Consider the following 57671-nt stretch of genomic DNA (forward strand, 5'->3'; position numbering starts at 1 on the left):
AGCTAACCGATACTAATGAACCGTGAGGCTTAACCTTACAACGCCGAAGGTGTTTTGGCGAAGAGACAGACAATCAAATTTCAGCCTGATACAGATTAACAGAATTTGCCTGGCGGCTTTAGCGCGGTGGTCCCACCTGACCCCATGCCGAACTCAGAAGTGAAACGCCGTAGCGCCGATGGTAGTGTGGGGTCTCCCCATGTGAGAGTAGGGAACTGCCAGGCATCAATTAAGAAGAACCCCGTACCGTAAGGTGCGGGGTTTTTTGCTTTGTACGTTCTGAAAAGTCGGGTGGTGGCCCAGCTTTACCCGCCCTACATGCTTTTCCTCCTTGAAACTTTCTCACCTTTCGCTTGCAGACTCGACATTAACCCCGTTTCTGGGTATCGTTAGCTGTCTGGATGTCTAAACGTTTATACGTATGCTGTGAGGATTTAAGGTTATGCCGATTCGGGTGCAGGACGAGCTACCAGCCGTCAATTTCTTGCGTGAAGAGAATGTCTTCGTAATGACAACTTCGCGTGCTTCTGGTCAGGAAATTCGCCCGCTGAAGGTGCTGATCCTTAATCTGATGCCAAAGAAGATCGAAACGGAGAACCAGTTCCTGCGTTTGCTCTCCAACTCTCCGCTTCAGGTTGATATCCAGCTGCTGCGCATTGACGCGCGTGAGTCACGCAACACGCCTGCTGAGCATCTGAATAACTTCTACTGTAATTTTGAAGATATTCGCGATGAGAATTTCGATGGACTGATCGTCACCGGCGCCCCGCTGGGTCTGGTGGAATTTAATGACGTTGCCTACTGGCCACAGATCAGGCAGGTGCTGGAGTGGGCAAAAGATCACGTCACGTCCACCTTGTTTGTCTGTTGGGCGGTACAGGCCGCGCTGAATATCCTCTATGGCATTCCCAAGCAAACCCGCAGCGACAAACTTTCTGGCGTATACGAACACCACATTCTTCACCCGCATGCGCTGCTGACGCGTGGTTTCGATGACACTTTCCTGGCCCCGCATTCTCGCTACGCCGATTTTCCGGCACAGCTGATCCGCGATTACACCGACCTGGAAATCCTGGCCGAAACGGAAGACGGCGATGCCTACCTGTTCGCCAGTAAAGACAAACGCATCGCGTTCGTTACCGGCCATCCTGAGTACGATCCGCATACCCTCGCGTCAGAGTATTTTCGTGACGTTGAAGCGGGTCTGAATCCGGATGTCCCGTACAACTATTTCCCGAAAAATGATCCGCAAAACACGCCTCGGGCAACCTGGCGTAGCCACGGAAATTTGCTGTTTACCAACTGGCTCAACTATTACGTCTACCAGATTACGCCGTACGATCTGCGCCACATGAATCCGACGCTGGAGTAATCGTCTGCATTAAACGATCCTAAAGCGTTTCAGCTATTCAGATCAGGCACCTTCGGGTGCCTTTTTTATTTCCGAAATCCAACTCAGAATCGTGAATAACTTTAATTTCATATTAATCAAATCATTGCACGCATAACTCAATTAAAATGGAAATTGTTTTTGATTTTGGAAAAATTATAGATAGTCTTAATTCTGCTGAGCGAAAACTACACAACGATCTTTCGCTCGCGTCGGGGGCGTGATTTTGGATCTTTGATGAGGAGTAGAACGATGACTCAACAGGCAACAACGGTCGATGAACTGACCTTTACCCAGCCGAATGGTGAACAAGAACAGCAAGTTTTGACGGCAGAAGCGGTAGAGTTTCTGACTGAACTGGTGTCTCGCTTTACGCCACAGCGTAATAAACTGCTGGCGGCGCGCATTCATCAACAGCAGGAGATCGATAACGGCAAGTTGCCAGGGTTTATTTCGGAAACCGCTTCCATTCGTCATGGTGAATGGAAAATCCGCGGACTCCCTGAAGATTTACAGGATCGTCGCGTAGAGATCACCGGTCCGGTAGAGCGCAAAATGGTGATCAACGCCATGAATGCCAACGTCAAAGTGTTTATGGCGGACTTCGAAGATTCCCTCGCGCCGGACTGGCAGAAAGTTATCGACGGGCAGATCAACCTGCGGGACGCCGTCAACGGCACCATCAGCTATACCAACGAAGCCGGTAAAATTTACCAGCTCAAACCGAATCCGGCGGTGCTGATCTGCCGCGTACGCGGTCTGCATTTGCCAGAAAAACACGTCACCTGGCGCGGAGAAGCGATTCCGGGCAGCCTGTTCGACTTTGCGCTGTACTTCTTTCACAACTATAAAAACCTGCTGGCGAAAGGCAGCGGCCCCTATTTCTATCTGCCGAAAACCCAGTCCTGGCAGGAAGCGGCGTGGTGGAGTGAAGTCTTCAGCTACGCAGAAGACCGCTTTGGCCTGCCGCGCGGCACCATTAAGGCCACGCTGCTGATTGAAACCCTGCCTGCCGTATTCCAGATGCATGAGATCCTCCATGCGCTGCGTGACCATATTGTGGGCCTGAACTGCGGCCGTTGGGATTACATCTTCAGCTACATCAAAACCCTGAAAAACCATGCCGACCGGGTATTGCCGGATCGTCAGGTTGTCACCATGGATAAACCGTTCCTCAGCGCCTACTCGCGCCTGCTGATTAAGACCTGCCACAAACGCGGCGCCTTTGCGATGGGCGGTATGGCGGCGTTTATCCCGAGCAAAGATGCAGAGCGTAACAATCAGGTGCTCAACAAGGTGAAAGCCGATAAAGAGCTGGAAGCCCGTAATGGCCACGACGGGACGTGGATTGCCCATCCTGGTCTGGCCGATACGGCGATGGAAGTCTTTAACCGCGTACTCGGCGACAACAAAAACCAGCTGTTTGTCACCCGTGAAGACGATGCGCCAATTGCAGAAGAACAGTTGCTGGCGCCGTGTGCGGGCGAACGCACGGAAGAGGGGATGCGCGCCAACATTCGCGTCGCCGTGCAGTACATTGAGGCATGGATCTCAGGCAACGGCTGCGTGCCGATCTACGGCCTGATGGAAGATGCCGCCACGGCGGAAATTTCACGTACCTCCATCTGGCAGTGGATCCACCATCAAAAAACGCTCAGCAACGGCAAACCGGTAACCAAAGCCCTGTTCCGTCAGATGCTGGCCGAAGAGATGCGGGTCATCCAGGACGAACTGGGCGAGCACCGCTTCAGCAGTGGGCGTTTTGACGATGCCGCACGTCTGATGGAGCAAATCACCACCTCTGATGACTTAATCGACTTCCTGACCCTGCCGGGCTACCGCTTCCTGGCGTAATTCACCACATAACAATATGGAGCATCTGCACATGAAAACCCGTACCCAACAGATCGAAGAGTTACAAAAAGAGTGGACCCAACCGCGCTGGGAAGGCATTCGCCGTCCGTACAGCGCAGAGGAAGTGGTGAAGTTACGCGGCTCGGTTAACCCGGAATGTACGCTGGCGCAGAACGGCGCGGCGAAAATGTGGGATCTGCTGCATGGGGGGTCTAAAAAAGGCTATATCAACAGCCTCGGCGCGCTGACCGGCGGTCAGGCATTGCAGCAGGCGAAGGCCGGCATTGAGGCTATCTATCTTTCCGGCTGGCAGGTCGCGGCGGATGCTAACCTTGCCTCCAGCATGTATCCGGATCAATCTCTTTATCCGGCGAACTCGGTGCCGTCAGTGGTGGATCGGATCAACAATACCTTCCGCCGTGCGGATCAGATCCAGTGGGCCGCGGGTATCGAACCCCACGATCCGCGTTTTATCGACTATTTCCTGCCGATCGTCGCCGATGCGGAAGCCGGTTTCGGCGGCGTGCTGAACGCCTTTGAGCTGATGAAATCCATGATTGAGGCCGGTGCAGCGGCCGTTCACTTTGAAGATCAGCTGGCGTCGGTGAAGAAGTGCGGGCATATGGGCGGGAAAGTGCTGGTGCCAACCCAGGAAGCGATCCAGAAGCTGGTTGCCGCGCGTCTGGCTGCTGACGTGCTCGGCGTGCCGACGCTGGTGATTGCCCGTACCGATGCTGACGCGGCGGACCTGATCACCTCTGACTGCGACCCGTATGACAGCGAATTCATTACCGGCGAACGTACCAGCGAAGGGTTCTATCGCACACATGCCGGTATTGAACAGGCGATCAGCCGCGGCCTGGCGTATGCCCCTTACGCCGACCTGGTCTGGTGTGAAACCTCCACGCCGGATCTGGCGCTGGCGAAGCGCTTTGCCGATGCGATTCATGCGAAGTATCCGGGCAAGCTGCTGGCCTATAACTGTTCGCCGTCCTTCAACTGGCAAAAGAATCTGGACGATACGACCATCGCCAGCTTCCAGCAGCAATTGTCAGATATGGGCTACAAGTACCAGTTCATCACCCTGGCGGGTATCCACAGCATGTGGTTCAACATGTTCGACCTGGCGCACGCCTACGCGCAGGGCGAAGGCATGAAACACTATGTTGAGAAGGTGCAGCAGCCAGAATTTGCGGCGGGCAAAGAAGGATATACCTTTGTTTCGCACCAGCAGGAAGTGGGAACCGGCTACTTCGATAATGTGACCACGATTATTCAGGGCGGGGCCTCCTCCGTCACGGCATTAACGGGCTCGACGGAAGAAGCACAGTTCTAATCTTTTCCCCCTCTCCCCCCTCGGGGAGAGGGTTGGGGTGAGGGGGAATATATGTCGCGTGGTCTGGAATTACTGATTGCCCAAACTATTTTGCAGGGTTTCGATGCCCAGTATGGCCGCTTTCTGGAAGTCACCTCCGGCGCGCAACAGCGTTTTGAGCACGCCGACTGGCATGCGGTTCAGCAGGCCATGAAGCAGCGTATCCATCTTTATGATCACCACGTAGGTCTGGTGGTGGAGCAACTGCGCTGTATCACCGACGGTAAAAGCCCGGATGCGGAATTTTTACTGCGCGTGAAAGAGCATTACACCCATCTGTTACCCGACTACCCGCGCTTCGAGATTGCGGAGAGCTTTTTCAACTCCGTCTATTGCCGGTTATTTGACCACCGCTCATTATCTCCTGAGCGGTTATTTATCTTCAGCTCCCAGCCGGAGCGCCGCTTCCGTACCATTCCGCGTCCGCTGGCGAAAGATTTCTTTCCCGATCGCGGCTGGGAAAAGCTCCTGCACCGCGTCTTAACGGATTTGCCGCTGCGCCTGCCGTGGGAGAATAAACCCCGGGATATCGGCTATATCCACGCATATCTCAGTGAAACCTTCGGCGAGGCGGTGCTCAGCCGCAGCCATTTGCAGGTTGCCAACGAGCTTTTCTACCGGAATAAGGCCGCCTGGCTGGTGGGCAAACTGGTTACGCCGACAGCTATCGTGCCGTTTCTGCTGCCGATTCACCGTACCGACGACGGGGAACTGTTTGTCGATACCTGCCTGACCACCAGCGCTGAGGCCAGTATCGTATTTGGCTTCGCCCGCTCCTATTTCATGGTCTATGCCCCACTGCCTGCCGCCCTGGTGGAGTGGCTGCGCGAGATCCTGCCGGGCAAAACCACCGCCGAGTTGTATATGGCGATTGGCTGTCAGAAGCATGCCAAAACGGAAAGTTATCGGGAATACCTGCGTTATGTCACCACGGCTGATGAGCAGTTTATCGAAGCGCCGGGGATCCGCGGCATGGTGATGCTGGTTTTCACACTGCCGGGCTTCGACCGCGTGTTTAAGGTGATTAAGGATAAATTTGCCCCGCAGAAAGAGATGACCGCCGCTCACGTCCGCGCCTGCTATCAGCTGGTTAAAGAGCACGATCGCGTCGGGCGAATGGCGGATACCCAGGAGTTTGAAAACTTTGTGCTGGACAAGCAGCAGATCGATCCGTCGCTGATGTCGCTGCTAATGCAGGAAGCGCCGACGAAAATTACCGATCTTGGCGATAAGATTGCGATTAGCCATCTCTATATCGAACGCCGGATGGTGCCGCTAAATATCTGGCTGGAGCAATCCGAAGGCCAGGCTTTACGAGACGCCATTGAAGAGTACGGCAATGCGATTCGCCAGCTCGCCGCCGCCAATATTTTCCCCGGCGACATGCTGTTTAAAAACTTCGGCGTCACCCGTCACGGGCGGGTGGTGTTCTACGATTACGATGAAATTTGCTACATGACCGAGGTGAACTTCCGCGATATCCCGCCGCCGCGCTACCCGGAAGATGAACTGTCCAGCGAGCCGTGGTACAGCGTATCGCCGGGCGATGTGTTTCCGGAGGAGTTTCGCCACTGGCTTTGTGCCGACCCGCGCATCGGGCCGCTATTCGAAGAGATGCATGCCGATCTGTTCCGCGCCAGCTACTGGCGCGGGCTGCAAACGCGGATCAAAAATGGGCACGTGGAAGATGTCTACGCTTACCGCCGCAAGCAGCGGTTTTGCATCCGCTTTTCTCCCTCTCCCTGTGGGAGAGGGCCGGGGTGAGGGCATCAGGCGGCAATGCACGTTTAACGAATCCCACCATACGCCAGCGTCACCTCTTTCGCGGCCTTAATCACCATCGCGCCCAGCTCGGTGACGCGGTCGTCGGTCATACGTGAAATCGGCCCGGAGATGGAGATGGCGGCAAACGGCTCGCGGTGCTCGTCAAAAATACAGGATGCCAGGCAGCGCAGGCCCAGCGCATGCTCCTCATCATCAAACGAATAGCCGCGCTTGCGGGTTAAAGCCAGATCTTCTTTCAGATGCACCGGCGACACCAGCGTGGCGTGAGTATAGGCGTGCAGCCCTTTACGGTGCAGCAGCCCCGTTACCTGCTCTTCGCTCAGCTGCGAGAGAAACGCTTTCCCTGCGCCAGAGGCGTGCATCGGCAGCTTGCCGCCAATCGGTGCGGACATGCGCATCAGCTGCGTACACTGCACCTGGTCGATGATAATCGCCTGGTGATCGCTCTGATCCAGCACGGCCAGGTTTACCGTCTCGCCGGACTCCTCCATCAGCTTGCGCAGAATCGGGTGGACAATCGCCAGCAGGTTGCGGCTTTGCAGGAAGCTGCTGCCGACAATAAACGCATGCGCCCCCACCGCCCAGTGTCCCAGCTCGCCCACCTGACGCACGAAGCCCAGCTGCTGCATGGTGGTCAGCAGACGGTGCGTGGTGGAGTTCGGCAGGCCAGCCTGCTGCGCCAGCTCCGTCAGGGCCACGCTACCATGCGATTCGGATATCCATTCCAGCAGCTTCAGGCCGCGCGTCAGGGATTGAACCTGTCCGCCTGGTTGTGCAGCGGTGGTTGCAGCAGGTTTTCTGCCGCGTTTAGCGGGAACGGTCGTAACCATGACGAACTCCTTTTTCTGTATCGTGGAAATCATTTTCGTTTTATTTGGTGGTTTTGCAACCGCTTTCCTGACTGATCGGAGGAGTGATAGTGAACATGTCTCATGTTACCGCTGTGTGACTTTTCGACCCTGCGAGATTATGCCAGTATGGAACGCAGCCTTTTGGCCTTGTTGAGCGTTGTCGGGAGCAAGTGTGAGCAGCAAAGTAGAGCAACTGCGTGCGCAGTTAAATGAACGAATTCTGGTGCTGGACGGCGGCATGGGCACCATGATCCAGGGCTATCGTCTGAGTGAAGACGATTTCCGCGGCGAGCGCTTTGCCGACTGGCCTTGTGACCTGAAAGGGAACAATGACCTGCTGGTGTTAAGCAAACCGTCTGTTATCAGGGATATCCACAACGCTTACTTCGAAGCGGGTGCGGATATTGTAGAAACCAACACCTTCAACTCGACAACCATCGCCATGGCGGATTACCAGATGGAATCCCTGTCGGCGGAGATCAACTTTGAAGCGGCGAAGCTGGCGCGCGCCTGCGCCGACGAATGGACGGTCCGTACGCCGGACAAGCCGCGCTACGTGGCCGGGGTGCTTGGCCCGACCAACCGCACCGCGTCGATTTCTCCGGACGTCAACGACCCGGCGTTTCGGAACATCACGTTTGACCAGCTGGTGGCCGCGTATCGTGAGTCCACTAAAGCGCTGGTGGAAGGCGGCTCCGACCTGATCCTGATTGAAACCGTATTCGACACCCTCAACGCCAAAGCGGCAATTTACGCGGTGAAAGAGGAGTTCGAGGCGCTGGGCGTCGACCTGCCGATCATGATTTCCGGCACCATCACCGATGCCTCGGGGCGCACGCTTTCCGGCCAGACAACCGAAGCGTTTTATAACTCCCTGCGCCACGCCGACGCGCTCTCCTTCGGCCTGAACTGCGCGCTGGGGCCGGACGAGCTGCGCCAGTACGTGCAGGAGCTTTCGCGCATCGCAGAGTGCTACGTCACCGCCCACCCGAACGCCGGTCTGCCGAACGCGTTTGGTGAGTACGATCTGGATGCCGACACCATGGCGGCGCAAATCCGCGAATGGGCCGAATCTGGTTTCCTCAACATCGTCGGCGGCTGCTGCGGCACCACGCCGGAGCATATCGCCGCCATGAGCCGCGCCGTCGCCGGGCTTCCACCGCGCAAGCTACCCGAGCTTCCGGTAGCCTGTCGTCTGTCCGGCCTGGAGCCGTTGACCATCGGCGACGACAGCCTGTTTGTGAACGTGGGTGAACGTACTAACGTTACCGGTTCTGCGAAGTTCAAGCGCCTGATCAAAGAAGAGAAGTACAGCGAAGCGCTGGACGTTGCTCGCCAGCAGGTAGAAAGCGGGGCGCAGATCATCGATATCAACATGGATGAGGGGATGCTCGATGCCGAAGCGGCAATGGTGCGTTTCCTCAACCTGATTGCCGGTGAGCCGGATATCGCCCGCGTGCCGATCATGATTGACTCCTCCAAGTGGGAGGTCATCGAAAAAGGGCTGAAGTGCATTCAGGGCAAAGGCATCGTTAACTCCATCTCGATGAAAGAGGGCGTCGATACCTTTATCCACCACGCGAAGCTGGTCCGTCGCTACGGAGCCGCCGTGGTGGTGATGGCCTTCGATGAAGTGGGCCAGGCCGATACCCGCGAACGCAAAATTGAGATTTGCCGCCGCGCGTACAAAATTTTGACCGAAGAGGTGGGTTTCCCGCCGGAAGACATCATCTTCGACCCGAACATCTTCGCCGTCGCGACCGGCATCGAAGAGCACAACAACTACGCTCAGGACTTCATCGGCGCGTGTGAAGACATTAAACGCGAGCTACCGCATGCGCTGATCTCCGGCGGCGTGTCGAACGTGTCGTTCTCGTTCCGCGGCAACGACCCGGTGCGTGAGGCGATCCACGCCGTGTTCCTTTACTACGCCATCCGCAACGGGATGGACATGGGGATCGTCAACGCTGGCCAGCTGGCAATTTACGACGATCTGCCAGCCGAGCTGCGCGACGCCGTAGAAGACGTGATCCTCAATCGTCGTGACGACGCCACCGAACGCATGCTGGATCTGGCGGAAAAATACCGCGGCAGTAAATCTGACGAATCAGCCAACGTTCAACAGGCCGAATGGCGCTCCTGGGATGTGAATAAGCGTCTGGAATACTCGCTGGTAAAAGGCATTACCGAGTTTATCGAGCAGGATACCGAGGAAGCGCGTCAGCAGGCCGCCCGTCCGATTGAAGTGATCGAAGGGCCGCTGATGGACGGCATGAACGTGGTCGGCGATCTGTTCGGCGAGGGCAAAATGTTCCTGCCGCAGGTGGTGAAATCCGCCCGCGTCATGAAGCAGGCGGTGGCGTATCTGGAACCCTTTATCGAAGCCAGCAAAGAGAAGGGCTCCAGTAACGGTAAAATGGTCATCGCCACCGTGAAGGGCGACGTACACGACATCGGCAAAAACATCGTTGGCGTGGTGTTGCAGTGTAATAACTACGAAATTATCGATCTTGGCGTGATGGTCCCGGCGGATAAAATCCTCAGGACCGCGCGCGAAGTGAATGCAGATCTGATTGGTCTTTCCGGGCTGATTACGCCTTCGCTTGACGAAATGGTCAACGTGGCAAAAGAGATGGAGCGCCAGGGCTTTACCATTCCACTGCTGATTGGCGGGGCAACCACCTCGAAAGCCCACACGGCGGTGAAAATCGAGCAGAACTACAGTGGGCCGACGGTGTATGTTCAAAACGCCTCGCGCACTGTGGGCGTGGTCTCCGCGCTGCTGTCCGACACCCAGCGCGATGACTTTGTCGCCCGCACCCGCAAAGAGTATGAAACCGTCCGCATTCAGCATGGACGTAAGAAACCGCGCACGCCGCCGGTTTCGCTTCAGGCGGCGCGCGATAACGATCTGGCGTTCGACTGGTCCAGCTATACGCCGCCGGTCGCACACCGTCTGGGCGTGCAGGACGTGACGGCCAGCATCGAAACGCTGCGTAACTACATCGACTGGACGCCGTTCTTCATGACCTGGTCGCTGGCGGGCAAATATCCGCGCATTCTTGAAGATGAGGTGGTGGGCGAAGAGGCGAAGCGCCTGTTTAAAGATGCTAACGACATGCTCGACAGGCTGAGCGCAGAGAAAGCCCTCAACCCGCGCGGCGTGGTGGGGCTGTTCCCGGCGAACCGCGTGGGCGACGACGTGGAAATCTACCGCGATGAAACCCGCACCCACGTGCTGGCCGTGAGCCACCACCTGCGCCAGCAAACCGAGAAAGTGGGCTTTGCCAACTACTGCCTGGCGGATTTCGTCGCACCGAAACTCTCCGGTAAAGCCGACTATATCGGCGCCTTTGCCGTAACCGGTGGTCTGGAAGAAGACGCGCTGGCGGATGCGTACGACGCGCAGCACGATGATTACAACAAAATCATGGTGAAAGCGATCGCCGACCGTCTGGCGGAAGCCTTCGCTGAATATCTGCATGAACGCGTACGTAAGGTGCACTGGGGCTACGCGGCGAATGAGAATCTCAGCAACGAGGAGCTGATCCGCGAAAATTACCAGGGCATTCGTCCGGCGCCGGGGTATCCGGCCTGCCCGGAACACACAGAAAAGGGCACTATCTGGAAGTTGCTGGACGTCGAAGCGCATACTGGCATGAAGCTCACCGAGTCGTTCGCCATGTGGCCGGGCGCGTCCGTTTCCGGCTGGTATTTCAGCCACCCGGACAGCAAGTACTTCGCCGTGGCACAGCTTCAGCGCGATCAGATTGAGGATTACGCCCTGCGTAAAGGCATGAGCGTGTCAGAGGTGGAACGCTGGCTGGCGCCGAATTTGGGCTACGACGCAGACTAACGTCACTTTTCCTTACAACAAACAGGGCACCGCTATGGTGCCTTGTCTCTTTCTTACGTTTAAACCCTTATACTGAACCTCAGGAAAACGAATAACGATAAGGAGGAATGCCTACCGTGTTGACGTTGTTACACCTGCTCTCCGCAGTCGCACTGCTGGTATGGGGCACCCATATCGTTCGTACCGGCGTGATGCGTGTGTTTGGCGCACGTTTACGTACCGTTCTCAGCGGCAGCGTTGAGAAGAAGCCGCTCGCCTTCTGCGCGGGTATTGGCGTCACGGCGCTGGTGCAAAGCAGCAACGCCACCACCATGCTCGTCACCTCGTTCGTGGCGCAGGATCTGGTGGCGCTCGCCCCGGCGCTGGTGATTGTCCTTGGCGCCGACGTCGGTACCGCGCTGATGGCGCGTATCCTGACATTCGATCTCTCCTGGCTGTCGCCACTACTGATTTTTATCGGCGTCATTTTTTTCCTCGGCCGTAAGCAAAGCCGTGCCGGGCAGCTTGGCCGCGTCGGTATTGGCCTCGGGCTGATCCTGCTGGCACTGGAGCTGATTGTGCAGGCTGTCACGCCGATCACCCAGGCCAACGGTGTGCAGGTCATCTTCGCCTCGTTAACCGGCGATATTATGCTGGATGCGCTGATCGGCGCGGTATTCGCCATCGTCAGCTACTCCAGCTTGGCAGCGGTCCTGCTGACGGCGACCTTAACCGCCGCAGGGGTAATTTCCTTCCCGGTGGCGCTGTGCCTGGTGATCGGTGCCAACCTCGGCTCTGGCCTGCTGGCGATGCTCAACAACAGCGCCGCCAACGCTGCCGCCCGCCGGGTGGCGCTGGGGAGTTTACTGTTTAAGCTGGTGGGTAGCCTGATCATTCTGCCGTTTGTGCACCCGCTGGCGAACCTGATGGATAATCTCTCTCTGCCGAAAGCGGAGCTGGTGATCTACTTCCACGTCTTCTACAACCTGGTGCGCTGTCTGGCGATGGTGCCGTTTGCCGCGCCGATGGCCCGCTTCTGCGAGCGGCTTATTCGTGATGAACCGGAGCTGGACGCGCGCCTTAAACCGAAGCATCTGGACACCTCGGTGCTGGATACTCCTGCGCTGGCAATCGCCAATGCCGCCCGCGAAACGCTGCGCATGGGCGACGCGATGGAAACCATGCTGGAAGGGCTGCAAAAGGTGATGCACGGCGAGCCGCGCGAAGAAAAAGAGCTGCGCAGGCTGGCGGACGATATCAACGTGCTGTATACCGCCATCAAGCTCTATCTGGCGCGGATCCCCCAGGACGAGCTGGCGGAAGAGGAGTCGCGCCGCTGGGCGGAAATCATCGAGATGTCGCTTAACCTGGAGCAGGCTTCGGATATTGTCGAGCGTATGGGCAGTGAAATCGCAGACAAATCCCTGGCCGCACGCCGGGCGTTTTCTGTTGAAGGGCTGAAAGAGCTGGAAGCGCTGCACGAACAGCTGGTCAGCAACCTGAAGCTGGCGATGTCGGTCTTCTTCTCCAGCGACGTGCCGAGCGCGCGCCGCCTGCGCCGCAATAAGCATCGTTTCCGCATCCTTAATCGCCGCTACTCACACGCCCACGTTGAGCGTCTGCACCAGCAGAACGTGCAGAGTATCGAGACCAGCTCACTCCACCTGGGACTGCTGGGCGATATGAAGCGTCTCAACTCGTTGTTCTGTGCGGTGGCGTACAGCGTGATGGAGCAGCCGGATGAAGACGACGAGCGGGATGAGTATTAATCCCCAGAGGGTTTGATTGTTAACCCAAGGCCCAATGCTTTCATGACCGCCAGCGTGGTTTTGAGCGTTGGGTTCCCCTTATCACTGAATGATCGATACAGTTGTTCTCGTGACAGGCCCGTTTGCTGGGAAATGGTCGACATCCCTTTCGCTCGGGCGATGACGCCCAGCGCTTTAGCAATGTACGCTGAGTCACCCGTCTCTAATGCATCAGCCATAAACACAGCGATTTCCTCGTCATCCAGCAGTGCGTTGGCTGGATCGTAGGGTGTTAATTTATGCATGCTCATTCACTCCTGCCATTGGGATACATTGCTCAGCATTTTTGCCATAAGTATGTCTCTGGCCTGGCTGCTTTTGTCACCACCACATAACAGCACGATGATGCAATTGCCCTGGTCCTTAAAATAGATCCTGTAGCCCGGGCCAAAGTGGATCCTCAGTTCACTGATACCTTCTCCCACAGGTCTAATGTCGCCCGCTAAGCCATTTGCCAGCCTAAAGAGGCGGGAGGCGATAATCGTCTTTGCCCGCCTGTCCTTTAAATTTTGCTCCCAGCGTCGGAAGGATTCTGTCTGAACGATCTCCTTGATATTACTCCCTGTGATTTATAAACTACAAGCAATTGTCTCTGGAGAGTAAAGCCAAAAGGAGTTAGCCCAAGGATAAATAGCCTGACGCTAAATCCTGAAAGCGTCTCGCAAACTAAAAAACCCGTCTCAGTAACCGTCGGCTAATCTTTTTTTCCAGCCCAAACCTAAGGTATATTTCGCCCTTCACAGGAGAAACTATGCTGCCAACTCAATCAACCCGATTAAACAAATACATTAGCGAGAGCGGGATCTGCTCACGTCGCGAGGCTGACCGTTACATTGAACAGGGTAACGTGTTTCTTAACGGCAAACGCGCCACCATTGGCGATCAGGTGGTACCTGGCGATGTGGTGAAAGTGAATGGTCAGGTCATCGAACCGCGTGATGCCGAAGACCTGGTGTTTATCGCGTTGAACAAACCGGTTGGGATTGTCAGCACCACGGAAGATGGCGAGCGGGACAACATTGTTGATTTCGTGAACCACAGCAGCCGTATCTTCCCGATTGGTCGCCTGGATAAGGACTCTCAGGGGTTAATCTTCCTGACTAATCACGGCGATCTGGTGAACAAAATTCTGCGTGCCGGTAACGACCATGAGAAAGAGTACATTGTTACGGTGAACAAGCCGGTCACGGACGAGTTCATCCGGGGAATGGGCGCAGGCGTGCCGATTCTGGGCACCGTGACGAAGAAGTGTAAAGTCAGAAAAGAGGCGCCGTTTGCGTTTCGTATCACGCTGGTGCAGGGCCTGAACCGCCAGATCCGCCGCATGTGCGAGTACTTCGGTTATGAAGTGACGAAGCTGGAACGCACGCGCATCATGAACGTCAGCCTGTCCGGGATCCCGCTGGGCGAGTGGCGTGACTTAACGGATGACGAGCTGATCGAGCTGTTCAAACTTATCGAGAACTCCTCGTCCGAAGCGAAGCCGAAAGCTAAAGCCAAACCGAAAACGCAGGCGATTAAGCGTCCGGTGGTGAAGGCACCGCAGGCGGAAGAGAAAGGGCGGGGCAAGCCGGGCAACGGAAAACGCTTTACCCAGCCGGGGCGCAAAAAGAAAGGGCGCTGATTAGCGCCTTCCACGGGTTGATGTGCTGGCGGACCAGGAAAAAGTCGCCTCTGCATCGGGTTTATAAGCCTGCTCTTTTTTCAGCTTGCGGGCTTTTTTCGCCGCGGCATCACGTTGCGCCATCAGTTTATCGATGTACTCTTTTTTAACCTGATTGGTTTCGGCGTTCGTCAGCGTGCGGCCATGCGCGATACGGGCGCGGTCGAGTAGCGTTTTCAGTTCGCGCTGCTCGGCTTCGGTCATGTCTTTCTGGGTCAAACGTGGTGTAGCCATTGCTGAAGCCTCCTGATGGGGAGGCTTCAGTGTAAAGCAAGCCGGGTCAATTAACCCTGTTTCACCGCATCTTTTTTCGGTTGGTCATCAATCGGCTTACCGGACCAGTATCCAGCTAACAGCGAACCGGACAGGTTGTGCCAGACAGAGAACAGCGCCCCCGGTAGCGCTGCCAGCGGTGAGAAGTAAATTTTACCCAGCGCCGCTGCCAGGCCGGAGTTCTGCATCCCCACTTCGATCGCCAGCGTGCGGCAGGTGGATTCGTCAAAGCCAAACAGCTTTCCGCCCCAGTAACCGCCCAGCAGACCAATAGTGTTATGCAGCACAACCGCGACGATCACCACAAAGCCCACCGAAGCAATGTGCGATGCGGAACCGGCTACCACGGCGCTGATAATGGCCAGAATGCAGACCATCGAAAACGCGGGCAGATACGGCTCAACCGCTTTCACCACCCGCGGGAAGAGATGGTGGATCACCAGCCCCAGCGCAATCGGGATCACCACGATTTGCAGGATGCTGAGCAGCATGCCCATCACGTCCACCTGGATATGCGCGTCGACGTACAGGCGGGTTAACAGAGGCGTGGCAATCACGCCCACCAGCGTGGAAACGGACGAGATGGTGACGGAAAGCGCCACGTCGCCTTTCGCCAGATAGATCATGACGTTAGATGCCGTACCGCTGGCGACGCTCCCCACCAGCACCATCCCGGCGGAAAGGTCGGGCGGCATCTTAAAGGCCATCGCCAGCAGCCATGCCGCGAGCGGCATCACCAGGTAGTGCAGGAAAATCCCTGCGGCAACCGGCGCCGGGCGAGACAGCACGCGTTTGAAATCGTCAATTTTCAGATGCACGCCCATGCCGAACATAATCAGCATCAGCAGCGTGGTGACCCACGGACCAATGCCCGTGAACGTGGCAGGAGTGTAATACGCGAGTACAGAGAGCAGCAGCGCCCATAACGGGAACAGCCGGGTGATAGCGGAGAGCATAGTGAATTCCTTGCAGTATTGTCGTGTTGTTTTGTTATAAAAAAGCCGGGTCTGTGCCCGGCTTATTGATATTGTTTATCGTGCTAACGAATTTTATTCAAACAAATTCTGATGAAGTTTCTGCACGACCTGCTCGGCCTGATCGGCAGGGACCAGGAAGCAGAGGTTGTAGCTGGACGCGCCGTAGCAAATCATGCGGATATTGAACGGGTCGAGCACGCCGAACACCTCTTTGCCCACGCCACAGGCGCGCGACAGCTTATTACCGATGATGGCAACCAGCGCCAGATCTTCTTCCACCTCCACGCGGCACAACTCGGAAAGCTCAATCAGCAGCGACTGCGTCAGCAGGGTGTCGCCGGTAGAGGTGGAGCCGGTGGTGTCGAGCGTCAGCGCGATGCTGACTTCTGACGTGGTGATCAGGTCCACGGAGATATTGTGGCGCGCCAGGATGCCAAACACTTCCGCCAGAAATCCACGGGAGTGCAGCATATTATGGCTGTGCAGGGTAACCAGCGTCTGCTTACGACGCAGGGCCAGCGCGCGGAACAGCGGTGGGTTCTCGGTTTTCTTGCAGACCAGCGTCCCGCCCGCCTTTGGATCTTTACTGGAGCCAACGAAGACCGGAATGTCGCTGCGCACGGCGGGCAGCAGCGTGGCCGGGTGCAGCACTTTCGCGCCGAAAGTCGCCATTTCAGCCGCTTCTTCAAAGGCGATCACGTCAATACGTTTTGCCGCAGAGACCACGCGCGGGTCGGTGGTGTAGATACCCGGCACGTCCGTCCAGATATCCACGCGGGTGGCGTGCATGGCTTCACCCAGCAGGGCGGCGGTGTAGTCGCTACCGCCACGGCCCAGCGTGGTTGTGCGCCCTTTGGCTTCGCTGCCGATAAAGCCCTGGGTGATCACTATGCCTTCATCCAGGCGCGGGGCAAGCTGCTGGTTAGTCAGCTCAGCCAAGGCTTCCACGTCCGGCTCGGCGCGGCCAAAGCGGTCGCTGGTGCGCATCACTTTACGCACGTCGAACCACTGCGCCTGAATATTGCGCTCGCGCATGATCTCAACGAACAGCAGGGTGGACATCAGTTCGCCGTGGCTGACCAGTTCATCGGTCAGTGCGCTGGAGGTGGCCAGCGACGCGGCTTCAGCCAGGGTGGTGATATTTTCCAGCAGGCGTTCCACTTCCTCACGAATGACGTTCGGGTTTTGCAGACGCTCGAGAATGTCGAACTGAATTTTGCGCAGTGCATCCAGCTTCACGAAACGCTCGGTCGCTTCCAGTCCTTCAGACAGGGAAACCAGCAGGTTCGTCACGCCGGCTGAGGCGGAAAGTACCACCAGGCGGGTATTCGGATCGGCCAGCACCACATCGGCGCTGCGGTTCATGGCATCGAAGTCTGCCACACTGGTGCCGCCAAACTTGGCGACCACAAAACTCGTCATAACAACCTCGTGTCAGGGAATGAATAGAGCGACCTTGGCACAAGAATGAAGCGAGAACAGGTGCAGGCGCAAAATACGGCCCTATAAATAAAATGCGGGGGAGGTCCTGTCAATGCTGGGATTATGCGGATTTTTCATGGGGGGGTACCCCTCAGAAACAGGACTTATAACAGGCCCATATTTTATGCTCCTTTTTCCCCCTTTTTGACCAACATTTCGCCACGCCGGAAGGGCGCGACAGCAGCTATACTTTTCGGGTCTTTTCACCTGCGTTTGATGCAGACCAGGGCAATGGCATAAAAACCATCACAATTTTTATTTGCAGGCGCTACAATCGACCGCAGTCACAATTCTCAAATCAGAAGAGTATTGCTATGAAAAACATCAACCCAACGCAGACCGCTGCATGGCAGGCACTACAGAAACATTTTGATGAAATGAAAGACGTCACTATCGCGGATCTGTTCGCGAAAGATGCCGATCGTTTCAGCAAGTTTTCCGCCACCTTCGATGACCTGATGCTGGTGGATTTCTCCAAGAACCGTATCACCGAAGAGACGCTGGCGAAGCTGCAAGATCTGGCGAAAGAGACTGAGCTGGCAGATGCCATCAAATCCATGTTCTCTGGTGAGAAAATCAACCGCACCGAAGACCGTGCCGTCCTGCACGTGGCCCTGCGTAACCGTAGCAATACGCCAATTATCGTTGACGGCAAAGATGTGATGCCGGAAGTGAACGCGGTGCTGGAAAAGATGAAAACCTTCTCTGAAGCGATCATCTCAGGTAGCTGGAAAGGCTACACCGGCAAAGCGATCACCGACGTCGTAAACATCGGTATCGGCGGCTCTGACCTCGGCCCGTTCATGGTGACCGAGGCGCTGCGCCCGTACAAAAACCACCTCAACATGCACTTCGTGTCCAACGTCGATGGGACTCACATCGCTGAAGTGCTGAAAAAGGTGAACCCGGAAACCACGCTGTTCCTGGTGGCGTCTAAAACCTTCACCACTCAGGAAACCATGACCAACGCCCACAGCGCGCGCGACTGGTTCCTGAAAACCGCGGGCGACGAAAAGCACGTGGCGAAACACTTTGCGGCGCTGTCCACCAACGGTAAAGCGGTGGGTGAGTTCGGTATTGATACCGCGAACATGTTTGAGTTCTGGGACTGGGTGGGCGGCCGCTACTCACTGTGGTCTGCGATCGGTCTGTCCATCATCCTGTCCGTGGGCTTTGACAACTTCGTTGAACTGCTCTCCGGCGCGCACGCGATGGACAAACACTTCTCCACCACCGCGCCTGAGAAAAACCTGCCGGTGCTGCTGGCGCTGATCGGGATCTGGTACAACAACTTCTTCGGCGCTGAAACCGAAGCGATTCTGCCGTACGACCAGTACATGCACCGCTTTGCGGCCTACTTCCAGCAGGGCAACATGGAATCCAACGGCAAGTACGTTGACCGTAACGGCAACGCGGTGGATTACCAGACTGGCCCAATCATCTGGGGCGAGCCGGGCACCAACGGTCAGCACGCGTTCTACCAGCTGATCCACCAGGGCACCAAAATGGTACCGTGCGATTTCATCGCCCCGGCGATCACGCACAACCCGCTGTCCGACCACCATCCGAAGCTGCTGTCTAACTTCTTCGCCCAGACCGAAGCGCTGGCGTTCGGTAAATCCCGCGAGGTGGTTGAGCAGGAATACCGTGACCAGGGTAAAGATCCGGCTACGCTGGAGCACGTTGTGCCGTTTAAAGTGTTCGAAGGCAACCGTCCAACTAACTCCATTCTGCTGCGCGAAATCACGCCGTTCAGCCTGGGTGCGCTGATTGCCCTCTACGAGCACAAAATCTTCACTCAGGGCGCTATTCTGAACATCTTCACCTTTGACCAGTGGGGCGTTGAGCTGGGCAAACAGCTGGCAAACCGCATTCTGCCAGAGCTGGGTGACGATAAAGCGATCGACAGCCACGACAGCTCCACCAATGGTCTGATTAACCGTTATAAAGCCTGGCGTGCGTAATAAATATGTCATGAACAATGCCGGCGATATGCCGGCATTTTTTTATCGGATAATTCCTGATGTCTGTTAGTTATCTCAAATTCTGAAGCTGAGTTTAATCCGAAAAAGACGGTAACCCCGTTAATTGCTGAGGTTTATTTTAAGAAAATACGGAGTGATATTTTAATGTTCTTATATTATAAATTGTTGATTTATAGTGATTATATATTTCCTTGATTCTTTTTTCCTTCCATTTTTAACCATTAGTCTGAAAACCTCATCCCTATTTACCCCCACGGTAAACCCACTGCTTTAGTTGTGTATACTCGAATCCGCCTGAATTTCTTTTCGGGCAAATCTCCATTCATTCATTGAAGGGAAATTGTTATGAAGAAAGTACTGTATGGCATTTTTGCCATATCTGCGCTTGCGGCGACGTCTGTCTATGCAGCTCCGGTCCAGGTCGGGGAAGCAGCAGGGTCGGCAGCGACGTCTGCGTCTGCGGGGAGTTCTACCGCAGCCAGCACCAGCGCCGTAAGTTCAGCCGTGGGTGTCGCGCTGGCGGCAACCGGTGGCGGTGATGGCTCCAATACCGGAACCACGACCACTACGACGACCAGCACCCAGTAATAACGGGTGTTTTAATCATAACCACACTTCGGTGTGGTTATTTCGCCCCTTCGGAGAAGAGTCGTGAAGCGACCTGCAATCATCCTGATTTGCCTGCTGTTGCAGGCGTGCTCAGCTACCACCAAAGGGCTGGGCCACTCACTGTGGGACAGCATGTTCGGCACGCCGGGCGTGCATCTGACCGATGACGAACTTCAGAACATGCCGTATGCCAGCCAGTACATGCAGCTAAACGATGGTCCGCAACTGTTTGTGGTGCTCGCTTTCGATGAAAACGGGTAGCAGAAATGGGTGACGCAGGATCAGGCCACCATCGTGACGCAGCATTCCCGCATCGTGAAAACGTTGCTCGGCGGCGACAACCTGCTTGAGGTGAACAACCTGGCTGAAGATCCGCTCATCAAGCCGAATCAGATCGTCGATGGCGCAAGCTGGACGCGCACGATGGGCTGGACCGAGCATAAACAGGTGCGCTACGCCACGGCCCGCTCCACCTTCCGCTGGGACGGTACGGACAGTGTCAAAGTGGGCAGCGACGAAACGCAGGTGCGCGTGCTGGATGAAGAAGTGACAACCGATCAGGCCACCTGGCATAACCGCTTCTGGGTGGACGAAGAGGGGCAAATCCGCCAGTCCTTACAGTATCTCGGTGCCGGTTTCTTCCCGGTGAAGGCCACCCTGATCAAGGCGGCGAAATCATGAAAATGTTCATCCACATTGCGCTTCTCGCCAGCCTGACCTCGCCGCTGGCGTGGTCTGCGGGAACGGTACAGGTCTACACCCCGGACAGCGAAAAACCTAAAACCTTAACCAATGCCGGGCATCTGCTCGATCTGGTGGGGCAGCCGAGGCTGGCGAAAAGCTGGTGGAGCGGGGCGGTGATCAGCGAGCGTCAGGCGACGCTTGTAGCGGAACAAAAACATCAGGCGCTGCTCGCCCGACTGAGCGGGCTGGCACAACAGGAAGATACCGACGATGCCGCGGCCATTACTAGCCTGCGTCAACAGCTTCAGGCGGTTAAGGTGACGGGGCGCCAGAAGGTGAATCTGGATCCGGATGAGGTGCGCGTTGCGGAAAACGGCAATCCGTCGCTGGAAGGGGACTATACCCTGTGGCTTCCGGCTCAGCCTTCCACCGTCACCGTGATGGGGCTTCTCAGCAGCCCTGGCAAAAAGCCGTTTACGCCGGGCCGGGACGTGGCGAGCTATCTCGACGAGCAAAGTCTGCTCAGCGGAGCGGATAACAGCTATGCCTGGGTGGTCTATCCGGACGGGCATACGCAGAAAGCGCCGGTGGCTTACTGGAATAAACGCCATATCGAACCTATGCCAGGCAGCATCATTTTTGTCGGTTTTGCCGACCATTTCTGGACGAAAGCGTATGACGGGCTTAATGCCGATATCCTTCGCTCCCTGATACAGCGGATACCGGAATAATGAAAAAAACCTATCTCTACAGCATGCTTGCACTGTGCGTGAGTGCCGCCTGTCATGCAGAAACGTATCCGGCACCCATCGGCCCATCGCAGTCCGATTTTGGCGGCGTGGGCTTACTGCAAACCCCAACCGCGCGTATGGCCCGCGAGGGGGAAATCAGCCTTAACTATCGCGATAACGATCAGTACCGTTACTACTCTGCGTCCGTGCAGCTGTTCCCCTGGCTGGAGACCACGCTGCGCTACACCGACGTGCGTACAAAACAGTACAGCAGCGTGGATGCCTTCTCCGGCGACCAGACTTATAAAGACAAAGCTTTCGACGTGAAGCTGCGCCTGTGGGAAGAGAGCTACTGGATGCCGCAGGTCTCCGTTGGTGCGAAGGATATCGGCGGGACCGGCTTGTTTGACGCGGAATACATCGTGGCCAGCAAAGCCTGGGGACCGTTTGATTTCTCACTCGGTCTGGGATGGGGCTATCTCGGCACCAGCGGCAACGTCAAAAATCCGTTCTGTACCTACAGCGATAAATACTGCTACCGCGATAACAGCTACCAGAAAGCGGGCTCCATCAACGGGGACCAGATGTTCCACGGCCCGGCCTCGCTGTTTGGCGGCGTGGAGTATCAAACACCGTGGCAGCCGTTACGTCTGAAGCTGGAGTACGAAGGAAACGACTACTCGCAGGACTTCGCCGGGAAAATTGAGCAAAAGAGCAAGTTTAACGTCGGCGCCATTTACCGCGTCACCGACTGGGCCGACGTTAACCTCAGCTATGAGCGCGGTAATACCCTGATGTTTGGCTTTACCCTGCGCACTAACTTTAACGACATGCGGCCGCACTACAATGACAACCCGCGGCCAAAATATCAGCCGGAGCCGCAGGATGCGATCATTCAGCACTCCGTGGTAGCGAACCAGCTGACGCTGCTGAAATATAACGCGGGCCTGGCGGATCCAAAGATCCAGACCAAAGGCGATACGCTGTACGTCACCGGCGAGCAGGTAAAATACCGCGACTCCCGCGAAGGGATCGAGCGCGCCAACCGGATCGTCATGAACGATCTGCCGGAGGGGATCCGCACGATCCGCGTGACGGAGAACCGCCTCAACCTACCGCAGGTCACAACCGAAACCGATGTTGCCAGCCTTAAGCGTCATCTTGAAGGCGAACCGCTGGGACATGAAACCGAGCTGGTACAAAAACGCGTTGAGCCGATGGTGCCAGAGAGCACCGAGCAGGGCTGGTATATCGATAAATCCCGCTTCGATTTCCATATCGATCCGGTGCTGAACCAGTCCGTGGGTGGGCCGGAAAACTTCTATATGTATCAGCTGGGGGCGATGGCGACGGCGGATCTGTGGGTGACCGACCACCTGTTGACCACCGGTAGTCTGTTCGGCAACATTGCTAACAACTACGACAAATTTAACTACACCAACCCGCCGAACGATTCAAAACTGCCGCGCGTGCGTACCCGCGTTCGCGAATATGTGCAGAACGATATCTACGTGAATAACCTCCAGGCCAACTACTTCCAGTACTTCGGCAACGGCTTCTACGGCCAGGTTTACGGTGGCTATCTGGAAACCATGTTCGGCGGCGCCGGGGCAGAAGTGCTTTATCGTCCTGTCGACAGCAACTGGGCGTTTGGGGTTGATGCCAACTACGTGAAACAGCGTGACTGGCGCAGCGCGCAGGACATGATGAAGTTCACCGACTACAGCGTCAAAACCGGCCACCTGACCGCCTACTGGACGCCGTCGTTCGCGCAGGACGTGCTGGTGAAAGCCAGCGTCGGCCAGTATCTGGCGGGTGATAAGGGCGGTACGCTGGATATCTCCAAACACTTCGACAGCGGCGTGGTGGTGGGCGGCTATGCCACCATCACCAACGTTTCGCCAGACGAGTACGGGGAAGGGGACTTCACCAAAGGGGTGTACGTGTCGATTCCGCTGGATCTGTTCTCATCAGGCCCAACCCGCAGCCGTGCGGCAGTGGGCTGGACGCCGCTGACGCGCGACGGCGGTCAGCAGCTTGGACGTAAATTCCAGCTGTATGATATGACCAGCGATAAGAACATTAACTTCCGCTGATGCTTATTTGCCCGGTGGCGCTGCGCTTACCGGGCCTACGAGAGTGTTTTTGTAGGCCGGGCAAACGCAGTGCCGCCCGGCAAGAATGTTCATCTGGACAAAACATAAACAAAAAATATAGATCCCCGTCACATTTTTGCGTTATACAGGAACCTCGCCCTGGAGAATGAGGTGCTGTATGACATCCCTGACGCGTCCGCGCGTTGAGTTTATCTCAACGATACTCCAGACCGTGCTGAACCTCGGTCTGCTGAGCCTTGGCCTGATCCTGGTCGTTTTTCTGGGTAAAGAGACGGTGCATCTGGCGGATGTGCTGTTCGCCCCTGAGCAAACCAGCAAATACGCGCTGGTGGAAGGCCTGGTGGTCTACTTTCTCTACTTTGAATTTATCGCCCTGATTGTGAAGTACTTTCAGTCCGGCTTTCACTTCCCGCTGCGCTATTTTGTCTACATTGGCATCACCGCCATTGTGCGGCTGATCATCGTCGATCATAAATCCCCGCTCGACGTGCTGATCTACTCGGCGGCGATCCTGCTGCTGGTGATCACCCTCTGGCTGTGCAACTCGAAGCGGCTGAAACGCGAATAAAAAAAATGGCGGCCCGGAGGCCGCCGAATAACAGTCACAAGTTGGTTCAATACAATACGTCTAAAGTTGAGGGTTGCAGTGGCATAACAAATGAAACTTAACCTTTCACACCGCCCGCCGTCAGGCCGTTGACCAGCCAGCGCTGGGCCAGCAGGAACACCACGGTAATCGGGATGGCAGAGAGGACGGCCGCCGCGGCAAAGTCGCCCCACAGGTAGTTTTGCGGGTTGAGGTACTGCTGCATACCGACGGCAAGGGTGTAGCTGTTCACATCGCGCAGTAGCAGTGAGGCGACCGGGACTTCGGTGATGGCGGCGATAAACGACAGGATAAACACCACCGCCAGAATCGGCACCGACAGCGGCAGCAGCACCAGACGGAACGCCTGCCACGGTGTCGCCCCATCCAACGCCGCCGCTTCTTCCAGCGAACCGTCGATGGTTTCGAAATAGCCCTTGATAGTCCACACATGAAGGGCGATGCCGCCAAGATAGGCGAAGATCACGCCGCCGTGAGTGTTCAGGCCGATGAACGGCACATACTGCCCAAGACGGTCAAACAGGGCATACAACGCCACCAGCGACAGCACGGCCGGGAACATCTGGAAAATCAGCATCCCTTTCAGCAGCGTCGCTTTGCCCGGGAAACGCATACGGGCGAAGGCGTAAGCGCAGGTGGTGGAGAGCGTCACGATGCCGATCGCAGTGATGGTCGCCACCTTCACCGAGTTCCATAGCCACAGCAGCACCGGGAACGGCGGCGGCGTGACGCGGCCATCCGCATGTTCCACGCTGAAGCCCAGCGCGAGCTTCCAGTGCTCCCAGGAGATTTCATCCGGGAGCAGGCTCCCGGTGGCGAAGTTCCCCGAACGCAGGGAGATGGCGATAACCATCAGCAGCGGGAACATGATCGCCGCGATGAAAATCAGCAGGCCTAAGTGCGTCGCGAGGAGGCGCAGTTTCTGAGATTTGGGTTGTACCATTGCCATGTTCAGTGCCCTCCTTAGTCAAATTTCATACGTGTGGCTTTCAGGTTCACAATCGCCAGGGCGCCCACCAGCAGGAAGATCAGGGTGGCAATCGCCGCCGCCAGGCCGAAGTCCTGACCGCCGCCGCCCTCGAAGGCGATGCGGTAGGTGTAGCTCACGAGCAGGTCGGTATAGCCTGCCGGCGTGGTGGTGCCGAGACGGTCCGGGCCACCGTTGGTCAACAGCTGAATCAGCACGAAGTTGTTAAAGTTAAAGGCGAAGCTGGCGATCATCAGCGGCGTAAGCGGCTTAATGAGCAGCGGCAGGGTAATTTTGAAGAAGTTCTGGAACGGGCCCGCGCCGTCCATCGCCGAGGCTTCGTACAGATCGTCCGGGATAGCCTTCAGCAGCCCCATGCACAGGATCATCATGTACGGATAACCGAGCCAGGTGTTCACGATGATAATCATCGAGCGAGCGGTGGTTGGGTCGCTGAACCAGGCCGGTTTGATACCGAACAGCGCGCTCAGCATCATGTTGATTTCACCGAAGCTCTGGTTAAACAGCCCTTTGAAAATCAGAATCGAGATAAACGACGGCACGGCGTAGGGCAGAATCAGCAGCACGCGGTAAATCGCTTTGCCTTTCAGGGACTCCCACTGCACGAGGCAGGCCAGCACCATGCCCACGGCCACGGTCAGGATCACGGTTAGCACCGAGAAGACCACCGTCCAGACGAAGATGGCGAAGAACGGTTTCTGGATGCCTTCGTCGGTAAATACGCGGGTGAAGTTGTCCCAGCCGATGGTGACGGTATAGCCCGGGCTGAGTTTGTCGTCGCCCCAGCTGCCGTCGGCATTCACCGACTGATAGAAACCGATATCGTTGTTCGGACGGTACTTCACGCCGCTCTGGTTGTTGGTCAGCGTGCCGTCATCCGCCAGAGTATAAAGCGGCTGCGTGCCGGAGAACTGGCGCAGCGAGCTCATGGTTACTTTGCTGTCATCGGGCAGCACGGCGGTGAGCTGGGTCAGCGCCTGACGATTCTGGGTAATGATACGCAGGTTCGCACGTTCACCTTCCGGCAGGGCCGCAGCCTCTTTTAAGGCCAGCTTCTGCTCGCCGCCAAATTTGAACGCGTCGGAAAGATAGGTTTTGCCGCTCTCACCGTCAGTGAGCGCTAACTTCCACTCGTCACCCGTGGGATACAGGCCGAAGTTAAAGGTTTTACCCGCCTGGTAAGAACGATCCAGAAGCACCTGGGTGGCACGCTCCTGCGCGAGCTGGTTGGTGCTGCTGTAGTTGGTAAAGGCAATCGCGATGGTGCAGATCAGCGGAAAGAGGACAAACAGCCCCATCCCGGCAACGCCCGGGTAGACATAGCGCCAGGCGTACGCTTTACGGTTGGCGAAAATATACAGGCCAACCGAGCTTAAAATCAGCGTCATGATGGCAAACAGGTATTCCCCTTGCACGTACATTAAAACAACAAGGTAACCCACCAGCAGACACAGCAGACCTATCACTGACCACTTCAGTGCGTCGCTTTGCCACCAGTGTTTCTTTTTAATGACATCCATGGGGTTCTTCCTCTACAACGGTGGAAACTTATCGTCAGGTGGCGCTGCGCTTACCTGACCTACGGATCGTGCCGTAGTCGTAGGGCGGGTAAGCGCACGCGCCACCCGCCGTTTTTCAGACTTACTTAGTAATACGGCCCTGAGCATCTTTCAGTGCGGCATCGACAGTCTGGCGACCGCTTGCAGCGTTGATGACCGCGGTACGGGTGGCGTACCAGAACGCAGCCATCTGTGGGATGTTCGGCATGATTTCGCCTTTCTGGGCGTTATCCATGGTGGCCGCAATACGCGGATCTTTCGCCAGCTGATCCTGGAAGGATTTCAGCGCAACGGCGCCCAGCGGCTTGTCCTTGTTCACTTCATCCAGACCCTGATCGGTCAGCAGGTAGTTTTCGAGGAACTCTTTCGCCAGCTCTTTGTTCGGGCTGGCGGCGTTGATGCCTGCGCTCAGCACGCCCACGAACGGTTTAGACGGCTTGCCGTTGAAGGTTGGCAGCAGGGTCACGCCGTAGTTGATTTTGCTCTTGTCGATGTTGGTCCAGGCCCACGGACCATTGATGGTCATCGCGGTTTCGCCTTTGTTGAACGCCGCTTCCGCGATGGAGTAGTCGGTATCCGCATTCATGTGTTTGTTCTTAATCAGGTCAACCAGGAAGGTCAGGCCTTTTTTCGCGCCCGCATTGTCCACGCCCACGTCTTTCACGTCATATTTGCCGTTTTCAAACTTGAACGCGTAACCGCCGTCGGCAGCAATCAGCGGCCAGGTGAAGTACGGCTCTTGCAGGTTGAACATCAGGGCGGATTTACCTTTCGCCTTCAGCTCTTTATCCAGAGCAGGGATCTCTTCCCAGGTCTTCGGCGGGTTTGGCACCAGGTCTTTGTTGTAAATCAGAGACAGCGCTTCAACCGCGATTGGGTAAGCGATCAGCTTGCCGTTATAGCGAACGGCGTCCCAGGTGAACGGGAACAGTTTGTCCTGGAAGGCTTTGTCTGGCGTAACTTCTGCCAGCAGGCCAGACTGCGCGTAGCCCCCGAAACGGTCATGCGCCCAGAAGATAATGTCCGGACCATCGCCAGTTGCCGCAACCTGCGGGAACTTCTCTTCCAGTTTGTCCGGGTGTTCTACGGTGACTTTGATACCGGTGTCTTTCTCGAATTTTTTGCCCACTTCGGCCAGACCGTTATAGCCCTTGTCGCCGTTAATCCAGATAACCAGCTTACCTTCTTCAATTTTGGCGAGAGCCGGTGCGGAAATCATCATTGCTGCGAGGGCGGACAATGCGAAAACGCGTGCGCCAGTCTTGATCTTCATATCTGCCATCCTTTATTGGTGATGTGCTCGTGGATACATAAGGTGGTTCAACGTGACTCAGTCTCCTTATTTGACATCCTCTTTCCATCCTCCCAGTCCCTACGCCCCACCCCCTGTTTGTGTGATCCCTGTAACATAAATTTAAGTTATGAGTGCTGGCGCACATAAAAACCCACTGAATTTTGCAGGCCGCTTCACGATTTTCGCCTCAGCCCCTCCGCTGCGGTCGCAGAGCCTGCTCTCTCATCCTCCCGCCTCCTCCCCCATAAAAAAGCCGGGGGGTGGAGGATTCACGAAAGTAATGGAACACGCATAGTGAACTTATCTTGAATGTTTCTGTCGGTGACAGGTTGTAACGAAGGGAGAAGGGCATGGCGAGCGTACAGCTGCGTAATGTAACGAAAGCCTGGGGCGACGTAGTGGTGTCAAAAGACATCAATCTGGACATCCACGAAGGTGAGTTTGTGGTGTTCGTGGGTCCATCAGGCTGTGGTAAATCGACTCTGCTGCGTATGATTGCCGGTCTTGAAACCATCACCAGTGGCGATTTATTTATTGGTGATACCCGAATGAACGACATCCCGCCAGCCGAACGCGGCGTGGGCATGGTGTTCCAGTCTTATGCCCTTTATCCGCATCTTTCCGTTGCCGAGAACATGTCCTTTGGCCTGAAGCTGGCCGGCGCGAAAAAAGAGACCATTAACCAGCGCGTCACCCAGGTGGCGGAAGTGCTCCAGCTGGCACATCTGCTGGAGCGTAAACCGAAGGCGCTCTCCGGTGGTCAGCGTCAGCGTGTGGCGATCGGCCGTACGCTGGTGGCCGAGCCGCGCGTGTTCCTGCTCGATGAACCTCTCTCTAACCTGGATGCCGCCCTGCGCGTCCAGATGCGTATCGAAATCTCCCGTCTGCACAAACGCCTTGGACGCACGATGATTTACGTCACCCACGATCAGGTCGAAGCGATGACGCTGGCCGACAAAATCGTGGTGCTGGACGCCGGTCGCGTGGCGCAGGTGGGCAAACCGCTGGAGCTGTATCACTACCCGGCAGACCGCTTTGTCGCGGGCTTCATTGGCTCGCCAAAGATGAACTTCCTGCCCGTAAAAGTGACCGCGACGGCAATCGAACAGGTACAGGTGGAGCTGCCAAACCGTCAGCAAGTCTGGCTGCCGGTCGACAGCGCCAACGTACAGGTGGGGGCCAATATGTCCCTCGGTATCCGCCCTGAGCATTTACTGCCGAGCCACATCGCTGATGTGACGCTGGAAGGTGAAGTTCAGGTCGTCGAACAGCTTGGTCACGAAACACAGATTCATATCCAGATCCCCGCCATCCGTCAGAACCTGGTCTACCGCCAGAATGACGTGGTGTTGGTAGAAGAGGGTGCCACATTCGCTATCGGTTTGCCGCCAGAGCGCTGCCATCTGTTCCGTGAGGATGGCACTGCATGTCGTCGGTTGCACAAAGAGCCAGGCGTTTAAGCATTCCAATTACAAAGAAAAGCAATGATCTCAGGAGATAGAATAATGATTACTCTGCGCAAAGTCCCTCTGGCTGTCGCCATTGCGGCAGGCATCCTGTCTGCCCAGGCGGGCGCCGTAGACTTTAAAGGTTATGCTCGTTCCGGCATTGGCTGGACCGGAAGTGGCGGTGAACAACAATGTTTCCAGGCAACAGGCGCACAAAGTAAATACCGTCTCGGTAACGAATGTGAAACCTACGCCGAACTGAAACTGGGCCAGGAAGTGTGGAAAGAAGGCGACAAGAGCTTCTATTTCGACACCAACGTAGCGTACTCCGTTTCTCAACAGAACGACTGGGAATCCACCAGCCCGGCCTTCCGTGAAGCTAACGTGCAGGGTAAAAACCTGATTGAATGGTTGCCAGGCTCTACCATCTGGGCCGGTAAGCGCTTCTATCAGCGTCATGACGTACACATGATCGACTTCTACTACTGGGATATCTCTGGTCCTGGTGCCGGTATTGAAAACATCGATCTGGGCTTTGGTAAACTCTCTCTGGCAGCGACCCGTTCTTCTGAGTCCGGCGGTTCTGCGACCTTCGCCGATCGTGATGCGAACGGCGACCGTATTTATGACAACGTGGTACCAAACGATGTCTTCGACGTGCGTTTAGCCGGTCTGGAAACCAACCCGGGCGGTACGCTGGAGCTGGGCGTTGACTACGGTCATACCAACATTCCTGACGACTACTACCTGCAACCTGGCGCCTCTAAAGATGGCTGGCTGTTCACCGCTGAACACACCCAGAGCATGATGAAAGGCTTCAACAAGTTCGTGCTGCAATACGGTACGGACTCCATGACCTCTAACGGTAAAGGTATTCCACAGGGCGGCAGCATCGATAACGACGGCTCTATGTGGCGCGTGCTGGACCACGGTGCAATCACCCTGGCAGACCGTTGGGACCTGATGTACGTCGGTATGTACCAGAACATCGATCGTGACAACAACAACGGTACCGAGTGGTGGACCGTGGGTGTTCGTCCAATGTTCAAATGGACGCCGATCATGAGCACCTTGCTGGAAGTGGGCTACGACAACGTCAAATCTCAGAAAACTGACGACAAAAACAGCCAGTACAAAATCACCCTGGCACAGCAATGGCAGGCAGGCGACAGCATCTGGTCCCGTCCGGCTATCCGCGTCTTCGCAACCTACGCGAAGTGGGATGAGAAATGGGGCTACGCGAACAACGGCGATACGGGCTACACCTCTGGCGTAGCGTATAGCGACACCTCCGCGAAAACCTTCAGCCGTGGCGACAACGATGAGTGGACCTTCGGCGCCCAGATGGAAATCTGGTGGTAATTCGTCAAGCCTGACGTAATGACCTGAAAAGAGGGGCGCAAGCCCCTCTCTCCTTAGGGTGCTGCGCGCTATTGCCTGGCCACCGCAGTGCTCACGCTATCAGAGGTAATAACAATGAAAATGAAGAAAAGTCTCGTCGCGCTGTGCCTCTCTGCGGGGCTGTTGGCCTGTGCGCCTGCGGTCACCTTTGCAGATGTGAATTTTGTTCCTCAAAATACCAGCGCTGCGCCAGCTATTCCGGCTGCGGCACTACAGCAACTGGTGTGGACGCCAGTTGATCAATCGAAAACACAAACTACCCAGCTTTCAGCGGGGGGCCAGTCACTGAACGTGCCGGGTATCAGCGGTCCGGTCGCGGCTTTCAGCGTGCCGGCGAATATCGGCGAGCTGACCCTGACGTTGACCAGTGAAGTCAATAAACAGACCAGCGTCTTCGCGCCTAACGTGCTGATCCTCGATCAGAACATGACGCCATCCGCGTTCTTCCCAAGTGACTATTTCAGCTATCAGGAGCCTGGCGTCATGAGTGCCGATCGGCTGGAAGGCGTTATGCGCCTGACGCCAGCCCTGGGTCAGCAGAAGATTTATGTCCTGGTGTTCACGACTGAAAAAGATCTGCAACAGACAACGAAGCTTGTTGACCCGGCAAAAGCCTATGCGAAAGGCACGGGGAACTCTGTCCCGGATATTCCGGACCCGCTTGCCCGTCATACCACCGATGGTCTGATCAAGCTGAAAGTCTCCACCAACAGTGCCTCCAGCGTACTCGTAGGCCCGCTGTTTGGCTCATCTGGCCCGGGTCCGGTAACGGTGGGTAATACTGCCGCGCCTGTGTACGCCGCGCCAGCCGCAGCACCGGCCGCAGCCCCGGCCCCGGCGAAAAAAGCCGAGCCCGTGCTTAACGATACTGAAACTTACTTTAACAACGCCATCAAGCAGGCGGTTAAAAACGGCGATGTCGATAAAGCGCTGAAACTGCTTGATGAAGCCGAGCGTTTAGGTTCAACCACTGCCCGTTCCACCTTTATCAGCAGTGTAAAAGGCAAGGGGTAACCGTCTCCCCACAGTGCTGATTTTGTTAGTCGTTTAGTGCGCCTTCACGGGCGCACTTTTTTTGGCTAAGTTGCACCATTGTTGCGATAGTGATCGCTAAATTTGGTTTGTCCGTCCTCATTTTGCCAATCTGCGATACAATGCCTTTACGTTATGTATCGGAGAGTCTGGCATGTCACACCCCGCGCTCACGCAGCTGCGTGCGCTACGCTATTTCGACCAAATACCCGCGCTTGACCCGGAGCAACTGGACTGGCTGCTGCTGGAAGATTCCATGACAAAACGTTTTGAGCAACAGGGTAAAACGGTCACGGTGACGATGATTCAGGAAGGGTTTGTCTCGCCTGCGGAGATTGCCAGCGAGCTGCTGCTGCTGCCGCAGGAAGAACGCTACTGGCTGCGTGAAATTTTATTGTGTGCCGATGGCGAGCCGTGGCTTGCCGGGCGGACGGTGGTTCCTGAGTCTACACTTTCCGGGCCGGAGCTGGCATTGCAACGCCTCGGCAAAACGCCCCTGGGGCGTTATCTGTTCACCTCGTCTGAACTGACCCGTGATTTTATTGAAATTGGTTGCGATGCCGATTTGTGGGGGCGCCGTTCCCGCCTTCGTTTGAGTGGCAAGCCGTTAATACTGACGGAACTCTTTTTGCCTGCATCGCCGTTGTACTAAGAGGGAGAAAAAATGGAGTGGAGTCTGACGCAGAATAAGCTGCTGGCCTATCACCGCCTGATGCGTACTGATAAACCCATTGGCGCGCTGCTGCTGCTGTGGCCGACCTTATGGGCGCTGTGGGTTGCCACGCCGGGCGTGCCGCCGCTGTGGATCCTGGCGGTGTTTGTGGCGGGCGTCTGGCTGATGCGCGCTGCGGGCTGTGTGGTTAACGACTATGCTGACCGGAAATTTGATGGACATGTTAAGCGCACCGCGAATCGTCCTCTGCCGAGCGGTCAGGTGACCGGGAAAGAGGCGCGCATTCTGTTTGTGGTGCTGGTGCTTCTCTCTTTTATGCTGGTGTTAACCCTTAACACCATGACCATTCTGCTGTCCGTTGCTGCTCTGGCGCTGGCCTGGGTTTACCCGTTCATGAAGCGATACACCCATCTGCCGCAGGTGGTATTGGGTGCGGCATTTGGCTGGTCGATTCCCATGGCGTTTGCCGCGGTCAGCGAGTCCGTTCCGCTCAGCTGCTGGCTGATGTTCCTGGCGAATATTCTCTGGGCCGTTGCGTACGATACCCAATACGCGATGGTCGATCGCGATGACGATCTCAAGATTGGCATCAAATCGACGGCGATCCTGTTTGGTCGTCACGACAAACTTATCATCGGCATATTGCAGGTGGCGGTGCTGGCGCTGATGGTGGCGATTGGTCGCCTGAACGGACTGAACTGGGAGTTTTACTGGTCCGTACTGGTGGCGGGGCTGCTGTTTGCGTATCAGCAGAAGCTGATCGCGAAGCGCGAGCGTGAAGCCTGCTTTAAAGCGTTTCTGAATAATAACTACGTCGGGCTGGTGCTGTTTCTGGGCCTGGCGATGAGTTACTGGTGATAAAAAAGCCGGGTGGCGGCTTCGCCTTACCCGGCCTACGATTTAGCGGAACATGTAGGCAGGGTAAGCGTTAGCGCCACCCGGCTTTAGCATCATTCGCCCTGCGTCGAACTCTCAATCGTCAAACGCACATCCGCGGTAATCAGCTCTGCCAGCATCTGGTAAACCTTCATCGTCTCTTCCGGCTCGGCATCGCCCGTATCGCTAATGTACCCTTCGTCGCGCAGCGTCAGCACCAGGGAGCTGAATACCGCTTTGTCGAAGAATTCCGGGGCGTTAATGCCATGCAGAACGGAAAGGCGCTGGGCCAGCGTCCGGCTCTCTTTTTCCAGCGTACCGCGGTTGATGGACGGATTTGCACTCAGCAACCAGAAGGTAATGGCGTAGCGCTGCAACGTCTCACGCGCACCGGAAGCCAGAAGCTGCAAGGTACGGGAACGTGACGGATTGATATGCAGTTCATCATCACTGATGGTAATCAGCCCCTGACGATGCATCTCTGCCGTCATTTTATCGAGCTCTGCCGCCAGTTCATCCTTACTCCAGCGCAGGAACAGCTCCGCTTTCAGCATTGGGTAGATGGCCTGAATATGGCGCAGCAGCTCCTGACGCGAAATCCGGCGGTGCTGGGTAATAATGGCCGCCATCAGCGACGGCAGCATCAGCATGTGCGTGATGTTATTGCGGTAGTAGGTCATCAGCACGGCCTGCTCGCGCGGCAGAATGATGATGTCACCAATCGTATCTTTCTCGACTTCGAACTTGTTCATCTGCAACGCGTGATCGATCAGCTCGCTGGCGGTGGCAGACGGCACGGTCGAATCAACGGAATATGGCACGTTGCGCATGATATCCAGGTAGCAATCAATCTGCTCGGTCAGCTGCTCACGGGTCAGTGAACGCTGGCGGGAGGCCAGAAGCGCAGTACAACACAGGTTCATGGCGTTTGCCGCACCAGCATTGTTGATGCGTACCATCAGCTCGGATGCAATGCCGTTGACCGTTGGCGTCAGCCAGGCCGGACGTACCGCTTCGATAGGATCGATAGACTCGCGCCACTCCGGAACATGATGGTTCAGATATGTCATCAACGGCAGGGGCTCACCAAAGTTCACGTAGCCCTGGCCGAGGTTGCGCAGTTTACTCAGCCCACGCAGCATCTGCGGCAGACTCTCTTTCTCTTTGGTCGCACCGCGCAGCTCTTTCGCGTAGGTGCCCACTTCCATCACGTGTTCATAACCGATGTAAATAGGCACCAGCGTGATAGGACGCGTACCGCCACGCAGCATGGCCTGAATGGTCATCGACAGCGTGCCGGTCTTCGGATCGAGCAGACGACCGGTACGCGAGCGACCGCCTTCAACAAAGTACTCCACGGAATAACCGCGGCTGAACAGCTCGCCCAGATACTCCCTGAAGACGGTGGAGTAAAGCTTGTTACCCTTGAAGGTACGACGAATAAAGAACGCACCCAGACGGCGGAAAATCGGGCCTGCTGGCCAGAAGTTCAGGTTGATACCGGCAGCAATATGCGGCGGCACCAGACCCTGGTGATAGAGCACGTAAGAGAGCAACAGGTAGTCCATGTGGCTGCGGTGGCAGGGCACATAGACAATCTCGTGGCCGTCGTGCGCTAACTGACGTACGCGCTCGGCGTTGTGGACGTTAATCCCCTGATAGAGGCGGTTCCACGTGAAGCCAAGGATACGGTCAGAGAGGCGAATCATCTCGTAGGAGAAATTCGCGGCGATCTCTTCCATCAGCGCTATCGCGTTCTGCTGAGCTTTCTCGTGCGAAATTTTCTTGCTGCGCGCTTCGTCTTCTACGGCACGGGCAATCGCTTTGGAAGCCAGCAGCTTGTTGAACAGATCCTGACGTGCCGGGAGACGTGGTCCAACGGCCGCCAGACGCTGACGTGCAAAGTGCATACGCGCAACGCGCGCCAGCTTTTGCGCAATGATTTTGTCAGTGCCGTGTTCATCCGCCATGCGGCGCAGTGAAACGGAAGGTGAGAAGCGGACAAAGCTGTCGCGTCCTAGCCAGGAGACGGCGAAGAACTTCTGAATGCCGTTGAGCATACGCAGCGGCGGGTTCTCTTCCCCTTTTTCGCGCCCCGGACGACGGCCAAACATCACCGACACCGGCACCATCTGCACGTCCAGATCGGGGTTGCTGCGGTGCAGATCGAGGTAATCATGGAACAGCTTAATGGACTCTTCTTTCGGCGTGTAATAGGTGAACACGCGCGGCCCGCCATGGATGAACACGTAGCGCGGCAGCAGCGTACCGTCGACTTCCAGCGGTTCAAGCGGGTCAGGTAAATCGTGCGCCAGACATTGAGCGCGAAGCGTCAGCAGGTCTGCCTTCGAGTTATAAGGCAAAACGTACATAATAGGGCGCGACGTATCGAGCCCTAATTCCAGCGCAGGTTCTGCTGGGATAGACTTACTTTTTACCAGGACGCTTAATGGTAAATTAAGTAATTTGTAGTAAATTCGTGGCCAGCCGGACATAAACGATGTAAAGCCTCTGGTTAATAATGCAATTGCGGCGCAAGGATAACAGAAAGCGCGCAAAATTTCTGTTGTTACCCGTCATACTTCAGGTTGCAGCAAAACGCGCTGCGGCTTTAGTTACAGACGCTATTTATCATAAAAGGTTCTTTTAATGGCCAATAATACCACTGGGTTAACTCGAATCATTAAAGCTGCCGGTTATTCATGGAAAGGTTTCCGCGCGGCATGGGTTAATGAAGCCGCTTTCCGCCAGGAAGCGGTTGCCGCAATCGTTGCCGTTGTCATCGCCTGCTTCCTTGATGTTGATGCTATCACCCGCGTACTGCTCATCGGATCTGTCCTTCTGGTGATGATAGTGGAAATTCTGAATAGCGCTATTGAGGCCGTTGTTGACCGAATCGGGTCGGAATTCCATGAACTGTCTGGCCGGGCGAAAGACATGGGTTCCGCTGCCGTACTGCTGGCGATTATCACTGCGGCGATCACCTGGGTCACGCTGCTTTGGTCGCATTTCCGATGAGCCTCGAGGAATAATTAAGTCCCTGGTTTTTTGTGCAGTTTTTGGTTCCAAAATCGCCTTTGACTGTATATACTCACAGCATAACTGTATATACACCCAGGGGGCGGTATGAAAGCGTTAACGACCAGGCAGCAAGAGGTGTTTGATCTCATTCGGGATCATATCGGCCAGACGGGTATGCCACCCACGCGTGCAGAAATTGCGCAGCGTCTGGGCTTCCGTTCTCCTAATGCTGCCGAAGAGCACCTTAAAGCGCTGGCGCGTAAGGGCGTGATTGAGATTGTTTCCGGCGCCTCACGCGGCATTCGTCTGCTTGTGGAAGAAGAGAGCGGTATTCCACTGGTGGGCCGCGTTGCCGCAGGTGAACCTCTGCTGGCGCAGCAGCACATCGAAGGGCACTATCAGGTTGACCCAGGCATGTTCAAGCCGAGCGCCGATTTCCTGCTGCGCGTTAGCGGAATGTCCATGAAAGATATCGGTATTCTGGATGGCGATCTGCTGGCGGTACACAAAACGCAGGATGTGCGTAACGGGCAAGTCGTGGTGGCGCGCATTGATGATGAAGTGACGGTTAAGCGCCTGAAAAAACAAGGCAATACCGTGCAGCTTCTGCCTGAAAACAATGAATTCTCCCCGATTGTGGTGGATCTCCGCGAGCAGAGCTTCTCTATTGAAGGGCTGGCGGTCGGCGTTATCCGCAACGGTGAATGGCTGTAATCTCTTCCTGACAGGCTGTAGTTCCTCTACAGCCTGGCCTGTTTTCTGATTCCGGTAATTTCCATGGCATTGCTAACTTCTGCCGATAAGGCGTTGTGGCGTCTTGCGCTACCGATGATTTTTTCCAATATTACCGTTCCTCTGCTGGGGCTGGTGGATACGGCGGTTATCGGGCATCTCGATTCGCCGAATTATCTTGGCGGCGTCGCGATCGGCGCAACGGCGACCAGCTTCCTCTTTATGCTGCTGCTTTTTCTGCGCATGAGTACGACAGGCCTGACGGCCCAGGCGTATGGTGCAAAAGATCCCCTGCGTCTGGCGCGTGCGCTGGTTCAGCCGCTCATTCTGGCATTCGGTGCCGGCGCGTTAATCGTTCTGTTGCGTACGCCGCTGATTGATCTTGCGCTCCATATTGTAGGCGGCAGCGATGCCGTACTGGAACAGGCCCGGCGGTTCCTCGAAATTCGCTGGCTCAGCGCGCCCGCTTCACTGGCAAACCTGGTCCTGCTGGGCTGGCTGCTGGGCGTGCAGTACGCCCGCGCGCCGGTGATCCTACTGGTGGTGGGCAACCTGCTTAACATTGTGCTCGATCTCTGGCTGGTGATGGGGCTGCACATGAACGTCCGGGGCGCGGCGCTGGCCACGGCGATTGCCGAGTACGGTACGCTGCTGATCGGTTTGGGGATGGTCTGGCGCGTGCTGGCGATGCGCGGTATCACCCTGGATCTGCTGAAATCGGCCTGGCGCGGCAACATTCGTAAGCTGCTGGCGCTTAATCGCGACATCATGCTCCGTTCGCTTCTGCTGCAACTCTGCTTTGGTGCATTAACCGTTTTTGGTGCGCGTCTTGGGCCTGAGATCGTTGCCGTCAACGCAGTGCTTATGACATTACTGACCTTTACCGCTTACGCGCTGGATGGTTTTGCTTACGCCGTGGAGGCGCATTCAGGGCAGGCCTATGGCGCGCGTGAAAGCGGCCAGTTACGCGAAGTCTGGCGTGCTGCCTGTCGTCAGGCGGGCCTGGTGGCGCTGGTCTTTGCTCTGGTATACGCCTGTTTTGGTGGGCATATTGTCGCGTTACTCACCTCGTTGCCCGCGCTACGTGAGCTGGCCGATCGCTACATCCTCTGGCAGGTAGTATTACCGGTGGTGGGCGTGTGGTGCTATTTGCTGGACGGCATGTTTATTGGTGCGACGCGAGGGGCGGAGATGCGCAACAGCATGGCCGTCGCGGCGGCGGGGTTCGGCCTGACGCTGCTAACCCTGCCGTATCTCGGCAATCATGGTCTGTGGCTGGCGCTGGCGGTGTTTCTCTCACTGCGTGGCCTTTCGCTGGCCGTTATCTGGCATCGTCACTGGCGAAACAATACCTGGTTTCCAGCCCCGCACGATATATCGTAACGGTTAAAGATTCCGAATATAAAAACAACTGCCGAATCCTTAACTACAATAATAATCACGTCCAGCAGAAAAGAACGAAGCGGACGATACTCATAGACGCTTAACACGAGGACACGATTATGAATAAAGACGAAATCGGCGGCAACTGGAAGCAATTCAAAGGTAAAGCGAAAGAACAGTGGGGTAAGCTGACAGATGACGATATGACCGTCATTGAAGGTAAGCGCGATCAGCTGGTAGGTAAAATCCAGGAGCGCTACGGTTACGAAAAAGATCAGGCGGAAAATGAAGTCAAAGACTGGGAAACCCGTAACGACTACCGCTGGTAACCGGCACTATCCCCAAGGGCGGCCCTGAGCCGCCTTTTTCTTCGGCTTTAACGCGGCTTTTTCTTCACCAGGATAGAGTGATCGTGCTGACAGGCATCCTGATGGCGGCATGACTCCACCTCCACGCAGGCAGAACATAAGCCGTGGGCTTCAATCACGTTATGGCGCAGCGCAAAGCCCATTCTGGCTGCCAGCGTATGCATAATATCTTCCACACCTTCCGCACACTCTTCCTTCACCACACCACAGCGATCGCAGATAAACATGGCGGACGTGTGAGTTGGCTGGTCAAAAAGATGGCACAGCACATAGCTGTTTGTTGATTCCACTTTATGCACAAACCCTTGCTCCAGCAGAAAATCCAGCGCCCGATAAACGGTCGGCGGTTTTGCCTGCGGCTCGCTTTCACGCAGCAGATCGAGCAGATCGTAGGCGCTGATGGCGCCCTGTTGCAGGCTCATCAGACGCAGTACCTCAAGGCGCTGCGGGGTCAGGCGCACATTGCGTTGCGCGCACAGCTTTTCAGCTTGCGCTAACAGCTCTTTTGTGGACTTGTCCATCGGGCACCTCGGATATGGTAAGGGGTGAAAACATTCACTTTATCATGTTCTGCTAAAAACACCGAGATCCGCCAGGCTGTGCTATACCTGACGCATCGCAAATCAGGAGATCGCAAAATGAAAAGACCTGACTGTATTCGGCACTGGCGGGACGTGGAAGGCGCTGATGACGCAACGTATCCTGACAGTAACGAACGTTTTTCTGTTGGCGCGCCGCTGGCCCGCAGGCTGGGTCTCGGCCGCATTGGTATTCACCATGAACGGCTGCCACCCGGACGCCGTACGTCTTATCCGCATGCGGAAAGCGACGAAGAGGAGTTTGTTTACGTTCTGGAGGGTTACCCTGAGGCCTGGATCAATGGCTATTTATGGAAGCTCGACCCCGGAGACAGCGTGGGATTTCCAGCCGGGACGGGCGTGTGTCACACCTTTATCAACAATACCGATGAAGAGGTGCGCTTACTGGTGGTGGGTGAGGCCAATAAAAAACATAACCGCATCTACTATCCGCTCAATCCGGTGTATGCCGCGACGCGCGAAGACCGCTGGGTCGACCATCCGCCTCAGTTTTTTGGGCCGCACGATGGAAAACCTGGGCGAAAATAATTTCCTCTTCTATAAATATTGATGGTCGTCACATATTACAACAGGCCGGGATGGAATTTAACTTAAGGAAATAGCGGGTCTTTTTGCACTTATTCACAGCAATAGTTCGTTCCTGTTTGGGTGATAACAGACAGGGTTAACTAATAACAAACTATTTACGAGCACACTGTGAAAAAACATTTTAAATTTTCGATGGTTAGCATCGCTGTCTCCTTTTTTATGGCAAATCAGGCGGGAGCAGCCAATACCTGGACGGAAGCGCGTAGCGACGCAATGGGCGGAACGGGTGTCGCGGCAGGGAGCTATGGCAGCGGGGCGTTAATCAACCCCGCGTTACTGGCAAAATCTAAGCCAGAGGATGATGTGACGGTCATTTTGCCGTCCGTTGGCGTGCAGGTGACCGATGAAGACAATCTTCAGGACGAGATTGATACCATTAACGACAAAATCAATCATTACAAGGATGTGGTTGATAGTCTGACCCCCATTGAAGTTATCACCAATCCATTAGGTTCGATCAATCAGTTCCAGGGCGCAGCGAAAGATCTCGCTGATGAACTGGACTACCTGAAAGGCAAGACCGCACACGCCACCGCAGGGGCGGGGATTGCCGTCAGTATCCCTAACGATATTCTTTCCGTGGCCTTTATGGCAAAAGGCTATGCCCATGGCCGGGTCAGCTCTTCAATCGATCAGCAGGACATTGATTATCTGCGCGGTATACAACGAAGCGATGCGGTGGCTGCCGGTGTGGCGCTGGATGCCGCGCTAAACGGTACCGATCAGATCACCAAAAACCTTAACTCTACGGCGTCTGGTCGGGCGGCGATTGTGTCCGACTACGGTATTGCGGTGGCCCGTCAGTTCGATCTTGGCGGCGTTCCGGTTTCCGTTGGCGTCACGCCGAAGCTGCAAAAAACCTGGCTCTATAACTACACCACTTCAATCTACGATTACGACAGTAATAAGTGGAACGACAGCCGCTACCGTACCGACGACACTGGCTTCAACGTCGATGCCGGTATTGCTGCTGATTTCGGTGAAAACTGGACGGTCGGCGTGAGCGGGCAAAACCTGATGTCGCGCGATATCGATACCAAAGATATCCGCATCCGCAACGGGCGTACGGGAGAGGTGGTGAGTTATAAAGACACTTATCAGATCCGTCCGCTGGTCACTGCCGGGGCCGCCTGGCACAACGATCTGGTCACGCTGACCGCAGACGGCGATCTGACCGAAACCAAGGGCTTTAAAAGCGAAGACACCTCCCAGTACGTTGGCGTTGGTGCCGAAGTCACGCCGCTGAGCTGGCTGGCAGTACGCGCCGGTTATCGTGCGGATATGAAAGGGAACGACAGCAACGTCTTTACCGGCGGTGTCGGTTTCGCGCCGTTCAACTCCGTCCACGTTGACCTGATGGGGCTTTATGGCGAAGACGAGACATGGGGTGCAGGGGCACAGTTGAGCATGACGTTCTAAAGTACACCGGAGGCGCTGCGCCTCCGGCTTTTCTTTGTGCTATAGTAGCGCCCCTTTTCCACCAGATGCTTAAAACTTCGCCATGTCGTCAGAACTCCAGACCGCTTTCCCTGCACACCGTTTCTCCATTGCGCCAATGCTCGACTGGACGGACAGACACTGCCGCTATTTCCTGCGTCAGCTCTCCCGCCATACGCTGCTGTACACCGAAATGGTCACTACCGGCGCAATTATTCACGGCAAGGGCGATTATCTGGCGTACAGCGAAGAGGAGCATCCGGTTGCGCTGCAACTGGGTGGCAGCGATCCGGCTGCGCTGGCGCAGTGCGCGAAGCTGGCTGAAGAACGCGGCTATGACGAGATTAACCTCAACGTCGGTTGCCCGTCCGACCGTGTGCAAAACGGTATGTTCGGCGCGTGTCTGATGGGTAATGCACATCTGGTGGCGGACTGTATCAAAGCGATGCGCGACGTTGTCTCTATCCCGGTTACGGTCAAAACCCGTATCGGCATAGACGACCAGGACAGCTACGAGTTTCTGTGTGATTTCATCAACACCGTATCAGGGAAGGGTGAATGCGAGATGTTTATCATCCACGCCCGTAAAGCCTGGCTCTCTGGCCTCAGCCCGAAAGAAAACCGCGAGATCCCGCCGCTGGACTACCCGCGCGTGTACCAGCTAAAACGCGACTTCCCGCACCTGACCATGTCGATCAACGGCGGTATAACGTCGCTGGACGAGGCCAAAGCGCATCTCGAACATATGGATGGCGTGATGGTCGGACGCGAGGCGTATCAGAATCCGGGTATTCTGGCGACGGTTGACCGGGAAATCTTTGGCGTTGACGGTGCTGACACCGATCCCGTGGCAGTAGTGCGCGCCATGTATCCGTACATTGAGCGCGAGCTGAGTCATGGTACGTATCTGGGCCACATTACCCGCCATATGCTTGGCCTGTTCCAGGGCATTCCTGGCGCGCGGCAGTGGCGTCGTTATCTCAGCGAAAACGCGCATAAGGCCGGTGCGGATATTGAGGTCCTTGAACACGCGCTGCGTCTGGTTGCGGATAAACGTTAAATTTCGCTAAAAGATGGTCAAATACGCCACGCCCTGCAACACATTGCGGGGCGTTTTGCTTTCAGAACAACGACTTATTTTTGGCATGTTTCTTGTAACGATCGCAGCATCATTCGGGAACTCGTGGGAGAGCACCATGCTGGAACTACTTTTTGTGATTGGCTTCTTTATCATGCTGATGGTCACGGGCGTATCGCTGCTCGGTATCCTGGCCGCGCTCGTCGTGGCCACGGTGGTGATGTTTGTCGGCGGTTTATTTGCCCTGACGATTAAACTCTTGCCGTGGTTACTTCTGGCGATTGCGGTGGTATGGGCGATACGGGCGATTAAATCACCAAAACTGCCCACTTATCAGCGTAATAACCGCTTCCGTTACTAAGGTATTGAGGGGTACGTCACATACCTGCAACTTTTCCGGCAGCAATCCTTAGAACAGAATAGGATTTACTTATCGAATCTGTCACTATGGCTGTCGCTAAAGAATTCATCGAGCTGTACCCTACATACAGCCGAACTAAAAAAAGAAAGGGCTTCCCACGGGAAGCCCAATTTCTTTTTATGGCTCAGGGAATTAACAGACTTGATCCCTGCGTTGCCCGGCTCTCCAGCACCTCATGCGCGCGCTGCGCATCGGTCAGCGGATATTTCTGCGCCTCTGCCACATCCACTTTAATTACCCCACTGGCGATCAGCGAGAACAGCTCGTTGCTGGCTTCCTCAAGTTCTTCCCGGTTGGTGATGTAACCTTGCAGGGAAGGGCGAGTGACGTATAGCGACCCTTTCTGATTCAGAATGCCCAGGTTGACGCCGGTGACTGCCCCGGAGGCGTTACCGAAGCTCACCATCAGCCCGCGACGTTGCAGGCAGTCCAGCGAAGATTCCCAGGTGTCTTTCCCCACCGAGTCATACACCACGCGGACCTTTTTGCCGCCAGTGATCTCTTTCAGCCGCTCAACGATGCTCTCTTCCCGGTAGTTGATCACCTGCCATGCGCCCGCGTCCAGCGCGCGCTGCGCTTTTTGCGCGCTGCCTGTGGTGCCGATCAGCTTCGCGCCCAGGGCTTTCGCCCACTGGCAGGCAATCAGCCCCACGCCACCTGCGGCTGCGTGAAACAGGAATTGCTCGTCAGGCTTAATTTCGTAGGTTTTGCGCAGCAGATAATAGACCGTCAGCCCTTTCAGGAATGAGGCGGCAGCCTGCTCGAAGCCGATCGCATTTGGCAGAAGCGCCGCTTTCTCGGCCGGAACGTTATGGATGGAGCTGTAAGCGCCCAGCGCCGACTGCGCGTACACCACGCGATCGCCTTCCTTAATGTGCTTAACCGCGCTGCCCACTTTGCTGACGATACCGGCCGCCTCGGTGCCCAGTCCGCTCGGCATCGACGGAGGCGGATAGAGGCCGCCGCGAATATAGGTATCGATGTAGTTAATGCCGATCGCTTTGTTTTCCACCTGGATTTCGTTCTCGCCAGGCGCAGCGGGGGTAAATTCCACCGCTTTGAGTACGTCAGGGCCACCATGCTTGTGAAATTCAATACGTGTTGCCATGCTTCCTCCAGAATGTGGTAATCTTTCGACCCACTCTTTATCTCGGTAACTCCATTCACTATGGCAGGAAACAAACCCTTCAACAAACAGACTGAACCTCGTGAGCGTGATTATCAGGTCGCCGGGTTAAAAGTCCCGCCGCACTCGATTGAAGCGGAACAGTCGGTGTTGGGCGGTTTAATGCTGGATAACGAACGCTGGGACGACGTCGCCGAGCGTGTTGTCGCGGAAGACTTCTATACCCGCCCGCACCGCCATATTTTTACGGAAATGGCGCGTTTGCAGGAGTCGGGCAGCCCTATCGACCTGATTACGCTCGCAGAATCGCTGGAGCGTCTGGGACAGCTCGACAGCGTCGGCGGATTTGCCTATCTGGCAGAACTGTCAAAAAACACGCCAAGTGCCGCGAACATCAGCGCTTACGCTGATATCGTTCGTGAACGTGCCGTTGTCCGCGAGATGATCTCGGTGGCGAATGAGATCGCCGAGGCCGGTTTCGATCCCCAGGGGCGCACCAGCGAAGATCTGCTCGACCTGGCGGAATCCCGCGTCTTTAAAATCGCCGAAAGCCGTGCGAACAAAGACGAAGGCCCGAAAAATATCGCCGATGTGCTCGACGCCACGGTTGCGCGTATTGAGCAGCTTTTCCAGCAGCCGCACGATGGCGTGACGGGGGTGAACACCGGTTATGACGATCTCAACAAGAAAACGGCAGGTCTTCAGCCATCGGATTTGATTATCGTCGCGGCGCGTCCGTCGATGGGTAAAACGACATTTGCGATGAACCTCGTCGAAAACGCGGCGATGTTGCAGGATAAGCCGGTGCTTATCTTCAGTCTTGAGATGCCCTCTGAACAGATCATGATGCGTTCTCTGGCGTCCCTGTCGCGTGTGGATCAGACCCGCATCCGTACCGGTCAGCTGGACGATGAGGACTGGGCGCGGATCTCCGGTACCATGGGGATTTTGCTGGAAAAACGGAACATCTATATCGATGACTCCTCCGGCCTGACGCCGACGGAAGTACGTTCCCGCGCGCGCCGTATCGCCCGTGAACACGGTGGCATCGGCCTCATCATGATCGACTACCTTCAGCTGATGCGCGTTCCGTCGCTTTCCGACAACCGTACGCTGGAGATTGCCGAGATTTCCCGCTCGCTCAAGGCGTTAGCCAAAGAGCTGCACGTGCCGGTGGTGGCGCTATCGCAGCTTAACCGCTCTCTGGAACAACGTGCAGACAAGCGCCCGGTCAACTCCGACCTGCGTGAATCCGGCTCCATCGAGCAGGATGCCGACTTAATCATGTTCATCTACCGTGATGAGGTTTATCACGAGAACAGCGATCTGAAAGGGATCGCCGAAATTATTATTGGTAAGCAACGTAACGGCCCCATCGGTACGGTACGTCTGACCTTTAACGGCCAGTGGTCGCGTTTCGACAACTATGCCGGTCCTCAATATGATGATGAGTAATTTCTAAGGAATTCAAATGCAAGCGGCAACTGTTGTTATTAACCGCCGCGCTCTGCGACACAACCTGCAACGTCTGCGAGAACTGGCGCCCGCCAGTCAGCTCGTTGCAGTCGTGAAAGCGAACGCTTACGGACACGGTCTTCTTGAGACCGCGCGAACGCTCCCCGATGCCGACGCTTTTGGCGTCGCCCGTCTCGAAGAAGCTCTCCGCCTGCGCGCAGGTGGAATTACGCAACCGATTCTGCTCCTGGAAGGCTTTTTTGAAGCCTCGGACCTGCCGACCATTGCCGATCAGCACCTGCACACGGCGGTGCATAACGAAGAACAGCTGGCCGCGCTGGAAACGGCTGAACTGAGCGAGCCGGTCACCGTCTGGATGAAGCTCGACACGGGCATGCACCGTCTGGGCGTGCGGCCGGAAAGCGCGGAGGCGTTTTATCAGCGTCTGAGTCAGTGCAAAAATATGCGTCAGCCAGTGAATATCGTCAGCCACTTTGCCCGCGCCGATGAGCCTGAATGCGGCGCAACGGAACAGCAGCTTGATATCTTCAACACCTTCTGCGAAGGCAAACCGGGGATGCGTTCCATTGCGGCGTCCGGCGGGATCCTGCTATGGCCGCAGTCGCACTTCGACTGGGCGCGTCCGGGCATCATTCTTTATGGCGTTTCGCCGCTGGAGAACAAACCCTGGGGGCCGGACTTTGGCTTTAAGCCGGTTATGTCGCTGGTTTCAAAGCTGATTGCCGTGCGTGAGCACAAAGCGGGAGAGCCGGTGGGTTACGGCGGCACCTGGACCAGCGAGCACGACACGCGTCTTGGCGTGGTGGCGATGGGCTACGGCGACGGCTATCCCCGCGCCGCGCCAACGGGGACGCCGGTGCTGGTCAATGGACGCGAAGTCAAGATTGTCGGTCGCGTGGCGATGGACATGATTTGTGTTGATCTTGGGCCCGACGCGCAGGATAAAGCGGGGGACGATGCGGTGATGTGGGGTGAAGGCCTGCCGGTAGAGCGTATTGCTGAAATAACAAAAGTGAGTGCTTACGAACTTATCACGCGCCTTACCTCAAGGGTCGCAATGAAATACGTCGACTAAGCATGAGCGGGATGCGATGCATCCCGCTTCTGTTAACATCCCCTCGATCTTCTTCCGCTTCCGGTTTATTGTTGAATGCCCTGCCTCATAATAATCCGGAGAACATCGCGTGTTTCAGAAAGTAGACGCCTACGCCGGCGACCCTATCCTCTCCTTGATGGAGCGTTTCAAAGAAGATCCTCGCAGCGACAAAGTGAACCTCAGCATTGGTCTTTACTACAACGAAGACGGCATCATTCCTCAGTTGAAAGCCGTTGCCGAAGCTGAAGCGCGTCTGAACGCAACCCCGCACGGTGCTTCGCTTTATCTGCCGATGGAAGGATTAAACACCTACCGCAACACTATCGCGCCGCTGCTGTTTGGTGCGGACCACGCGGTGCTCGCGCAAAAGCGCGTGGCGACTATCCAGACGCTGGGTGGCTCGGGTGCGCTGAAGGTAGGCGCAGATTTCCTGAAAAAGTACTTCCCGGATTCCGGCGTGTGGGTCAGCGACCCGACGTGGGAAAACCACGTTGCGATCTTCGAGGGCGCGGGCTTTAAGGTGGCGACCTATCCGTGGTTCGACAGCGAAACCAACGGCGTGCGCGTTGATGCGCTGCTGGAAAAACTGAACACCCTGCCGGAGCGCAGTATCGTATTGCTGCATCCGTGCTGCCATAATCCGACCGGTGCGGACCTCACCAATGCCCAGTGGGATGCGGTGATCGAGATACTGAAGGCGCGTAACCTGATCCCGTTCCTCGACATCGCCTATCAGGGCTTTGGCGCGGGCATGGAGGAAGACGCCTATGCCATTCGCGCGATTGCCAGCGCGGGGCTTCCCGCTCTGGTCAGCAACTCGTTCTCAAAAATCTTCTCCCTGTACGGCGAGCGCGTTGGCGGCCTGTCCGTGGTGTGTGAAGACGCCGAAGCCGCGGGACGCGTACTCGGTCAGCTGAAAGCGACGGTCCGCCGGATCTACTCCAGCCCGCCGAACTTTGGTGCACAGGTGGTGGCGACAGTTCTCGGTGACGAAACGCTGAAAGCGTCCTGGCTTGCGGAAGTCGAAGCGATGCGTAAGCGCATCCTGTCGATGCGTCAGGAGCTGGTTAACGTCCTGAAAGAGGCCGTGCCTGGGCATAACTTTGATTATCTTCTCAAGCAACGCGGGATGTTCAGCTACACCGGACTGAGCGCAGCGCAGGTCGATCGCCTGCGCGTAGAGTTCGGTGTCTACCTGATCGCCAGCGGCCGTATGTGCGTGGCGGGTCTGAATGCCAGCAACGTCCAGCGCGTGGCGCAGGCGTTTGCATCCGTAATGTAAGCATTCACTTGCTTGCATACTGTATGTAGGCCGGGCAAGGCGTAGCCGCCACCCGGCTTTTTTGTTCGCGCCGGTGCCAGTCATTGCCCGGTGGCGCTTCGCTTCCCGGACCTACACGTTTCTTCTGCGCTTTGTGATCGTCTTCTTTTTATTCAGCTCCATAAGTAAAAACTCCTTTCCTTCCCCTACCGCTGGGGTTATGGTCGGATAGTTTTTTGACCATCCGCTCAAAATAAAAAGATAACAAACTGAATATTCAGGGGAAAATATGCGCAAGATCACACTGGCGCTCAGCGCCGCCTGCTTATTGTTCTCGCTTAATAGCGCCGTTGTTGCACGGGCTTCTGCACCCACGCCGCTTTACACCGGCACTACCGCCGCCATTCTTGCCGAACAGGCCCCCATTCACTGGGTTTCAGTGGCACAAATCGAAAATAGCCTGACGGGTCGCCCGCCGATAGCCGTGGGCTTCGATATTGACGATACCGTTCTCTTCTCCAGCCCCGGTTTCTGGCGCGGCAAAAAAACGTACTCCCCGGACAGCGAAGCCTATCTGAAAAACCCGGAATTCTGGGAAAAGATGAACAACGGCTGGGATGAGTTCAGTATCCCGAAAGAGGTTGCCCGCGCGCTGATCGCCATGCACGTAAAGCGCGGCGACAGCATTTACTTCGTGACCGGACGTAGCCAGACCAAAACCGAAACCGTCTCGAAAACGCTACAGGATGATTTCCTGATCCCGGCGGCCAGCATGAACCCGGTCATTTTTGCCGGGGACCAGGAAGGGCAAAACACCAAAACCCAGTGGCTGGAAAAGAAAAATATCAAAGTGTTCTACGGGGATTCAGATAACGACATCACCGCGGCGCAAGACGTGGGAGCCAGAGGCATCAGGGTGCTACGCGCCTCGAACTCCACCTACCGACCGCTGCCGATGGCCGGAAAATTTGGTGAAGAGGTGATCGTTAACTCTGAATACTGATGTATTAACGGCGGGGTGAATGCTTTTTTAAGCAAATCTCGCTGCGCGGGTTTTACCTTTCGCTTTCTTGCTGCACACTTAGAAAGATTCACCTTTCATAATGGAGCAGCACATGTGGTATCAACAGACCCTGACCTTAAGCGCAAAACCACGCGGATTTCACCTTGTGACGGACGAAGTCATCGGGCAAATCCGCGACCTGTCGCGCGTCAAAACGGGTTTGCTGCATCTGCTGCTTCAGCACACGTCCGCCTCTCTCACGCTCAATGAAAATTGCGATCCCACCGTCCGGTCCGACATGGAGCACCATTTTCTGAAGAGCGTCCCGGATAACGCGCCTTATGAGCATGACTATGAGGGGGCGGACGATATGCCTTCGCATATTAAATCCTCCCTGCTGGGCGTCTCGTTGATGCTGCCGGTCCACAACGGACGGCTACTGCTGGGAACGTGGCAGGGGATCTGGCTGGGAGAACATCGCATTCACGGTGGTTCGCGTAAAATTATCGCAACGCTACAAGGGGAATAAAGATGACAATTTCGGAGATACTTCAGTACTGCATGAGCAAGCCGGGTGCGGAACAAAGCGTTCACAGCGACTGGAAAGCCACGCAGATCAAAGTGGGTGATGTGCTGTTCGCGATGGTGAAAGAGGTGGATGCGCGGCCTGCGGCATCACTGAAAACCAGTCCGGAACTGGCCGACTTACTGCGCCAGCAGCACGATGATGTCAGGCCAAGTAAGCATCTGAATAAAGCGCACTGGAGTACGGTGTTTCTCGACGGCTCGCTACCAGATTCGCAAATTTACTACCTGGTGGATGCGTCGTATCTACAGGCGGTTGAACTGCTGCCGGAAACGATCCGACAGCAGCTCTCCATGTGACGATTACAGCAACGGTTTGAGGAAGCGCGCGGTGTGCGAGGCTTCGCACTCTGCAACGGTCTCTGGCGTACCGGAGACGAGGATTTCACCGCCGCCGCTGCCGCCTTCCGGGCCGAGATCGACAATCCAGTCAGCGGTTTTAATCACGTCCAGGTTGTGCTCAATCACCACGATGGTGTTGCCCTGATCGCGCAGCTGGTGCAGCACGTCCAGCAGCTGCTGGATATCCGCAAAGTGCAGGCCGGTGGTCGGCTCATCCAGAATATACAGCGTCTGACCGGTACCGCGTTTGGACAGCTCACGCGCCAGCTTCACGCGCTGCGCTTCACCGCCGGACAGCGTTGTCGCTGACTGCCCCAGACGAATATAGGTCAGACCCACATCCATGAGGGTTTGCAGCTTACGCGCCAGCGCAGGGACGGCGTCAAAGAACTCGCGCGCCTCTTCGATGGTCATATCCAGCACTTCGTGGATGGTCTTGCCTTTGTACTTAATCTCCAGCGTTTCGCGGTTATAACGCTTACCTTTGCACTGGTCGCACGGCACGTAGATATCCGGCAGGAAGTGCATCTCAACCTTGATTACGCCGTCGCCCTGGCACGCTTCACAGCGGCCGCCGCGCACGTTAAAGCTGAAACGGCCTGGCGTATAGCCGCGTGAACGCGCTTCCGGCACGCCGGCAAAGAGTTCACGTACGGGCGTAAAGACGCCGGTATAGGTCGCCGGGTTGGAACGCGGCGTACGGCCAATCGGGCTCTGATCGATGTCGATAACCTTGTCGAAATGCTCCAGCCCCTGAATGTCGCGGTACGGCGCAGGCTCGGCCAGCGTCGCGCCGTTCAGCGCCGTCTGCGCAATCGGGAACAGCGTATCGTTGATCAGCGTCGATTTACCGGAACCGGACACGCCGGTGATGCAGGTAAACAGCCCGACAGGCAGCGTCAGGGTCACGTCCTTCAGGTTGTTGCCGCGCGCGCCGGTCAGCTTCAGCACTTTTTCCGGGTTCGCCGCCACGCGCTGTTTCGGCACTTCAATTTTGCGCTTGCCGCTCATGTACTGGCCGGTCAGCGATTCAGGCACCGCCATGATGTCTTTCAGCGTCCCTTCCGCGACCACCTGGCCGCCGTGTACGCCTGCGCCCGGGCCGATGTCGATCACGTGGTCCGCGGCGCGGATCGCATCTTCGTCGTGCTCGACCACGATTACCGTGTTGCCGAGGTTACGCAGGTGAACCAGCGTGCCGAGCAGGCGTTCGTTGTCGCGCTGGTGCAGGCCGATAGACGGCTCATCCAGCACGTACATCACGCCGACTAAGCCCGCGCCAATCTGGCTCGCCAGGCGGATACGCTGGGCTTCACCGCCGGACAGCGTTTCAGCCGAGCGGGAAAGCGTCAGGTAGTTCAGACCGACGTTCACGAGGAACTTGAGGCGATCGCCGATCTCTTTCAGCACTTTTTCAGCGATTTTCGCGCGCTGACCGGAGAGCTTCAGGTTGTTGAAGAAGTCCATCGCGTGGCCGATGCTCATGTCTGAGATGGTCGGCAGCGCCGTGTTTTCGACAAACACGTGACGCGCTTCGCGACGCAGACGTGTACCCTCGCAGGTGGCGCAGGAGCGGTTGCTGATGAACTTCGCCAGCTCCTCACGCACCGCGCTGGATTCGGTCTCTTTGTAGCGGCGCTCCATGTTGTGCAACACCCCTTCGAACGGGTGGCGACGCACGGAAGTGTCACCGCGATCGTTCATGTACTTGAACTCAATATTCTCTTTGCCGGAACCGAACAGGATCACTTTATGTACGTTCGCGCTCAGGCTGGCCCACGGGGCTTCAACGTCGAACTTATAGTGCTCAGCCAGCGATTTCAGCATCTGGAAGTAGTAAAAATTACGCTTATCCCAGCCGCGAATAGCGCCACCCGCCAGCGACAGTTCCGGGTTTTGGATCACACGGTCCGGGTCGAAATACTGCTGAACGCCCAGGCCGTCACAGGTCGGGCACGCGCCCGCCGGGTTGTTGAACGAGAACAGGCGCGGTTCCAGCTCGCGCATGCTGTAGCCGCAAATCGGGCAGGCGAAGTTGGCGGAGAAGAGCAGCTCTTCCGCTTTCGGGTCGTCCATATCGGAGACCACGGCCGTGCCGCCCGACAGTTCCAGCGCCGTTTCAAAGGACTCCGCCAGACGCGTGGCGAGATCTTCACGTACCTTAAAGCGGTCAATCACCACTTCGATGGTGTGTTTCTTTTGCAGCTCCAGCTTTGGCGGATCCGACAGGTCACACACTTCACCGTCGATACGGGCGCGGATATAGCCCTGGCTTGCCAGGTTTTCCAGAGTTTTAGTGTGTTCGCCCTTACGCTCTTTAATGATTGGCGCCAGCAGCATCAGGCGTTTGCCTTCCGGCTGCGACAGCACGTTATCCACCATCTGGCTCACGGTTTGTGCCGCCAGCGGAACATCGTGATCCGGGCAGCGTGGCTCGCCCACGCGCGCATACAGCAGACGCAGGTAGTCATGGATTTCGGTAATGGTACCGACCGTGGAGCGCGGGTTATGCGATGTGGATTTCTGCTCAATGGAGATAGCAGGGGACAACCCTTCAATGTGGTCGACATCCGGTTTTTCCATCAGCGACAGGAACTGACGCGCGTACGCCGAGAGCGATTCAACGTAACGACGCTGTCCTTCGGCATACAAAGTGTCGAAAGCCAGTGAGGATTTGCCAGACCCCGAAAGCCCGGTCACGACGATGAGTTTGTCGCGAGGGATTATGAGGTTGATATTCTTGAGATTATGGGTGCGGGCGCCCCGAACTTCGATCTTATCCATTCACCTTTCCCGGTTGGAACACGGATTGCCTGATTTGTTTGAAGGACAAACGGCTGTCAGAAACGGCTAATTATGACACAAAATGACCTGTTTGAATATACAGTATTGGAATGCATTTTCTGATTCACTGTGTAACAATGTCGAGTTCGCGGGAGAACTCTGGAACGTGCTACGCAACTATCAAAGTGCAGCATGGAAATGGTACACTCGCGCGTTTACACTATTAAGAAACGTATTCAGGAGACACGAACATGGCCAGCAGAGGCGTAAACAAGGTGATTCTCGTCGGTAATCTGGGCCAGGACCCGGAAGTACGCTACATGCCGAGTGGTGGCGCAGTTGCCAACATTACGCTGGCTACTTCCGAATCCTGGCGTGATAAAGCGACCGGAGAAATGAAAGAGCAGACCGAATGGCACCGCGTTGTGCTGTTTGGCAAACTGGCCGAAGTGGCCGGTGAGTATCTGCGTAAAGGTTCTCAGGTCTATATCGAAGGCCAGCTGCGTACCCGCAAATGGACCGACCAATCCGGCGCTGAGAAGTACACCACGGAAGTGGTGGTGAATGTGGGCGGCACCATGCAAATGCTGGGTGGCCGTCAGGGCGGTGGCGCACCGGCAGGTGGCGGTCAGAATCAGCAGCAGGGTGGTTGGGGTCAGCCTCAGCAGCCTCAGGGCGGCAACCAGTTCAGCGGCGGCGCGCAGTCCCGTCCGCAGCAGCAGTCTGCTCCGGCACCGTCTAACGAACCGCCAATGGATTTCGACGACGATATCCCGTTCTGATATCCAGACGCGTGAAAAACAAAAAACCCAGACAATGTCTGGGTTTTTTTATAACAGGCTATCAGGTAATCACCATCGGCCAGTCTGGCGGAGTGTGGCTCATGGCTTCAACCATCACCACTTTAATGTTTTCCCAGACGGCGGCAATGTCTACCAGCGTAATGCCAAGCAAACCTGTCGCGAACCAGCATGCGGCGCCCAACCCTAACAGGGTGCTAATCACAGCAAGACCTGCGTAGTCGGACTTTCGAAACTGAATGTTTAACGTGCTGGCCAGGAACATCAAAACCGCGCTCAACAACGGCCAGCGCAGGAGCACCATGCTGGTGGTAATGGTTGCCATAAAACCCATCCTCGACAAAACAGACGAACTGGAATGAAACAATGTTTCTCGTTACATAAGATGTGTGAACTATATCACATTTGCTGTTTTATTCGCCAGTATCCGCGTGAGGTAAAAGTGGGATTATTGCCGGGGAAAATATATCGTCGTCGCTCAGAACGACGTCTGGTCGGAATTTTTATTTTTATTTCATCCAGATAGTAAAACCTTTGCAAAACGCCATCGGCTGTATAGCGTTTACAGCAGTATATCTATGGATTATGCTTGTGTGGAACAATAAATGTACCCGCAAAAATAATTCATCGCATTGAATTAATTGACTTTTTTTGATTTTGTATTCTTTGTTTTACACTCGACATGCTCTTTGATTTCGTGGTCTTATTCTTTTATTCAGATATGAATTATTGCGGTTGCTCTCTCGATTAATGACCTGCGAAAAGATAATGAAAGAAAAAAGACGCGAGATTATTAACGACAGCATGCAGGCGCTGCATGCCCTGGCGAAGCTGATGCCGCAACTCAACGCGCAGTGTTCGCCGGTTGAAATGCTGGAAATTATCAACAGCGCACTGGGGGCAAATCTCTCATGGGTCAGTGTCGAATCCGCAGACGGGCCGCGCGTGGTTTGTGCCGGCGACGTGACGTGTCACGCCTTTAACGTGGCGGATTTTCTTGCCAGCACCCTGTTGCAGCGGCATCACCGCGCCTGGCGGGTTATCTACTGGAAAGAGCATATTGGCCGGGCGGTATTTTCCCCTCAGCACCCAGGCTATGCGCGGCTGCAAAGCGGCGTGCTGTGTAAATTCTCAGCGCATGGCAGACAGTGCAGTGGTTATTTCTTTTTGGCTTTTAATGAAAAACTGACCTCGTTGCCGATATTGAAAAATATCGTGGTGGTATTGGTTGAGAAACTAAAAGATTATTTTGATGACATCATCGTGCGGGAAAAAACGGCGCAGGAAATGCAGCGCGTCGTCACGCAATATAAAACCTTATTTGAGCGTGCTCCGGTATTAATGAACGCCTTTGACAGGCATAACCGGTGTGTATTGTGGAATGCCGAATGCGAAAAAGTCTTTGGCTGGAGTATGACTGAAATCGGCGAGCATCCCGATCCGCTGGCCCTGTTTTACCCGGATCCTGAGGAGCGACAGCGCGTGCAGGAGTCGGTTCGTTTCGCACCACTTAAGGATATGTACGAATGGCACCCGGTGCGTAAAGACGGGACGCAGTTAACCATTCTCTGGTCAAACATCCTTTTGCCGGATAACTCCATTCTCAACATTGGCCTGGATATCACCGAACGTAAAAAAGCAGAACAGCAGCTGACCGTCAAAGCCACCACGGACGATCTGACGGGCTGTCTGAATCGCTCGACAATCTTACAGCGTCTCAAAATAGCGCTGGCAGCCAGTTCGCCGCAGGATGTCAGTAGCCACTTCTGTCTCCTGATGTTCGATCTCGATTATTTCAAGCAGATCAACGATCGGTGGGGACATCAGGTTGGCGATGCGGCATTGATCCACTTTTGCGACCGTATTCGCGAGGTGAGCCCGGCAGGGTCGGCGCTGGGACGGGTAGGGGGCGAAGAGTTTGTTCTTCTGCTGGCGCACACGGATGGTATGGCCGCTACGTTGCTCTCTTCCCGGCTGCGTGCCGCGCTGATCTCAAAACCGCTGCGTGTGGGCGATAAAACGCTGGTACTCTCTTTCAGCGCCGGGGTGGTTGAAGTCTGTCAGGGGCAACGGGATACTTCTGCCATACTGATGCGTGCCGATAAGGCATTATATGACGCCAAGCGTACGGGAAGAGGAAAAACGGTCCTGGCGTCTGATTATTTATAAATCAGCATAAGAACAAAGAGCAGGCTATTTCAGCCAGCGAATTTTCCACACCTGTCGCGGGTAATTATTTTCCTTATCAGAAACGAAATGAATACTTTTAGTTTGGCTTACGGGAAAATATTATCGGCATCACGAATTTTAGGATTTTTAATACCAAAAGTCAGTTGCTAACTTCCCATGATTCATGCAACGTAATCACCTGTTTATCAAAGCAGCCGGTCTTCATTGCTACAGGCGTACAACATGCAGGGATACAGAGCGGGAAATGAATCGTAGCGCGCTGCGCAACATGCTCAAAGTGGTCGGGATTATCATGGTAGTTATGCTGCCGGTGATGCTTGCGCTATGGTTTGCCCAGCTTAGAGCCGTGTCGGAAATCAGCGCCCAGCTGCGCACGTTTGCTGAACTTGCTTTAAACAAAACTGAACGGGTTATTCAACAGGTTGATCTGGCCCGGGAAGACGCGGAAAAATATCAGGGAAAAGTGTGTACGCCGGAGCATCGTCAATATATGTTGAACGTTTCCCGCGGTCGTCTTTTTGTTGCCGATTTAATTTATGCTGAAGGCCAGTCGTTTCTCTGCTCGACCCTTTTTACGCCGGATCATCCTTACACCATTCCCGCTGCCAATTACACACGTAAACCCGACGTTGCTATCTATTATTTTCGCGATACGCCATTTTTTGATGGTTATAAAATGATATATATGCAGCGCGGAAATTATGTCGCAGTGGTCAACCCGCTTTCGTACAGTGAGGTGATGTCAGACGATCGTTCCCTGTCGTGGGGGGTGTATGACACCGTCAGCAATGCATTCTTTTCTGTAAGCCAGAAAGCCAATATTTCTTTATTGCATTCGATGCTTCGACATCAGGAAACGACTTTTCAGAAAGGTGACCGTTTTTATACGATCGTGAAATCCGGGCAGCGGCCGATTGCGGCCATCGTTTCAACCTCCAGCGCCCGTTTTTATAAAACGCTTTATCATCAGGCCACCCTGACGCTACCGCTGGGGATAATTTGCAGCATTATTATTCTGCTGGTGTGGTCGCGTACACACCGTGAATTCAATTCGCCTGGCCGACTTCTGCACCGGGCGCTGAATAAACGCCAGCTGTGCGTCCATTATCAGCCCATTATTGATATTAAAAATAACCAGTGCGTGGGGGCAGAGGCGTTGTTGCGCTGGCCTGGATTCAACGGTCAGGTTATGAGCCCGGCGGAATTTATTCCCCTGGCAGAAAAAGAGGGGATGATTGAGCGCATTACGGATTACGTCGTGGAGGAGGTGTTCAGCGATCTGGGCCATTTTCTTGCCGCTCATCCCGGTCTGTATGTCTCGATTAACCTGTCGGCGTCGGATTTTCACTCTTCGCGTCTTATCGCCCTGATCTCCGACAAAGCCCGCTTTTACTCGGTTCGCGCGCAGCAAATCAAAATTGAGGTGACGGAGCGGGGGTTTATTGACGTGCCAAAAACCACGCCGGTCATTCAGGCGTTTCGCCAGGCGGGGTATGAAGTGGCGATTGATGATTTCGGAACCGGCTACTCTAACCTGCATAACCTCTATTCGCTGAACGTCGATATCCTGAAAATCGACAAATCCTTTATCGATACCTTAACCACCAACAGCACCAGCCACCTGATTGCCGAGCACATCATTGAGATGGCGCAAAGCCTGCGGCTGAAAACCATTGCGGAAGGGGTCGAGACGGGGGAGCAGGTGAGCTGGTTGCTGAAGCGTGGCGTGCAGTATTGTCAGGGATGGCACTTCGCGAAAGCGATGCCGCCCCAGGCATTTATGGCCTGGCAGCAGCAACCCTTGCGTTAACACGCATTAATTGAGCTGATGGCGGTAGTCGCTCGGCGTACGGTCAAACTCGCGGCGGAAGACGCGGGAAAAGGTCTGCTGCGACACATAGCCCAGATCCATTGCGATATCAAAAATGGGCCGCTGCGTTGAGCGTAACGCCTGCGCCGCCAGCAGGAGCCTGCGCTGGCGAATGTAATCACCCAGCGTTTGATGCATTACGGTGCGGAACATTCTCTGTAAATACCATTTCAAATAGCCCGACTTCTTAGCGACCACATCAATGTTCAACGGC

49 protein-coding genes, 1 rRNA gene and 1 pseudogene (1 of these 51 only partly in view) are annotated in these 57671 nt (G+C 55.6%); 36 read left to right on the forward strand and 15 right to left on the reverse strand.

Features of this window, described 5'->3' with window-relative positions; translation table 11 throughout:
* Positions 1-108 precede the first annotated feature (108 nt).
* The 5 genes from rrf (at position 109) to aceK (ending at position 6383) form a co-directional block, all read left to right on the forward strand.
* A 5S ribosomal RNA gene (rrf, locus tag SK62_RS21260) occupies positions 109-224 on the forward strand.
* 218 nt (positions 225-442) lie between these two features.
* Entirely contained in the window at positions 443-1372 is a 930-nt protein-coding gene (gene metA, locus SK62_RS21265) for a homoserine O-acetyltransferase MetA (RefSeq protein ID WP_017382604.1), read from the forward strand.
* A 270-nt stretch (positions 1373-1642) separates the two neighbouring features.
* Positions 1643-3244, forward strand: a complete 1602-nt coding sequence (gene aceB / locus SK62_RS21270; RefSeq protein ID WP_047718439.1) for a malate synthase A — start codon at positions 1643-1645, stop codon at positions 3242-3244.
* Positions 3245-3275: 31 nt separating this feature from the next.
* Positions 3276-4580, forward strand: coding sequence for an isocitrate lyase (gene aceA, locus SK62_RS21275; protein ID WP_023295753.1), 1305 nt, complete (start codon positions 3276-3278; stop codon positions 4578-4580).
* A 51-nt stretch (positions 4581-4631) separates the two neighbouring features.
* Positions 4632-6383, forward strand: a complete 1752-nt coding sequence (aceK, locus tag SK62_RS21280) for a bifunctional isocitrate dehydrogenase kinase/phosphatase (RefSeq protein ID WP_015570160.1) — start codon at positions 4632-4634, stop codon at positions 6381-6383.
* Between the two features lie 23 nt (positions 6384-6406).
* Here the strand turns inward: aceK and iclR are convergent, their stop codons facing one another.
* Positions 6407-7234, reverse strand: coding sequence for a glyoxylate bypass operon transcriptional repressor IclR (gene iclR / locus SK62_RS21285; protein ID WP_072250120.1), 828 nt, complete (start codon positions 7232-7234; stop codon positions 6407-6409).
* 193 nt (positions 7235-7427) lie between these two features.
* Here iclR and metH point away from each other — a divergent pair, with 193 nt between their 5' ends.
* Together metH and SK62_RS21295 are read left to right on the forward strand one after the other, a co-directional pair.
* Positions 7428-11111 carry a methionine synthase gene (gene metH, locus SK62_RS21290; RefSeq protein WP_047718435.1) on the forward strand — a complete coding sequence of 1228 codons (3684 nt, stop codon included), beginning with the start codon at positions 7428-7430 and terminating at the stop codon, positions 11109-11111.
* A 116-nt stretch (positions 11112-11227) separates the two neighbouring features.
* Positions 11228-12859 (forward strand): Na/Pi cotransporter family protein, encoded by a 1632-nt coding sequence (locus tag SK62_RS21295; RefSeq protein WP_003860350.1) that lies wholly within the window; start codon positions 11228-11230, stop codon positions 12857-12859.
* Here SK62_RS21295 and SK62_RS21300 read toward each other — a convergent pair.
* Together SK62_RS21300 and SK62_RS21305 are read right to left on the reverse strand one after the other, a co-directional pair.
* Positions 12856-13143: an addiction module antidote protein gene (locus SK62_RS21300; RefSeq protein ID WP_023295755.1), complete on the reverse strand. Its 288-nt coding sequence runs from the start codon at positions 13141-13143 to the stop codon at positions 12856-12858. The two genes, SK62_RS21295 and SK62_RS21300, sit on opposite strands and share 4 nt — an antisense overlap.
* Before the next feature lie 6 nt (positions 13144-13149).
* Complete coding sequence (locus SK62_RS21305) at positions 13150-13452, reverse strand: type II toxin-antitoxin system RelE/ParE family toxin (RefSeq protein ID WP_023295756.1); 303 nt, start codon at positions 13450-13452, stop codon at positions 13150-13152.
* Positions 13453-13649: 197 nt separating this feature from the next.
* Here SK62_RS21305 and rluF point away from each other — a divergent pair, with 197 nt between their 5' ends.
* Positions 13650-14522 carry a 23S rRNA pseudouridine(2604) synthase RluF gene (gene rluF / locus SK62_RS21310; RefSeq protein ID WP_003860347.1) on the forward strand — a complete coding sequence of 291 codons (873 nt, stop codon included), beginning with the start codon at positions 13650-13652 and terminating at the stop codon, positions 14520-14522.
* Here rluF and SK62_RS21315 read toward each other — a convergent pair whose 3' ends face one another.
* The 3 genes from SK62_RS21315 to lysC all read right to left on the reverse strand — a co-directional run bounded on the left by SK62_RS21315 (position 14523) and on the right by lysC (position 17233).
* Entirely contained in the window at positions 14523-14795 is a 273-nt protein-coding gene (locus SK62_RS21315; protein ID WP_017382612.1) for a YjbD family protein, read from the reverse strand. It lies immediately after the preceding gene.
* Between the two features lie 50 nt (positions 14796-14845).
* Positions 14846-15790 carry a ketopantoate/pantoate/pantothenate transporter PanS gene (panS, locus tag SK62_RS21320; protein ID WP_015570166.1) on the reverse strand — a complete coding sequence of 315 codons (945 nt, stop codon included), beginning with the start codon at positions 15788-15790 and terminating at the stop codon, positions 14846-14848.
* Positions 15791-15883: 93 nt separating this feature from the next.
* Positions 15884-17233 (reverse strand): lysine-sensitive aspartokinase 3, encoded by a 1350-nt coding sequence (lysC, locus tag SK62_RS21325; protein WP_047718432.1) that lies wholly within the window; start codon positions 17231-17233, stop codon positions 15884-15886.
* A 374-nt stretch (positions 17234-17607) separates the two neighbouring features.
* Between lysC and pgi the strand changes: the two genes are divergently transcribed.
* The 6 genes and pseudogenes from pgi to psiE all read left to right on the forward strand — a co-directional run bounded on the left by pgi (position 17608) and on the right by psiE (position 23987).
* On the forward strand, positions 17608-19257 hold the full coding sequence (gene pgi, locus SK62_RS21330; protein WP_003860343.1) for a glucose-6-phosphate isomerase: 1650 nt from the start codon (positions 17608-17610) through the stop codon (positions 19255-19257).
* A gap of 366 nt (positions 19258-19623) precedes the next feature.
* Positions 19624-19866, forward strand: a complete 243-nt coding sequence (gene yjbE, locus SK62_RS21335) for an exopolysaccharide production protein YjbE (protein ID WP_003860341.1) — start codon at positions 19624-19626, stop codon at positions 19864-19866.
* Between the two features lie 63 nt (positions 19867-19929).
* Positions 19930-20568: pseudogene (locus SK62_RS21340) on the forward strand (YjbF family lipoprotein).
* On the forward strand, positions 20565-21302 hold the full coding sequence (locus SK62_RS21345; protein ID WP_047718431.1) for a capsule biosynthesis GfcC family protein: 738 nt from the start codon (positions 20565-20567) through the stop codon (positions 21300-21302). The pseudogene SK62_RS21340 and the gene SK62_RS21345 overlap by 4 nt, the downstream one beginning before the upstream one ends.
* The gene (locus SK62_RS21350; protein ID WP_048249874.1) at positions 21302-23398 is read left to right on the forward strand and encodes a YjbH domain-containing protein; all 2097 of its coding nucleotides are present in this window, start codon (positions 21302-21304) and stop codon (positions 23396-23398) included. The genes SK62_RS21345 and SK62_RS21350 overlap by 1 nt, the downstream gene beginning before the upstream one ends.
* A 178-nt stretch (positions 23399-23576) precedes the next feature.
* Entirely contained in the window at positions 23577-23987 is a 411-nt protein-coding gene (gene psiE / locus SK62_RS21355; protein WP_000202963.1) for a phosphate-starvation-inducible protein PsiE, read from the forward strand.
* A gap of 97 nt (positions 23988-24084) precedes the next feature.
* On the opposite strand, the gene malG is transcribed toward psiE, so the two are convergent.
* From malG to malE, 3 genes are all read right to left on the reverse strand, one after another.
* Positions 24085-24975 carry a maltose ABC transporter permease MalG gene (gene malG / locus SK62_RS21360; RefSeq protein WP_048249876.1) on the reverse strand — a complete coding sequence of 297 codons (891 nt, stop codon included), beginning with the start codon at positions 24973-24975 and terminating at the stop codon, positions 24085-24087.
* Between the two features lie 14 nt (positions 24976-24989).
* A complete protein-coding gene (gene malF, locus SK62_RS21365) occupies positions 24990-26534 on the reverse strand; it encodes a maltose ABC transporter permease MalF (protein WP_015570169.1) in 1545 nt (514 codons plus the stop codon).
* A 121-nt stretch (positions 26535-26655) separates the two neighbouring features.
* Complete coding sequence (gene malE, locus SK62_RS21370; RefSeq protein ID WP_023295759.1) at positions 26656-27846, reverse strand: maltose/maltodextrin ABC transporter substrate-binding protein MalE; 1191 nt, start codon at positions 27844-27846, stop codon at positions 26656-26658.
* A gap of 371 nt (positions 27847-28217) precedes the next feature.
* Between malE and malK the strand changes: the two genes are divergently transcribed.
* The 5 genes from malK (at position 28218) to ubiA (ending at position 33279) form a co-directional block, all read left to right on the forward strand.
* Positions 28218-29327, forward strand: coding sequence for a maltose/maltodextrin ABC transporter ATP-binding protein MalK (gene malK, locus SK62_RS21375; protein WP_003860329.1), 1110 nt, complete (start codon positions 28218-28220; stop codon positions 29325-29327).
* A gap of 42 nt (positions 29328-29369) precedes the next feature.
* Positions 29370-30677, forward strand: coding sequence for a maltoporin (locus SK62_RS21380; protein ID WP_026094413.1), 1308 nt, complete (start codon positions 29370-29372; stop codon positions 30675-30677).
* A 114-nt stretch (positions 30678-30791) separates the two neighbouring features.
* Complete coding sequence (gene malM, locus SK62_RS21385; RefSeq protein ID WP_015570172.1) at positions 30792-31730, forward strand: maltose operon protein MalM; 939 nt, start codon at positions 30792-30794, stop codon at positions 31728-31730.
* 172 nt (positions 31731-31902) lie between these two features.
* Complete coding sequence (ubiC, locus tag SK62_RS21390) at positions 31903-32400, forward strand: chorismate lyase (RefSeq protein ID WP_047718428.1); 498 nt, start codon at positions 31903-31905, stop codon at positions 32398-32400.
* A 12-nt stretch (positions 32401-32412) separates the two neighbouring features.
* Positions 32413-33279 (forward strand): 4-hydroxybenzoate octaprenyltransferase, encoded by an 867-nt coding sequence (gene ubiA, locus SK62_RS21395; RefSeq protein ID WP_015570176.1) that lies wholly within the window; start codon positions 32413-32415, stop codon positions 33277-33279.
* A gap of 92 nt (positions 33280-33371) precedes the next feature.
* On the opposite strand, the gene plsB is transcribed toward ubiA, so the two are convergent.
* Complete coding sequence (plsB, locus tag SK62_RS21400; RefSeq protein ID WP_003860322.1) at positions 33372-35792, reverse strand: glycerol-3-phosphate 1-O-acyltransferase PlsB; 2421 nt, start codon at positions 35790-35792, stop codon at positions 33372-33374.
* A gap of 154 nt (positions 35793-35946) precedes the next feature.
* Here plsB and SK62_RS21405 point away from each other — a divergent pair, with 154 nt between their 5' ends.
* The 4 genes from SK62_RS21405 (at position 35947) to SK62_RS21420 (ending at position 38762) form a co-directional block, all read left to right on the forward strand.
* A complete protein-coding gene (locus tag SK62_RS21405; protein ID WP_017382619.1) occupies positions 35947-36315 on the forward strand; it encodes a diacylglycerol kinase in 369 nt (122 codons plus the stop codon).
* A gap of 108 nt (positions 36316-36423) precedes the next feature.
* Positions 36424-37032 (forward strand): transcriptional repressor LexA, encoded by a 609-nt coding sequence (lexA, locus tag SK62_RS21410; RefSeq protein WP_003860318.1) that lies wholly within the window; start codon positions 36424-36426, stop codon positions 37030-37032.
* Positions 37033-37095: 63 nt separating this feature from the next.
* A complete protein-coding gene (gene dinF / locus SK62_RS21415) occupies positions 37096-38433 on the forward strand; it encodes an MATE family efflux transporter DinF (protein ID WP_032620641.1) in 1338 nt (445 codons plus the stop codon).
* Between the two features lie 119 nt (positions 38434-38552).
* Positions 38553-38762: a CsbD family protein gene (locus tag SK62_RS21420; RefSeq protein ID WP_003860314.1), complete on the forward strand. Its 210-nt coding sequence runs from the start codon at positions 38553-38555 to the stop codon at positions 38760-38762.
* Positions 38763-38809: 47 nt separating this feature from the next.
* On the opposite strand, the gene zur is transcribed toward SK62_RS21420, so the two are convergent.
* Complete coding sequence (gene zur, locus SK62_RS21425; protein ID WP_006810484.1) at positions 38810-39322, reverse strand: zinc uptake transcriptional repressor Zur; 513 nt, start codon at positions 39320-39322, stop codon at positions 38810-38812.
* Positions 39323-39439: 117 nt separating this feature from the next.
* Here zur and SK62_RS21430 point away from each other — a divergent pair, with 117 nt between their 5' ends.
* The 4 genes from SK62_RS21430 (at position 39440) to pspG (ending at position 42864) form a co-directional block, all read left to right on the forward strand.
* The gene (locus tag SK62_RS21430; RefSeq protein WP_047718427.1) at positions 39440-39928 is read left to right on the forward strand and encodes a cupin domain-containing protein; all 489 of its coding nucleotides are present in this window, start codon (positions 39440-39442) and stop codon (positions 39926-39928) included.
* A 192-nt stretch (positions 39929-40120) separates the two neighbouring features.
* Positions 40121-41407, forward strand: coding sequence for a conjugal transfer protein TraF (traF, locus tag SK62_RS21435; protein ID WP_198920890.1), 1287 nt, complete (start codon positions 40121-40123; stop codon positions 41405-41407).
* Between the two features lie 82 nt (positions 41408-41489).
* Positions 41490-42485 carry a tRNA dihydrouridine(20/20a) synthase DusA gene (gene dusA / locus SK62_RS21440; RefSeq protein WP_023295762.1) on the forward strand — a complete coding sequence of 332 codons (996 nt, stop codon included), beginning with the start codon at positions 41490-41492 and terminating at the stop codon, positions 42483-42485.
* Between the two features lie 136 nt (positions 42486-42621).
* Positions 42622-42864, forward strand: a complete 243-nt coding sequence (gene pspG, locus SK62_RS21445; RefSeq protein WP_017382623.1) for an envelope stress response protein PspG — start codon at positions 42622-42624, stop codon at positions 42862-42864.
* Between the two features lie 184 nt (positions 42865-43048).
* Here pspG and SK62_RS21450 read toward each other — a convergent pair whose 3' ends face one another.
* On the reverse strand, positions 43049-44032 hold the full coding sequence (locus tag SK62_RS21450) for a quinone oxidoreductase (RefSeq protein WP_003860300.1): 984 nt from the start codon (positions 44030-44032) through the stop codon (positions 43049-43051).
* Between the two features lie 60 nt (positions 44033-44092).
* On the opposite strand from SK62_RS21450, the gene dnaB reads away from it, so the two are divergent.
* The 6 genes from dnaB to SK62_RS21480 all read left to right on the forward strand — a co-directional run bounded on the left by dnaB (position 44093) and on the right by SK62_RS21480 (position 49771).
* Positions 44093-45505: a replicative DNA helicase gene (dnaB, locus tag SK62_RS21455; protein ID WP_003860298.1), complete on the forward strand. Its 1413-nt coding sequence runs from the start codon at positions 44093-44095 to the stop codon at positions 45503-45505.
* A gap of 16 nt (positions 45506-45521) precedes the next feature.
* Entirely contained in the window at positions 45522-46601 is a 1080-nt protein-coding gene (alr, locus tag SK62_RS21460) for an alanine racemase (protein WP_048249878.1), read from the forward strand.
* Between the two features lie 109 nt (positions 46602-46710).
* Positions 46711-47904: an aromatic amino acid transaminase gene (gene tyrB, locus SK62_RS21465; protein ID WP_047718426.1), complete on the forward strand. Its 1194-nt coding sequence runs from the start codon at positions 46711-46713 to the stop codon at positions 47902-47904.
* A gap of 268 nt (positions 47905-48172) precedes the next feature.
* Complete coding sequence (gene aphA, locus SK62_RS21470) at positions 48173-48886, forward strand: acid phosphatase AphA (protein ID WP_017382626.1); 714 nt, start codon at positions 48173-48175, stop codon at positions 48884-48886.
* Between the two features lie 112 nt (positions 48887-48998).
* Positions 48999-49415, forward strand: coding sequence for a secondary thiamine-phosphate synthase enzyme YjbQ (locus SK62_RS21475; RefSeq protein WP_047718423.1), 417 nt, complete (start codon positions 48999-49001; stop codon positions 49413-49415).
* Positions 49416-49417: 2 nt separating this feature from the next.
* Complete coding sequence (locus tag SK62_RS21480) at positions 49418-49771, forward strand: MmcQ/YjbR family DNA-binding protein (RefSeq protein ID WP_047718422.1); 354 nt, start codon at positions 49418-49420, stop codon at positions 49769-49771.
* Between the two features lie 3 nt (positions 49772-49774).
* On the opposite strand, the gene uvrA is transcribed toward SK62_RS21480, so the two are convergent.
* Positions 49775-52597: an excinuclease ABC subunit UvrA gene (uvrA, locus tag SK62_RS21485; protein ID WP_015570187.1), complete on the reverse strand. Its 2823-nt coding sequence runs from the start codon at positions 52595-52597 to the stop codon at positions 49775-49777.
* Positions 52598-52848: 251 nt separating this feature from the next.
* Here uvrA and ssb1 point away from each other — a divergent pair, with 251 nt between their 5' ends.
* The gene (gene ssb1 / locus SK62_RS21490; RefSeq protein ID WP_006177466.1) at positions 52849-53379 is read left to right on the forward strand and encodes a single-stranded DNA-binding protein SSB1; all 531 of its coding nucleotides are present in this window, start codon (positions 52849-52851) and stop codon (positions 53377-53379) included.
* Between the two features lie 61 nt (positions 53380-53440).
* On the opposite strand, the gene SK62_RS21495 is transcribed toward ssb1, so the two are convergent.
* On the reverse strand, positions 53441-53722 hold the full coding sequence (locus tag SK62_RS21495; protein WP_003860282.1) for a YjcB family protein: 282 nt from the start codon (positions 53720-53722) through the stop codon (positions 53441-53443).
* Between the two features lie 443 nt (positions 53723-54165).
* On the opposite strand from SK62_RS21495, the gene SK62_RS21500 reads away from it, so the two are divergent.
* Both SK62_RS21500 and SK62_RS21505 read left to right on the forward strand, forming a co-directional pair.
* Positions 54166-55566, forward strand: a complete 1401-nt coding sequence (locus SK62_RS21500; protein ID WP_032103688.1) for a sensor domain-containing diguanylate cyclase — start codon at positions 54166-54168, stop codon at positions 55564-55566.
* A 265-nt stretch (positions 55567-55831) separates the two neighbouring features.
* Positions 55832-57397: an EAL domain-containing protein gene (locus SK62_RS21505; protein WP_039272016.1), complete on the forward strand. Its 1566-nt coding sequence runs from the start codon at positions 55832-55834 to the stop codon at positions 57395-57397.
* A gap of 6 nt (positions 57398-57403) precedes the next feature.
* On the opposite strand, the gene soxS is transcribed toward SK62_RS21505, so the two are convergent.
* On the reverse strand, positions 57404-57671 hold the 3' portion of the coding sequence (gene soxS, locus SK62_RS21510) for a superoxide response transcriptional regulator SoxS (RefSeq protein ID WP_048249880.1). The gene runs 59 nt beyond the window's last position; only the last 268 of its 327 coding nucleotides appear in the window; the start codon falls outside the window, past its right edge; it ends in the stop codon at positions 57404-57406.

It is taken from the genome of Enterobacter sp. BIDMC109, from assembly GCF_001037885.1.
Lineage (GTDB): Bacteria > Pseudomonadota > Gammaproteobacteria > Enterobacterales > Enterobacteriaceae > Enterobacter > Enterobacter hormaechei_C.

Excerpts from the sequence above, each read along its gene's own strand:
- SK62_RS21495 (WP_003860282.1), bottom strand. The coding sequence starts at position 53,722 with ATGGCAACCATTACCACCAGCATGGTGCTCCTGCGCTGGCCGTTGTTG.
- dnaB (WP_003860298.1), top strand. The coding sequence starts at position 44,093 with ATGGCAGGAAACAAACCCTTCAACAAACAGACTGAACCTCGTGAGCGT.
- metA (WP_017382604.1), top strand. The coding sequence starts at position 443 with ATGCCGATTCGGGTGCAGGACGAGCTACCAGCCGTCAATTTCTTGCGT.
- zur (WP_006810484.1), bottom strand. The coding sequence starts at position 39,322 with ATGGACAAGTCCACAAAAGAGCTGTTAGCGCAAGCTGAAAAGCTGTGC.
- yjbE (WP_003860341.1), top strand. The coding sequence starts at position 19,624 with ATGAAGAAAGTACTGTATGGCATTTTTGCCATATCTGCGCTTGCGGCG.
- plsB (WP_003860322.1), bottom strand. The coding sequence starts at position 35,792 with ATGTCCGGCTGGCCACGAATTTACTACAAATTACTTAATTTACCATTA.
- SK62_RS21300 (WP_023295755.1), bottom strand. The coding sequence starts at position 13,143 with ATGCATAAATTAACACCCTACGATCCAGCCAACGCACTGCTGGATGAC.
- SK62_RS21315 (WP_017382612.1), bottom strand. The coding sequence starts at position 14,795 with ATGGCTACACCACGTTTGACCCAGAAAGACATGACCGAAGCCGAGCAG.
- dusA (WP_023295762.1), top strand. The coding sequence starts at position 41,490 with ATGTCGTCAGAACTCCAGACCGCTTTCCCTGCACACCGTTTCTCCATT.
- SK62_RS21505 (WP_039272016.1), top strand. The coding sequence starts at position 55,832 with ATGAATCGTAGCGCGCTGCGCAACATGCTCAAAGTGGTCGGGATTATC.
- malE (WP_023295759.1), bottom strand. The coding sequence starts at position 27,846 with ATGAAGATCAAGACTGGCGCACGCGTTTTCGCATTGTCCGCCCTCGCA.
- SK62_RS21450 (WP_003860300.1), bottom strand. The coding sequence starts at position 44,032 with ATGGCAACACGTATTGAATTTCACAAGCATGGTGGCCCTGACGTACTC.
- aceA (WP_023295753.1), top strand. The coding sequence starts at position 3,276 with ATGAAAACCCGTACCCAACAGATCGAAGAGTTACAAAAAGAGTGGACC.
- ubiA (WP_015570176.1), top strand. The coding sequence starts at position 32,413 with ATGGAGTGGAGTCTGACGCAGAATAAGCTGCTGGCCTATCACCGCCTG.
- SK62_RS21430 (WP_047718427.1), top strand. The coding sequence starts at position 39,440 with ATGAAAAGACCTGACTGTATTCGGCACTGGCGGGACGTGGAAGGCGCT.
- traF (WP_198920890.1), top strand. The coding sequence starts at position 40,121 with ATGGTTAGCATCGCTGTCTCCTTTTTTATGGCAAATCAGGCGGGAGCA.
- lexA (WP_003860318.1), top strand. The coding sequence starts at position 36,424 with ATGAAAGCGTTAACGACCAGGCAGCAAGAGGTGTTTGATCTCATTCGG.
- malM (WP_015570172.1), top strand. The coding sequence starts at position 30,792 with ATGAAAATGAAGAAAAGTCTCGTCGCGCTGTGCCTCTCTGCGGGGCTG.
- lysC (WP_047718432.1), bottom strand. The coding sequence starts at position 17,233 with ATGACGAGTTTTGTGGTCGCCAAGTTTGGCGGCACCAGTGTGGCAGAC.
- malK (WP_003860329.1), top strand. The coding sequence starts at position 28,218 with ATGGCGAGCGTACAGCTGCGTAATGTAACGAAAGCCTGGGGCGACGTA.
- iclR (WP_072250120.1), bottom strand. The coding sequence starts at position 7,234 with ATGGTTACGACCGTTCCCGCTAAACGCGGCAGAAAACCTGCTGCAACC.
- SK62_RS21405 (WP_017382619.1), top strand. The coding sequence starts at position 35,947 with ATGGCCAATAATACCACTGGGTTAACTCGAATCATTAAAGCTGCCGGT.
- ubiC (WP_047718428.1), top strand. The coding sequence starts at position 31,903 with ATGTCACACCCCGCGCTCACGCAGCTGCGTGCGCTACGCTATTTCGAC.
- aceK (WP_015570160.1), top strand. The coding sequence starts at position 4,632 with ATGTCGCGTGGTCTGGAATTACTGATTGCCCAAACTATTTTGCAGGGT.
- pspG (WP_017382623.1), top strand. The coding sequence starts at position 42,622 with ATGCTGGAACTACTTTTTGTGATTGGCTTCTTTATCATGCTGATGGTC.
- psiE (WP_000202963.1), top strand. The coding sequence starts at position 23,577 with ATGACATCCCTGACGCGTCCGCGCGTTGAGTTTATCTCAACGATACTC.
- SK62_RS21475 (WP_047718423.1), top strand. The coding sequence starts at position 48,999 with ATGTGGTATCAACAGACCCTGACCTTAAGCGCAAAACCACGCGGATTT.
- SK62_RS21350 (WP_048249874.1), top strand. The coding sequence starts at position 21,302 with ATGAAAAAAACCTATCTCTACAGCATGCTTGCACTGTGCGTGAGTGCC.
- pgi (WP_003860343.1), top strand. The coding sequence starts at position 17,608 with ATGAAAAACATCAACCCAACGCAGACCGCTGCATGGCAGGCACTACAG.
- aceB (WP_047718439.1), top strand. The coding sequence starts at position 1,643 with ATGACTCAACAGGCAACAACGGTCGATGAACTGACCTTTACCCAGCCG.
- SK62_RS21500 (WP_032103688.1), top strand. The coding sequence starts at position 54,166 with ATGAAAGAAAAAAGACGCGAGATTATTAACGACAGCATGCAGGCGCTG.
- uvrA (WP_015570187.1), bottom strand. The coding sequence starts at position 52,597 with ATGGATAAGATCGAAGTTCGGGGCGCCCGCACCCATAATCTCAAGAAT.
- dinF (WP_032620641.1), top strand. The coding sequence starts at position 37,096 with ATGGCATTGCTAACTTCTGCCGATAAGGCGTTGTGGCGTCTTGCGCTA.
- SK62_RS21420 (WP_003860314.1), top strand. The coding sequence starts at position 38,553 with ATGAATAAAGACGAAATCGGCGGCAACTGGAAGCAATTCAAAGGTAAA.
- alr (WP_048249878.1), top strand. The coding sequence starts at position 45,522 with ATGCAAGCGGCAACTGTTGTTATTAACCGCCGCGCTCTGCGACACAAC.
- rluF (WP_003860347.1), top strand. The coding sequence starts at position 13,650 with ATGCTGCCAACTCAATCAACCCGATTAAACAAATACATTAGCGAGAGC.
- SK62_RS21480 (WP_047718422.1), top strand. The coding sequence starts at position 49,418 with ATGACAATTTCGGAGATACTTCAGTACTGCATGAGCAAGCCGGGTGCG.
- malG (WP_048249876.1), bottom strand. The coding sequence starts at position 24,975 with ATGGCAATGGTACAACCCAAATCTCAGAAACTGCGCCTCCTCGCGACG.
- aphA (WP_017382626.1), top strand. The coding sequence starts at position 48,173 with ATGCGCAAGATCACACTGGCGCTCAGCGCCGCCTGCTTATTGTTCTCG.
- malF (WP_015570169.1), bottom strand. The coding sequence starts at position 26,534 with ATGGATGTCATTAAAAAGAAACACTGGTGGCAAAGCGACGCACTGAAG.
- ssb1 (WP_006177466.1), top strand. The coding sequence starts at position 52,849 with ATGGCCAGCAGAGGCGTAAACAAGGTGATTCTCGTCGGTAATCTGGGC.
- SK62_RS21345 (WP_047718431.1), top strand. The coding sequence starts at position 20,565 with ATGAAAATGTTCATCCACATTGCGCTTCTCGCCAGCCTGACCTCGCCG.
- panS (WP_015570166.1), bottom strand. The coding sequence starts at position 15,790 with ATGCTCTCCGCTATCACCCGGCTGTTCCCGTTATGGGCGCTGCTGCTC.